Source organism: Deinococcus hopiensis KR-140 (assembly GCF_900176165.1).
Taxonomy (GTDB): Bacteria; Deinococcota; Deinococci; order Deinococcales; family Deinococcaceae; genus Deinococcus; species Deinococcus hopiensis.
In genome coordinates, this window is the sequence record NZ_FWWU01000006.1 from 401,336 (window position 1) to 445,411 (window position 44,076).

At 64.5% G+C, this 44,076-nt stretch carries 31 protein-coding genes and 2 pseudogenes (1 of these 33 running past the window's edge); 12 read left to right on the top strand and 21 right to left on the bottom strand.

Annotated elements, in window-relative coordinates; translation table 11 throughout:
* The 3 genes and pseudogenes from B9A95_RS08520 to B9A95_RS08530 all read right to left on the bottom strand — a co-directional run.
* Positions 1–19 (bottom strand): annotated as a pseudogene (locus tag B9A95_RS08520) (IS3 family transposase); it reaches 1,121 nt to the left of the window's first position.
* Between the two features lie 101 nt (positions 20–120).
* Positions 121–411, bottom strand: a complete 291-nt coding sequence (locus tag B9A95_RS08525) for a hypothetical protein (protein WP_084046496.1) — start codon at positions 409–411, stop codon at positions 121–123.
* Positions 412–1,024: 613 nt separating this feature from the next.
* Positions 1,025–1,219, bottom strand: coding sequence for a Y-family DNA polymerase (locus B9A95_RS08530; protein ID WP_084046498.1), 195 nt, complete (start codon positions 1,217–1,219; stop codon positions 1,025–1,027).
* 447 nt (positions 1,220–1,666) lie between these two features.
* Here B9A95_RS08530 and B9A95_RS08535 point away from each other — a divergent pair, with 447 nt between their 5' ends.
* On the top strand, positions 1,667–1,882 hold the full coding sequence (locus tag B9A95_RS08535; protein WP_084046499.1) for a hypothetical protein: 216 nt from the start codon (positions 1,667–1,669) through the stop codon (positions 1,880–1,882).
* Between the two features lie 291 nt (positions 1,883–2,173).
* On the opposite strand, the gene B9A95_RS08540 is transcribed toward B9A95_RS08535, so the two are convergent.
* Together B9A95_RS08540 and B9A95_RS08550 are read right to left on the bottom strand one after the other, a co-directional pair.
* On the bottom strand, positions 2,174–4,666 hold the full coding sequence (locus B9A95_RS08540; RefSeq protein WP_084046501.1) for a sensor domain-containing protein: 2,493 nt from the start codon (positions 4,664–4,666) through the stop codon (positions 2,174–2,176).
* Positions 4,667–5,654: 988 nt separating this feature from the next.
* Positions 5,655–7,448: a sensor domain-containing diguanylate cyclase gene (locus tag B9A95_RS08550; RefSeq protein WP_084046504.1), complete on the bottom strand. Its 1,794-nt coding sequence runs from the start codon at positions 7,446–7,448 to the stop codon at positions 5,655–5,657.
* Between the two features lie 1,243 nt (positions 7,449–8,691).
* Between B9A95_RS08550 and B9A95_RS08555 the strand changes: the two genes are divergently transcribed.
* Complete coding sequence (locus B9A95_RS08555) at positions 8,692–9,735, top strand: hypothetical protein (protein WP_084046505.1); 1,044 nt, start codon at positions 8,692–8,694, stop codon at positions 9,733–9,735.
* A 689-nt stretch (positions 9,736–10,424) separates the two neighbouring features.
* Here the strand turns inward: B9A95_RS08555 and B9A95_RS08560 are convergent.
* The 7 genes and pseudogenes from B9A95_RS08560 to B9A95_RS08585 form a co-directional block, all read right to left on the bottom strand.
* Positions 10,425–11,211 (bottom strand): annotated as a pseudogene (locus B9A95_RS08560) (IS5 family transposase).
* A 266-nt stretch (positions 11,212–11,477) separates the two neighbouring features.
* Positions 11,478–12,152, bottom strand: coding sequence for a response regulator transcription factor (locus tag B9A95_RS08565; protein WP_084046506.1), 675 nt, complete (start codon positions 12,150–12,152; stop codon positions 11,478–11,480).
* Positions 12,153–12,696: 544 nt separating this feature from the next.
* Positions 12,697–15,714 carry an EAL domain-containing protein gene (locus tag B9A95_RS08570; protein ID WP_084046507.1) on the bottom strand — a complete coding sequence of 1,006 codons (3,018 nt, stop codon included), beginning with the start codon at positions 15,712–15,714 and terminating at the stop codon, positions 12,697–12,699.
* A gap of 49 nt (positions 15,715–15,763) precedes the next feature.
* Positions 15,764–16,420, bottom strand: coding sequence for an alpha/beta hydrolase family protein (locus tag B9A95_RS08575; protein ID WP_425429920.1), 657 nt, complete (start codon positions 16,418–16,420; stop codon positions 15,764–15,766).
* A gap of 36 nt (positions 16,421–16,456) precedes the next feature.
* Complete coding sequence (locus B9A95_RS36960; RefSeq protein ID WP_425429921.1) at positions 16,457–16,642, bottom strand: hypothetical protein; 186 nt, start codon at positions 16,640–16,642, stop codon at positions 16,457–16,459.
* A 541-nt stretch (positions 16,643–17,183) separates the two neighbouring features.
* On the bottom strand, positions 17,184–17,849 hold the full coding sequence (locus B9A95_RS08580; protein ID WP_084046508.1) for an amino acid ABC transporter permease: 666 nt from the start codon (positions 17,847–17,849) through the stop codon (positions 17,184–17,186).
* A 7-nt stretch (positions 17,850–17,856) separates the two neighbouring features.
* On the bottom strand, positions 17,857–18,723 hold the full coding sequence (locus B9A95_RS08585; protein WP_084046509.1) for a transporter substrate-binding domain-containing protein: 867 nt from the start codon (positions 18,721–18,723) through the stop codon (positions 17,857–17,859).
* A 179-nt stretch (positions 18,724–18,902) separates the two neighbouring features.
* Here B9A95_RS08585 and cphA point away from each other — a divergent pair, with 179 nt between their 5' ends.
* Positions 18,903–21,707: a cyanophycin synthetase gene (cphA, locus tag B9A95_RS08590; protein WP_245808198.1), complete on the top strand. Its 2,805-nt coding sequence runs from the start codon at positions 18,903–18,905 to the stop codon at positions 21,705–21,707.
* A gap of 255 nt (positions 21,708–21,962) precedes the next feature.
* On the opposite strand, the gene B9A95_RS08595 is transcribed toward cphA, so the two are convergent.
* Complete coding sequence (locus B9A95_RS08595) at positions 21,963–22,523, bottom strand: hypothetical protein (RefSeq protein ID WP_084046511.1); 561 nt, start codon at positions 22,521–22,523, stop codon at positions 21,963–21,965.
* A gap of 335 nt (positions 22,524–22,858) precedes the next feature.
* Here B9A95_RS08595 and B9A95_RS08600 point away from each other — a divergent pair, with 335 nt between their 5' ends.
* The 3 genes from B9A95_RS08600 to B9A95_RS33460 are packed head-to-tail and all read left to right on the top strand — an operon-like array spanning position 22,859 to position 28,586.
* Positions 22,859–23,581: a DUF1175 family protein gene (locus tag B9A95_RS08600; protein ID WP_084046512.1), complete on the top strand. Its 723-nt coding sequence runs from the start codon at positions 22,859–22,861 to the stop codon at positions 23,579–23,581.
* Positions 23,582–23,610: 29 nt separating this feature from the next.
* Entirely contained in the window at positions 23,611–27,999 is a 4,389-nt protein-coding gene (locus B9A95_RS08605) for an alpha-2-macroglobulin family protein (RefSeq protein WP_170928529.1), read from the top strand.
* Positions 28,000–28,010: 11 nt separating this feature from the next.
* On the top strand, positions 28,011–28,586 hold the full coding sequence (locus B9A95_RS33460) for a hypothetical protein (RefSeq protein WP_170928530.1): 576 nt from the start codon (positions 28,011–28,013) through the stop codon (positions 28,584–28,586).
* Between the two features lie 545 nt (positions 28,587–29,131).
* On the opposite strand, the gene B9A95_RS08610 is transcribed toward B9A95_RS33460, so the two are convergent.
* Positions 29,132–29,758, bottom strand: coding sequence for an SOS response-associated peptidase (locus B9A95_RS08610; protein WP_084046516.1), 627 nt, complete (start codon positions 29,756–29,758; stop codon positions 29,132–29,134).
* A 184-nt stretch (positions 29,759–29,942) separates the two neighbouring features.
* Here B9A95_RS08610 and B9A95_RS08615 point away from each other — a divergent pair, with 184 nt between their 5' ends.
* The 3 genes from B9A95_RS08615 (at position 29,943) to B9A95_RS08630 (ending at position 32,542) form a co-directional block, all read left to right on the top strand.
* Positions 29,943–30,332, top strand: a complete 390-nt coding sequence (locus B9A95_RS08615) for a helix-turn-helix domain-containing protein (RefSeq protein WP_084046517.1) — start codon at positions 29,943–29,945, stop codon at positions 30,330–30,332.
* Between the two features lie 57 nt (positions 30,333–30,389).
* Entirely contained in the window at positions 30,390–30,779 is a 390-nt protein-coding gene (locus B9A95_RS08620) for an HU family DNA-binding protein (RefSeq protein WP_084046519.1), read from the top strand.
* A 695-nt stretch (positions 30,780–31,474) separates the two neighbouring features.
* Positions 31,475–32,542, top strand: a complete 1,068-nt coding sequence (locus B9A95_RS08630; RefSeq protein ID WP_084046521.1) for a tyrosine-type recombinase/integrase — start codon at positions 31,475–31,477, stop codon at positions 32,540–32,542.
* A 714-nt stretch (positions 32,543–33,256) separates the two neighbouring features.
* Here B9A95_RS08630 and B9A95_RS08635 read toward each other — a convergent pair.
* The 5 genes from B9A95_RS08635 to B9A95_RS08655 all read right to left on the bottom strand — a co-directional run bounded on the left by B9A95_RS08635 (position 33,257) and on the right by B9A95_RS08655 (position 39,979).
* The gene (locus tag B9A95_RS08635) at positions 33,257–34,450 is read right to left on the bottom strand and encodes a substrate-binding domain-containing protein (RefSeq protein ID WP_084046522.1); all 1,194 of its coding nucleotides are present in this window, start codon (positions 34,448–34,450) and stop codon (positions 33,257–33,259) included.
* Positions 34,451–34,577: 127 nt separating this feature from the next.
* Positions 34,578–36,584, bottom strand: coding sequence for a beta-galactosidase (locus tag B9A95_RS08640; RefSeq protein ID WP_084046524.1), 2,007 nt, complete (start codon positions 36,582–36,584; stop codon positions 34,578–34,580).
* Positions 36,585–36,788: 204 nt separating this feature from the next.
* Entirely contained in the window at positions 36,789–37,640 is an 852-nt protein-coding gene (locus tag B9A95_RS08645) for a carbohydrate ABC transporter permease (protein ID WP_084046526.1), read from the bottom strand.
* Entirely contained in the window at positions 37,640–38,575 is a 936-nt protein-coding gene (locus B9A95_RS08650) for a carbohydrate ABC transporter permease (protein ID WP_245808208.1), read from the bottom strand. The genes B9A95_RS08645 and B9A95_RS08650 overlap by 1 nt, the downstream gene beginning before the upstream one ends.
* Before the next feature lie 96 nt (positions 38,576–38,671).
* A complete protein-coding gene (locus tag B9A95_RS08655) occupies positions 38,672–39,979 on the bottom strand; it encodes an extracellular solute-binding protein (RefSeq protein ID WP_084046527.1) in 1,308 nt (435 codons plus the stop codon).
* 911 nt (positions 39,980–40,890) lie between these two features.
* On the opposite strand from B9A95_RS08655, the gene melA reads away from it, so the two are divergent.
* From melA to B9A95_RS08670, 3 genes are read left to right on the top strand one after another with little or no spacing between them, the layout of a single operon-like run.
* Positions 40,891–42,219: an alpha-glucosidase/alpha-galactosidase gene (gene melA, locus B9A95_RS08660; RefSeq protein ID WP_084046529.1), complete on the top strand. Its 1,329-nt coding sequence runs from the start codon at positions 40,891–40,893 to the stop codon at positions 42,217–42,219.
* A 58-nt stretch (positions 42,220–42,277) separates the two neighbouring features.
* Positions 42,278–42,499: a hypothetical protein gene (locus B9A95_RS08665; protein WP_084046531.1), complete on the top strand. Its 222-nt coding sequence runs from the start codon at positions 42,278–42,280 to the stop codon at positions 42,497–42,499.
* A gap of 51 nt (positions 42,500–42,550) precedes the next feature.
* On the top strand, positions 42,551–43,006 hold the full coding sequence (locus tag B9A95_RS08670; protein WP_084046532.1) for an ester cyclase: 456 nt from the start codon (positions 42,551–42,553) through the stop codon (positions 43,004–43,006).
* 88 nt (positions 43,007–43,094) lie between these two features.
* Here B9A95_RS08670 and B9A95_RS31875 read toward each other — a convergent pair whose 3' ends face one another.
* Positions 43,095–43,373: a hypothetical protein gene (locus B9A95_RS31875; protein ID WP_139806602.1), complete on the bottom strand. Its 279-nt coding sequence runs from the start codon at positions 43,371–43,373 to the stop codon at positions 43,095–43,097.
* Between the two features lie 135 nt (positions 43,374–43,508).
* A complete protein-coding gene (locus B9A95_RS31880) occupies positions 43,509–44,015 on the bottom strand; it encodes a DUF2000 domain-containing protein (protein ID WP_139806603.1) in 507 nt (168 codons plus the stop codon).
* Positions 44,016–44,076: the final 61 nt, after the last annotated feature.

Here is a 44,076-nt window from a genome sequence, read left to right on the forward strand (position 1 = left end):
AGGTTCTGCGCAGGGTCATGGTCGTGCCTCCTATCATCGAGGCTTAACTCCACCTGCGCAAAATCGACTGAACTCCACGTACCCATAGAGGTCCATGAGGTCGACTTCCTCGTCAAGCGTTCAAATGTCCTCGTCGTGTCCGTCCAGCTCTATCAGTACACGTTGAAGGAATTGAACATTTCCGCCCAGCCGGGCATTGAAGTCCTTCAGCAGCGCCGTCATCTGCTCGCGCTTCTCCATCGCTTCTTGACTGAATTCTCGACTGCGTTGGAGCGACTGAAACTGTTCTGTACTGGTGGTGTCGACCACCTGATTAATGGGGTGTTGTTTAAGTCGCTCCATTAATTCCTCGAACTCGTTGGTCAAGCGCTCCTGTTCTCTCAGCAACTCTGTCAGCTCCTGGATCTTCATGTTCGCTCAGTTTAGGTTCAGGCGGAGTGAGTTGAGGGGGAGAAAGCGCTGCCAAGGCCGGGACCTGCTGCGAGGGGGGAGATGAAGTCAGTGACCCCGCGTCCACGTGTATGCAGCAGGCAATACGGACTCCGGTTGAACCCCGTGCGGAGCGGTGCAGTCCGGGCAGAGCGAGAAGGAGAGAAACGGACTCCGGGTCTGGAGGAAAACACACCGGTGGTCTTCCAGTGTGTTGGCGAAACAGACGGAATCTACACACGAACGATTCCGGTTCATCAGGGGTGAAATAAGCGGCCAGGCCGAGCGGACGTGCGGCGCTGCGCAGCAGAGCGAGCAGGAAAAACGGTGACACAGAGGCGTGGAATCGCCGGAGCGGACGGAGTGGATGATCCAGAAGTCGTATGACAGCTCGAGAAAAGCTCGCGAGCGCGGGGGAAGCCTGTCCTCGGGGAAGAGGAGGTAAAGCCGTCCTGGGCCCTTACCAGACGGCCCTCTGAGAAGCATGGACCCAGAGGACGAGGCTCAAGCGCTCCGCGAGGTCCGTGCTTCTCGGGGAGACCCTGGATCATCCGGCCCGCTTCCCGGTACGCCTCCTTTCGGGACTCCACCTCAATCAAGTGAGGGCAGCGCAGCGCGTCAGGGCCGTACGGCGCGGCGGGGGCAGGGCACGCTTCACGCCGTCCTGCCTGGCCTGGTAGGTCGTGCCCGTCCCAACGCTGCGCGGCCGGCGACGCATCACCGCCAGCGCTTTCCCGCCCAGGCCCGGGTGACCCCGGCGTTCTACGCTCGTGAAAAAAGGCGCCCGCATCCGGTGCGACAAGGGGATGCGGACCGTGAAGTCAGACGGAGGACGAAAAGGCCAGGAGAGAGTGACAAATCTGAAAATAAAGAAAACCTAAACTTCTCAGATGCCTCAGAGACTTAAGGGGGACGTTCGAGTCATCGATCACTTGATCGCCGTGATGCCCGATGGGCCGATTCGCCTGCATGATTGGCTCCTGCTGCTCCCGCCTCACGTCAGCCGCAAAACGGCAACCAGCGCCGCCCCGCTCGTTGTCGCTGAACGCTTCGCGACCCGCCGGCCTGGACCCGGGGGATACTACGTCCTCACGCAAAAGGGGCAGCAAAAGCGTTTAGAAATCTGTGCCTCCCTGGGGCAGGCATCTGCTCTGCGTTTTCCCCCAGGCCCTTCGGTCTGATGGGCTTTTCCCGATCAAATGGTTTCACGCATGCCTTCACAAGCGGTCTGAAGTCCATGGAGGTCGTTCAGTACAGTGAAGTGGCTCTCGCCCTGCAGGTCAATGGCGAGACCGTTCGGACCTACCGCAGGACCGACTGGTACGTGAAGCCCGGAACTGGGCGTAAGCCGGATGAGCACGTTGAGATCTGGTGCTTGCAGGATGGGAGAGAAGTGCTGCTCAGCCGCAGGGGTACGGCGGGAGGCTGGACAGCACGCTGGCGGTGGCAGTAGGCCGCACAGCGGACTAAACTAAAGGCCCCGCCGCCTTTGTTGAGACGAACACAGACGCCGTGAACCCGGCGCTTGTCTCCCGGCAGACCGTGTGCCGGTCAGCGAACGCGCACCTGGCATTCGTGCCTGGCGCCTACGCAATTTTTACAGAACCCGGAGCGTTCACCGCCGCGGTGGGGCGACGTCTGGTTTTGTAGCCGGGGTCCCTCGTTCGCCTGGTGCCCGCGCCCTTCATGCACCTCCTGCTCTCTTCCGGCACGTGCCCGCTTCTTGAACGGTCAGGCGCAGGCGTTATTTTCCTCCCATCACGTCACCCGCTGGCAGGGGCTTGGCAAAGAGGTATCCCTGCCCGAGCGTGCACCCCAGGTTCAGGAGGATGCTTCGCTCCTCTTCGCTTTCAATGCCTTCTGCGATGGTGGTTAATTGGAGCGCGCCGGCCAGATTGATGATGGCCTGCACGAGAGGCGTTCCTCCCGAGGTTCCAGCGAGCTGTGTGACGAACGCCCGGTCGATCTTGAGGATGTTGATCGGCAACTGGGCGAGTTGGCTCAGGCTGGAATAGCCAGTCCCAAAGTCGTCAATCGAAATCGAAACCCCCAGGTTGCGCAGCGCCCGCATCTGGCCGACAGATTCGTCCACGTTGCGCATCACGGTCCGCTCGGTCAATTCAAGCTCCAGAAGTTCCGCGGGAAAGCCGGTCTCCTGCAGGCACGCCTGAACAATCTGCGCGAACTCTGGCCGTTCAAATTGAAGTGACGCCACGTTCACCGCAATTCTGAGGGGCGGGTGGCCTGCGGCAAGCCACGCGGCCCCCTGACTGCAGGCTTCGCGCAAGACCCACTCGCCAATGGGGAGGATCAGCCCCGTCTCCTCGGCAATCGGGATGAAGTGCGCCGGTGACACCCACCCCAGGTGGGGATGACGCCAGCGCAGCAGGGCTTCGACCGCCACAACTGACCCGTCTTCCAGGAAGACGACCGGCTGGTAATGGAGTTCCAGCTCCTGGAGTTCAGCGGCCCGGCGCAGGTACGAAGCGAGTTGGAAACGTTCGTAGGCACGGCGGTTCATTTCACTGCGGAAGACGGCAAAGCCAGTCTTCTGACTTTTGGCGCGGTACATGGCCAGGTCGGCGTTGCGCTGCAGGGTGGCCGCGTCCCGGCCTCCCCCAGGCACCACGCTGATGCCAATCGACGCCGTCAAGTTGAATTCCCTTTCTGGAAACACAAAGGGCCTTCCCAGCGCTTCCAGGATTCTGCGCGCCACCAGTTCTGCGCCGTCCTCTTGCGTAAAAGGCAGCAAGGCCGTGAACTCGTCGCCACTGATGCGCGCCAGGGGCGTTCCTTTTCGGACCTGGGTCTTGAGTCGGCGCGCCACCTCCTCGAGCACCGCGTCGCCCACGTGATGTCCAAAGGTATCGTTGACGCTCTTGAAATCGTCAAGATCGATAAACAAAAAGGCCAGGGGTTCCTGGTCCCCCCTGACGGCCTGCAGGGTCTCTTCCAGGCACTGGTTGAACGCTTCGCGGTTCATCAACCCTGTCAACGGATCGTGCTTCGCGTGGTGCAAAAGCTGGGCCGTGAGGTGATGGTGCTCGATCGCAACGCCAGACAGCTGGCTGGCTCGGTCCAGATGCATAATGGTCCCGTCCGCCTTTTCCAGCGGCCGCTTCCCAAACACCGCGAGCGAGCCCAGAGGCGCCGCGTGGCCGTTCGAAATGGGGACGGCGGTGCACGAACGGAAGTCGCCGGCCAGCAGCAGCGTTCGTAAATCATTGGGCGGCGTAAGCTCCTCGAGGTCCTTAACGATCACGGTGCCGCGAATCATGGAGGCGAGGGGTTCTTCATCCACTGGGAGGCCGTCCAGCGCGTCTCTCAACGCCACCGGAAGGCTTGGCGCCGCCGCCACGAACAGGGCGTCGCCTTCCTTGAGCGTGAGCGAGCAGGCGTACCCCGGCAACTGACGCTCCACCATCAGGGCCACTTGATTCAGAACCTCGGAGAGGGGCTGACCCCGAACGACCATCTCGAGAATGGTGTTGCGGTCTTCCTGGGTCCGCTCCTCTCTTTTTCGCTCGCTGATGTCCTGAAAGTACACGGCCAGCCCGCCGCGGTGTGGGTGCATATCCAGGGTAAACCAGGTGTTCAGGCCGGTGTAGTAATCCTCGTGACACACGTGCTTCTGCTCACGCATGGCCTCGCGATACCGGGATTCCCAACTGGATCCCCGCAGGTCGGGGAACGCCTCCCACAAGTCGCGGCCCAAAAGATCAGTTGCCCGCAGCCCCACCAGCCGCTCGGCCTGCGGGTTGAGGTAGGTGAGGCGCCACTCGGCGTCCAGGATGAAAAAGGCGTCGTGCATGTTCTCCAGCACTTCGGCAGCCTCGATGCTGTTCATCCCGATGCCGCCAGTGAGGGGGAGCGCCGGTTCACGCTCACGCAAAATCACCAGGACAGAACTCAGCGCGCCCTCCTGACCTCGCAACGGGGTCATCAGGACATCGCAATGATGTACGGTCGCCATGATTGCGCCGGGCAGCAGCGCCTGAAAGCGGTGGGGTTGCCCCTGCAAGACCACCGAAAGTCCCCAACGCATGGACGCCTGCGCTTCTGTAGGCAACACCTCGGTCCACAGCTTGCCCTGATCCTCAGGGTGAATTCCGAGAAGCCGGGCAGCAGCGGGATTCATCCAGGCGATCTCCTGAGCAGGACCCAGCAGGAGGAGGGCGTCCGGTGTCCCGTTGGAGACGGTGGTGAATTCTCCCACGCTGTGCTGCGTTAAACCCATGAATAACCTCGAGAAAGGCAGAGGGAAAGCCCGGAGAGCTAAGGCGTTGGTCGGGACTGCGCGCACTGTCCGGCACTTCAGTGGGCGCAGGTTTTGCTGGGTAGAGTGTAAAGCACGCGCCTTTCAGAGCGGGCGAAAGAAACGGCGGTGCGGGCAGCCAGCGTCTTGGCAGTGACGGGAGGTTGCCGCCCCCGGGCAGCCTGGCCCAGGACCGAGTGAAACCGAAGCTTGTCAGTCTCCGAAAGCCGCCACGCCCGTGTGCAATTGCGGCAAGGTGGCGAGGTCCTCGCGGAAGACACCCTCTGCGATACCTTTGCCCTCACCCAGCCTGCTCCCTCCTGAAAGGCCGCCAAGGTGAAATCGGCAGCCGCCACCGGTGATTAACAAAAGCGCTTCCTGAAGCCCCAGATCGCGGGGAGCCGCAAGTCCGTAACGCAGCGAGCACCGCGTCTCCAGGTCGAGCACAAGCTGCGCCCAGCAGTTCCCGTCCCCGGGCTGAACTGTGCCGCACCGACCTGAACCCGCTGATCCAGGGGCCGCAGGGTCTCATCAGGATTCGGGTTCATCCGTGATGAAATCACGGGCCAACCCGAGCGGACGTGCAACGCTACGCCGCAGAGCAGGCAGGAAAAACGGTGACGCAGAGGCGTGGAATCACCGAAGCGGAGGGGGCGTAACGGAAGATCCGAAAACCGTATCACTGAGGGCCGTGGCTGCCCTCTCCCAGGTTTTCCCGGGCAGCGGGGGATGAGACCTCCCTCAGGGCCCGGCGAGCGGCCCCAGATGTCCCTCCGCTCGCTGTTCCTGGGCGCCCGACTGGCTCAGGACCAGATGGGGTCGCCGGGCGCCGTAGGTGGGATGGGACAGCGCACCTTCAGGAACTGGGCCTTCCAGGTGTGGACGGCCTTTCTCGCTGACGTCCGGGCACAGCGCAGTGATGCTGTCACCGCCCGGGCGATGGGCAGGGCCGCCTGCGGCGACGTTCTCCTCAACTGTCGGCCACCATCACCCGGTCCCGGCCCATTTGCTTCGCCCGGTACAACGCCTGATCCGCCAGCCCCAAGAGATGCCCGGTGTCCTCCCCGTGCACCGGGTAGGCGCTCACGCCAATAGAGAGCGAGATTGCTCCGACCGTTTCCCCCCCGTGCTCCACCGAGAGCCTGCTCACCGCTTGCCGCAATCCCTCTGCACGCTCGTGCGCGGCCGTCAGGTCTGCTCCGGGCAATACCACCGCGAATTCCTCCCCGCCATACCGGCACACGACGTCTTCTGTCCGAAACTGTTTGCGCAACAGCTGGCCCAGTTCGATCAGCACCTGGTCCCCAGCCTCGTGCCCGTACGTGTCGTTGAACCGTTTAAAGTGATCGACGTCCAACATGAGCACGGACAGCGGTTGTCCATGGCGCACCGCCCGCCGCAACTCCCGCTCAAACGTTTCATCCAGATACCTGCGGTTGAACAGTCCCGTCAGTGGGTCACGTATGCTCTGTTGCCGCAAGGTTTCCCGCAACCGCAGGTTGGACAGCCCCAAGGCGCTCTGATTGGCCACCGTCGTCGCCAACGACCGGATCCTCGCTTGCAAGGCGGGTTCCTCTGGCAAACCCCACAAGCGCAGATGTCCCAGGGCTTCTCCCTGAGCGAGCAGCGGAAAACACAGGTGGGCCTCCTGCATCAGGGGGCAGGGCAGCCCCAGGGGTTCTTCCTTTGGATCGTAACGCTGCCCCCGGCGAACGGCGAGGCACTGACTGGGCTCGAACGTCAGTGTCTCGCCCCTCCTGGTTCCCCCCCACTGCGCCTGAACGTCCAGCAAGTTCTTGGACGAATTCAGAATGGAGAGCGTTCCACTGAGGCTCGGAAAGACCTGCGGGAGCGCGTGCTGCAGAACAACCTGCCCTTCTTCCAGGCCTAGGCAAGTCTGCAGCTGGGTGGCCAGCGTATTGCTCGTAACCACCTCTACGTTGCGGTCCTGCAACGCCGCATTCTGCTCGACCAGCGCTGTATGGGATTCGGAGAGGCGGACGGACATCGCGTTAAAGCTGGCGGCCAGGCGTCTTACCTCGAGAATCCGGAATTCCCCCAGCAAAGAGGGCTGTTCCGTCGCAGCAAGGCGCGCTGCGGCTTCCGCAAAACGGTGGAGTTTCCGGCTGAGCGTCTGAGCGACGAGCAAGCTGGAAAGCACGGAAGTCAGGATGGCGGCCAGGACGCCCACCACAGTCACGACCTGATTGATCCACCGTGCCCGTGCCACCTCGGTCTGCCGGACCCGCAATTCTCTTTGCTCCGCTGTGGTGTACGCCTGGATCTCTTGCCGAATGGCGTCAATCAGCTGCTTTCCAAGCCCGCTTTTCTCCCGAACCACCACCCGCTGAGGCTGCGCAGTCCGGTTGGCAACCGCATAGTCCGCGATGTCGCGGTACCACTGGCCCAGCAGGGTTTCGATGCGCGCGACTCGGCCGAGTTGCCCGGAGCTGCCTGGGTCGACGTGCTCGTACTGTGAACGGCGCAGGGTTTGCAACTGGGCGTCCATCGTGGTGCGCGCGGCGTTGTACGGTTCGAGGAAAGGACGCTCCCCGGTGATGGCGTAGCCACGAATGCCCGTTTCCAGGTTGAGCACGGTCACCAAGGTGGCCTGGATCTGGGCCAGTTCCTGCTGCGTCTCGGCAACGTCCTGGGTCGCCGCCGCGTTGTTGACCATCGTCCACACGCTCAGCCCTCCAGACAGCAAGACGATGGTCCACAACAGGACCTGACGCTGAAGGAGGTAGGTACGAAGTCGAATCATAGGGGAGGCACTCCAGGAAAGTTCTCCCCAGAATAAAGGTTCAGAGCAGCAGTGTTCTGACAGTCACCTTAGGCGGAACGGTCAAGCCTCCGGCATTTCGGGCCTCAGCGTCTGCCTGCACATCATTCTGGATGAGGTCCTGCTCACCCGTACCCAGAATCACGGGCGCCAACCCTGAGCCAGGCTGCCGGGCGCGGCCTGCAGAGCTGGGCCTTCGAGGACGTCTTCGCCTGGACCAAAGGCGCGCTGAAGGGGGAACGTGTCCGGCCGGTGCATCAGGTTATTGCGCTGCAGTGATCGCGGGCGAAATCACGTCACCCACGCTGCTGTGGCGACGCCCCACGGTGCCGGGCCCAATGGTCCGCCTAAACCGACGCGCAACGCCGCGCCGAATGCGGTTCCTCTCCCCGGCGCCACACCCGGCAGTGTCCCTGGCGCGGCTGACGACCACCGCTGCCGTGCGGCGCGGGCAGCTGAGCCGGGCCACCTCGCTGCGCTCTTTATCCGCGAGGCCGCCGAGGCTTCTTCTGACGGCGCGGCATCTCCAAAGCCGACATCGCAACTGACCCATCCGGGTCGTTCGCCGCATCGTCGCCGAACAGACCAGTGGGGAGACCGTCAATGCGGCGCACGTCCTTACGCCGCCAGTTATCCATCGACCCGTTGGGCCCCCACGATTCGGCTTGCCGGGTTAGTGCCGGCCGGTCCTCCTCGCATGCCAGCAGGGGATGGCCAGCGCCGCACGACGTCATGCCCGGGTTTCACAATCAACCCGGTGATTTGCCCTGCTGCCCGGCAGATCGTGCCGCCCTTTCGCCGATTGTGGGCAGCGCACGACACATGGAAGACCTGCTCCGCGCCGTGAGCTCTGACGCCCGCGCTCACCCTGGACGTCACGGTCCTATCCCCCCTGCGCTCCGCATGCCTCCACCGTTTTCCTGAAAAGCCCCTCACTCGCACCCTTCTCTGGCCCAGCACGTGTCAACCCACGCCCGCCAGTCCCCCGTCGTCCAACCGGTGGATCCCCCCTTTCCGGAGCGTCTGGTGGTCCTCGGTTCGCCCTCAGCCCCGTATTCGTTCACCAACGCCTCTTCCTCCGCGCCAAACCCGGCGCACGCGCCCCCCTCAGGTGGCGGCTCGACCGTGGGTCCTGGGCCCCTTCGTCCTCCAGGAGGCCGCGCCCCCACGGGCGGCCCTGCTCCCTGGAAGGACCTGTCCTCCTGAACTGAACTACCCTGGCGTCATGTCCACCCCCTCGCCCCTCGCGCACCTGGGGCCCCCACACCCACCCCTGCTCGGCCATCCACACGCGTACGACATTCGCGCCCTCCGTATTCAACCTGAAGCCCTGCAGGACTGGTCCGCCACCCTCACGCATAACGACAAACAGATTGCCCACCTCACCAGCCGCGCCGGCCACATCGACGTCGCGTTCAATGATCCGTACCAGGAAGCCACCTTCCTCCAACGCCTCCATGGTCGCACCCTCCCATCCGGCCTGCCCGCCACCGTCGAGAACGCCGCCCTGGACCTCATCCTGATCAAGGTCGCCGAAGAACACCCGGGCCTCATCCTTACCCGGAACGCCCAAGGAACGCCGGACGTCTTCCCCCGACCAGAAGGCGAACTTCAGGAGGACGTCCTCGCGCTCCTCGCGCTCCAGGACGTGCACGAGCTCTACCAACCGGGGCAAGGCTGGTGTGAACTGCATTCCACGGGCAGCTTCCTCAGTTCAGCCCCACCCCTGGCCCTCCTCGACGCGTGTGAACAGGCCATGCGGCTGCATAGAGTCCAGCCCGGCGACACGGTGAACCTGTCCACCCTGCACGTTCAGACCATGTTCGAGTTGGGCGGCATTGCCCGCGCCATCCTCAACCTGCCCGAGGAACCCGACACGCAGGGGGGAGCGCTCTCCCTCCAGTTTGTCGTCGCCTTGCTGGCTGCGATCGGCTCCACGCTCCCGCCTTCCAGACCAGAAGCCCAACAGGTCCTACAAGCCTGTCTAGAACGGACGTTTCCCGGGACGGAGGCGACCCTCGCCCACCTCAGCACGCCGGTGGAGGACACGTGTGGGCATGAAGACCTCCTGCGCGCGCTCGTGACCGTGTTGCCCCTCAGTGGGATGCCTGGCTGGGCCGACGGATCCGAACTGGGGGAGGTGCAAGACGACCTGCTCATGGCGGCCGTGAGTGTCATGCGCGCCCTGTATTCCGTCCTGCATGTGGACGTGAATGCCACGCTTCGTGACATGCTCGGTCCTTCACACGGGCCACGACAAGATGAATAAATTCTCCCACGCTCAGGAAGAGAGTGGGTCCTGCACGCGTTGTAACTACTTAGTACGAGAATAACCCTCGTCCCTAACCACTCGCTATGACATTTAATCTAGCGTCTATAATCTACCAAGCAACGTAAAACTGGGATCATTGATGGCTGATTAAGTACCCCAGTCAAACAAGAAGGACTACTGCTTCTTCATGCTTTTGGAGGCTTTATATTTAGGAAAGAAACGAGTATTTATTATCACAGATGCCAATCCCTTGGCTGGCGTGTTAATATTAAAGGCAGTTGTAGCGTAAAATGCGAAGCTTATGGTTGTAGATCATTGATAAGGTGCTTCACGCCCTTGTAGACAATTTATCTATTGCAAGATACAGAGCAGTTGATCGGCGAGAGAGAGCGTTGAGCCGACGAGTTTGTGGCTGTTCGCCATGGGGAAGGCCGTAGCGCCGGGTGGTCACTGCAATTTTTCTTTGTCTCTGCACGGCTGTAAGATTGTAGCTACTTACCACGAGGGTGACCTTCATGGTAAGTAGCTACATAATTAACCTCGGTAAAAAATTTGCTAACAGCGTATTTAGTACTACAGTTGCAGTTGGCGATTCCGTCTCTAAAACACGGGAATTCTCGGGAGGTGACTGGTGACAGAAAGCCCTTGAACAGCAGGTTCCTGGAGCGACTGCAACTGTGGTAAGATCATCCGGAAATCCGGCGGAGTAGGATGCAGGCGAGCTGGACGAAGCCCAGGAAGTTCTGGGCTTTGCGCTCATCTCGTGTCCGAACACGCCTAAAGGATTGCAGCCAATAAGGTCGTTCGTTCCACCTTCCAGCGTCGCTTATAGCGACGCAGCGGTCGTCCGTCCTGCGTTTTCCTCTTTCGGTTCTTACAATTTGGCGCAGGTCATCTCGATCCCCAGAGCAGCAAGTTCCGCATCCAGAGAATCACTGTCATATGCTTTGTTCCCGATGAGTCGTTTGGGGAAGTCCATGCCAAAAGAGGCTTCCAGGGTGTCGTGCACCAGGGTCACTTCGGCAGGACTCGCACTTTCAGTATGAACAGCGAGCGGTATACCGCTCGCGTCCACCATGATCATGATCTTGGTGCCTTTGCCTTTCTTCGTGGGACCGACATCAGCGCCCCCTTTTTCGCGGCACTGAAGGTACCGTCGATAAAAGCTTCGCGGAGATCAAGCAGCGCTTGATCCTCCAATAATTCGTATAAACGGCCCAATACATTGGGAAACACGCCACGTTCATTCCATTCTTGAAAGCGCTCAAAACACGTGGACTTCGGAGGGTAATCGGGGCGAGGAAGTTCTGCCCACTGCGCTCCTGTTCTTAGAACCCACAACATGCCTTCAAGCAGTTCTTCATCTCCCCGACGCGGACGGCCGCTTCGGGTTTTCTTTTCGGGTGGAGGTCACAAGGGAGCGAGGATAGACCATTGCTCGTCTGTCAGTCGAACCTTTTTAGCGTGCCACACGGCCCTCAGCCAAAACAGTGACCTATTTCCGGATGACCTGTACTGTGTTCTTTGCCAGCACTTTCAGACCCAACGGACTACCACGACTCGCCACAAGGGTCACCCTCACGGTGTGTAATGACCATGCGTTTATCCTCGCAAGACCCGGTATTCGCCTTTGCCCGGTACGGCCGCCGGGCGCTTGATGTCGTCGCCCGTCACTATGACGAGGCGCACCGCTGTGACATCAAGGAGTCCACGCTTCCTGGTCACGCGCGGCGGCAAGGTCAGCCCGGCACCTTCAGGCCGTACCCCACGCCGCGCACCGTTCGGAGCAGGCTATACCCGCCCACACTCCGCAACTTGTTCCGTAAGTTCCCCATATGCACGTCCACCACGTTCGAGTGGCGGGAAAGCTGCCCGTTCCAGAGCTTCTGATCGATCTCCTGCCGGGAGTACACCCGGCCAGGTTGCCGGGCCAGCAGCAGCAGCAACTCGTACTCTTTCGGAGAAAGTTCAATCGGGCGACCGTCGTACGTTACTTGCCGCTTCAGCGTATGAATCTCCAGGGTGCCGTAAGACAACATCTCCGCACCCCCTTGGTACTGACGGAGCTGCACCTTGACGCGGGCGACGAGTTCTTCCGGGTGAAAGGGCTTGGTGAGGTAGTCGTTGGCGCCCGCTTCCAGAAGGCCGACTTTCCGGTCTACGGCGTCCACCGCCGTCAGGATGATGATGGGGAAGGTGCTGGTTTTGCGCAGGCGGCGAGCGACTTCCGCGCCGTCAAAATCAGGGAGGCCGAGGTCGAGAATGACGAGTTGTGGAGGTTGCTCCCGGGCATAGATCAGGCCGGTGAGGCCGTCGGGTGCGGTCACGACGTTGCAGCCCGCTTGGTTCAATTCGTATTGAACCACATTCGCGATGTCGGCGTTGTCTTCGATCAGTAGGATATGCGGCGGCATAGTGGGCTCCTCGCGCGGTGAAGCGTTCTGTCCAGGGTAAGGACCACTCTCTCTGGACGGTGCCGCGCGCCTTAAAACTTCCTTTGTTTAGGGTGGGCAGACTGTGGATCCGGAGCAGCGACAGCCTGACAAGCAGCGCGTTTGGCGTCGTGGCGACCCGCCGACAGGAGCGGGCACTGCATTCCGGCGCCTCGGCGCCTTTTCCCCGGTAGGGGTCAAACCCGAGGATGGCCCCGCAGAGTCAGGCGCCGGGCCAGCAGCGAGCAGCATGCGAAATCAACCTTGGCCTGGCGCCTCACCACGCCCGGACCTGGGGCGCCTTCCCGCCCGGCCGCCCGCGATCAGGGCCGTCACCACCCCCGTGAACAGGCCTGCTCCCCAGAAACGGCGCGGTCCAGGCGAGGAGCGCTAGGCCCGTCATCCGGGCGCCGGGCAGCCAGGTCCCTGCCCAGGCATACCGCCGGGCCTGCTTCCTCTTCCTTCCCCGCGCGCCCGCGGCGAGGCCCTCGGGGAGCGTGAAGTTACGCGCCTCCGGTCCGGAGCCTCACATGGGCAGGGGGCGTCCGTGAAGCAGGAGCGGCAGCGCATCTGCGGCGGGGAGCGGAACTCCAAAGTAATACCCCTGCGCGTAATGACAGCCCGCGTCCTGAAGCCAGGCCCACTGCTCGGCGTGCTCTACGCCTTCCGCGACCACCTTCATGTTGAGGTTCCTCGCCATGGCGAGGATGGTCCGCACCAACTCCGCGGCCTCATCACTGTTGAACAGGCGCTGAATAAAGGAGCGGTCGATCTTGAGTGCCGAAGCGGCGAACTGCTGCAAGTAACCCAAAGAGGAGTAGCCCGTGCCGAAGTCGTCGATGTGCAGTTGCAGGCCAAGTTGACGCAGGCCGTCGATGTTCCGCTGCACGGCGGGGCTGCGGTGCATCAACAGGCTTTCGGTAATCTCCAGGCGAAGCCGGACGGGGTCAAACCCTGTTTCCTCGAGAATGCACTGCACTGCGGGCGCGAAATCCGCCCTTGAGAACTGCACCGTGCTCGCATTCACGCTCAGAATGCAGGTGTCGGCGAGCGGCGTGCGTGTGGACCACGTCCGCAGCTGCTGGGCGGCCTCCTTCAAAACAAACTGGTCAATCTCAGCGATCAGTCCGGCGTCCTCCGCGACGGGGATAAATTCCGCAGGGCTGACGAAGCCCCGCGCCGGATGCTTCCAGCGGGCCAGCGCTTCAAATCCGATCAGTCCCCCCGTTGCCACATGCACGATGGGCTGGTAGTGCACGGAAAGCGCTCCCTGGCTCAACGCCTGCCTTAACTCCGTTTCCAGTTGCGTTCGCCGAAGGACTTTTTCGTGCATGGACGGCTCGAACACGACCGCCCTGCCCGGGCCGCTGGCCTTGGCGTGGTACATCGCGATGTCCGCGTCGCGCATGACGTCCTCATACTGCCGGTACTGGCCGCGGTTGGCCACCACACCGATGCTGGCCGTCACAGAAAACAAGTGGCCACCGACGTCAAAGGGGTCAAAGAGCGCCTGCTGAATACGGTGCGCGACCCGCATAGCGTTCTGGGGATCATGAATGTCGTCGAGCAGGACGGCGAATTCGTCGCCTCCAAAGCGGGCGACGGTGTCCTGTGCCCGGACGCTGCCAGCCAGTCGGTGAGCGAACTCCACCAGGAACTGGTCGCCCACATGATGGCCGAGGGTGTCGTTGACGGCCTTGAACCGGTCGCAGTCGAGAAACAGGACCGAGAACCCCTGACCGGGGTGACGCGCCGCGCGGGCGACGACGCGCTGAAGCTGCTCGTGGAACAGGCCCTTGTTTGCCAGTCCGGTCAGGACGTCGTGAATGGCCGCGTGCTGAAGCTGTTCGTTCAGACGCTGTAACTCGAGCGTTCGGTCTGCCACGCGCTGCTCCAGGTTGTCGTGGGCCACTTGCAGTGCCCGCATCTGTTCCAACTGCCGGATGGACTGACTGATGGTGTGCTGCGGTGTCTGCTCATCAAAATAAATGTCGATCGGCTGATCGGCAAGCAGGTAACCGTACTGCTCCCGCTGAAAAAACAGGGGCGTCACCATCAGGTGACCGCGGGTGAGTTCCGCGCGCATACCGTCAGGCAAGAGTTGGGCCGTGGGGAAAGGTGCGCCGTCTACGGGACAGGCAACGCCTTCCGCAAACACCACACGGCTGCCAGAAGTGGGGGAGGACGCAAAGGAGGTATACATCACCAGGATGACCCGCTCAAGACCCAGATTCTTGAGGTACTTGCGGGCAGCGTCAAGCATGGCCTCGTACGTCACGGCAGAAGTCATGTTGGACAGCAAGACGGCATTGCTGGTCTCCGTGAGGCGCTGGTGGACGTGGGCCATCTGCAGGGCGTCATACAGCAGGGTCTGGGCCTCAGAATGTAGAGCCTCAAACTCCGCCCGCAAGGCGGAAGTCAGGGTAGGACGTACCCTCCGGCGAAAGTCCGTCAACAGGGCGCGCCACACCACAAAGTGGTGGTCCTGGTGCAAATTCTTGAGTAAGGTGGCCTTCCAGTAGGTCAGGAACTGTTGGTGCTGTTCCGGTCGAGCCGCGGCGCAACAGTAGCGCTTAAAGATCTCTTCGTGAATGCCCGAGTACGCCGCGTCTTGGTGACGGAAGGGAGAGGGAAACGGCGCTGCCTCCTTTGCGCCGCAGGACTCACGGACAACCAGTTGGGAGGGAATGCGCAGATCTGACGGAGTGCCTTCGGCAAACAGCTTTTCGGCACTCAAACGGGCTTGATCTGCAAAAGGCTGGCGGACCGTGGTGAGGGGAGGAATGGCGTTCCAGTAGTTTTCATCGTCATCAAAACCGACGACCGCGACGTCGTCGGGAACCCGCCGTCCGTGCTCACGCAGCGCCGTGATGACGCCATCGGCCATTTCGTCGTTGGCGGCGACCACGACGTCAAAGTCGCGGGTCGTGGTGAGCAGCCTCGTCATTTCCGCATGGGCCACACCCAGGCGGAAATCCCCATTCAAGATCCAGTCCTCACGCACCGTGAGCCCGTATGCGCTCATCTTTTCCCGAAACACCTGCTCGCGGACGTTCGAGTCCTCGTTGCCCAGTCGTCCGCGTACAAAGACGAAGCGTTTGAGCCCCCGCGTGACGATGAGGTGGTCCATCAAGGCCTCCATGCCGGGACGGTTATCGATGGTGACCGACGGGATCCCTTCGATCTTCCGGCCGATGGAGATGGTCGGGAGAGACCCAAAGCGAGAAGCGAACGCCATGAGCTCCTCATCACTGGTGTTTCTCGCGAGGTTGGCCGTCATCAGGATGACTCCCGAATGCTGCTGCGGCCGAATCAGGTTGTAGACCTCGTTGGCCACACGCATGCTGTGACCCTCAGGAACAAGTTCCCGGCCGACGTAGACGGTGGAGGAGATCCCCCGCGCGTCGAGGACCTGCCGAATTCCCGTCAGGAGGTGCGCTTGGTAGTTGTGAATGTAATCCGCAACGATGGCAATGTTTTGCAGCGGAAGGGGAGACGCCGCTTGATGTTGCGTCTCCCGCCGCTCTCGCGTGTCACCCGTCATGCCAGTAACCTCTGAGATCCGGGCGTTATGGACTCAGGCATGCCTGACGCTACCGTGAAGGCTCTTTCTTAATTCTCACCGTTGGGCCCCGCGCTCGCGCTCTGGATCCCCGGGGCGGTGGCCCGAAGGGTGAAGTCGGGCCGCCGGCCGGAACAGTCCCGGTGAAGATCAACCGCGCGCTCCTGAACGCGGCGGCGATTGCCCAGAGGACTCCATGTTCGTCTCGCCGTTTGAAGCGGCGCAAAGGGTCAGGCAAACGCCACAGGCTTGACCCGACAGGCGCAGACGTCGCGCGCACTTCTTTGTCGGCGGTGCCATGGTGCGGCTCGGTGGGCCGACCGTTGAGCTCCTCCAGGAAAGCGTTTGGGCTCATGGCCCGCAGGTAACGCCGGTTCAGGGGGTCGAGCGCCCCTGTGCGCGTGCCCGGCAGCCGGTTCCAGTCGGTCGCCAGCACGTCGTAACCCGCCACCACCCCGGCGCACAGGCAGCCTGCCCTCAGGTCCCGGTCCACCAGCATGGCCCGCAGGCCCAGTTGCCCGCCCATGCTGTGACCCCAAACGCCCATCCGCTTGCGATTCACCCGGCGGTCTTTTTTCAGGCTGGCCGCCGCGTTCAGCATGTCTACGGTGTAGCCGGGGTCGTTGTAGCCCCCGCGCGCCACGCCCTCGGAAGCGCCGTGCCCCCGGTAGTCGCTTTTCAGGGTCACCAACCCCGCCCGCGCAAAGGCGTCCTGATAGGCGACCTACCGCTCGGTGGTGCGGTACTCACCCGGGGGGATATAGCCGTGGTTGAACATGCTGCCGGGCCAGCCTCCTGGCGGGGGCGTGCCCTTCGGTACGGTCAGCAGGGCACGGATGCTCAGCCCATCAGACCTGTAGCTCACCACCTGCCGCGAGTCGTTCACGCCGGGCGCGAGGTTCTGAAGCACGGTCAGCGTACGCCCGGGGTACTTCCTGGCGCGCAGGGCCAGAAGGCTGACCGGTCGGTTCCCGCGCCGCGAGTTGCCGCAGCGCCGCACCGGTGAACTCGGACACGGGGATGCCGGGCGGTTTTCTGTCCGGCGGCGTGTTGTCCCGGTCGGGCCCGGACCGCAGCAGCGCGAAAGGAAGGTTTTCCGACCCGATCACTGCCACGGATCCAGCCCCCGCCGCCAGCAGCAAGGCCAGTCAGGCGGGCCGTCTCATTGCCGCGGCCCGGTTCCACCCCGCTCCTCGAAGAGGGTGGGCGGGAGGCGAGGTCAGGGAGGGCCGGGCGCTTCATGCCCCAGGGGAGGGAGGTTTGGCCCGGAGAACAGAAGGCTCGCCCACGGTGGGAGGCGGACAGGACGTGTGGGCAGTCTGGACGCCCACCGGAGGTCCCTCCCTTCCGGTGTGGGGATCAAGGGGGACGGGCACCGTTGGTGTTTCCGGCCGTTGTCGGCAGGGCCCGCTGCACCGTGCGGAACTCGGCACACGCGCGGCGGGACGGGCTTACGTGCTGATCTGGTATGGACGGTTCAGCCGCCGTTCCAGAACGCGAAAGGCCCGCGCGGCGAGGGTGGAGAGCAGGAAATAGATGAGGCCCACGGCAAAATACATGGCGACAGGCTGATACGTGATGGACACGATGCCGCGGGTGGTGAGCAGCAGTTCGGTCACGGTGATGACGCTGGCAAGGCTGGAATCCTTGAGGAGGCCGATGAACTGGTTTCCCAGCGACGGCACGCCCACCCGGGCCGCCTGCGGAATCATGATGAGCCGCAGCACCTGGGCGGGACGCAGGCCGAGCGCCCGCCCGGCCTCCACCTGACCGTGCCCCACGGCGTTGAGGCTGCCCCGGATGATCTCCGCGGCGTAGGCTCCCGTAAAGAGGCTCAGCCCCAGGACAGCCGTATGAAAGGCGGGTAGGGTGATCTTCGTGATCTGAGGCAACGCGAAATACAAGAAAAACAGCTGCACCAGCAGCGGCGTGCCCCGGAAGGTCTCGATGTAGACCCCGGCCAGCAGGCGCAGCGGCCAGGGGCGAGACAGCCGTCCCATTGCGGCGATCATGCCTAGAACAAGCCCGAAGACGCTGGCCAGCACCGTCAGCGACAGCGTGATGAGCGTTCCCCGCCACAGGGCGAGCAGCACGTCGGGCGTGAAGGTGCCGAGCATGTGCTGGTTAGCGGTTGTTCGGCACAGTCAGGTCTGAACCGATGTACTTGACGCTCAGCCGCCGCAGGGTCCCGTCCGCGCGCATGGCATTGAGGGCCTTTTCGACCGCGGCCTTGAGCTGGGGCTGGTTCTTCCCAAGGGTGATGTAGGGGTTGTCCTGCTGCAGCACGGGGCCCGCCGCGCGCAGGGCCTGCCCGTTTTTGATGGCCACGTTGCCGACCGAGCGCGTGGTGATCATCCCCGAGGCGCGGTTGGCCCCCAGCGCCAGGAAAATCTCCTGCTCGCCGCTGAACGTCACGATCTTGGGATACTTGCGTTCACGCAGGAACTTCTCGAAGACCGTTCCGAGCGCCACCGCCACGGGTTGCCCGCCGAGGCCCTCCAGCGAGTTGGCCTTCGACCCCTTGGGCACAAACAGCTGGAAACCGTCGTAGTAGTAGGGTTTGGAGAGGAAATCCACCGCGCGGGCGCGTTCGGGCGTCTTGCTCTGCGAGGCGACGGCCAGATCGAAGTTGCCCGCCTGCACGCCCGCGACGATGGACGAGAAATCGGCCTTGATCAGGTGGGCTTTGACGCCGAGCCGCCGCGCGATTTCGCGGGCGACGTCCGCGTCAAACCCAGTCAGGTCACCGCCGGGCGTGGGCTGCGAGAAGGGAGGGTACTCGCCGCTCATCACAACGCGCAGTTCTCCACGCTTTTTCACGTCGGCGAGTTCAGCGTGCGTGACGCTCACCAGGAGCAGGGCAAGGGTGCTGAGGACGATACGGAACCGAAGGGGATGGTGCTCGTGCATGATGGCCTCTCGTGGCGGCGCGCCGCTGGCCGTGGTGGTCAGGGTGCCGCTTGTGAATGGCCGGAACGTAGCACGCCCCACTTCACATCTGCCCTGAACGTTTCCAGAAATTCTGGCTTCGCTTACACTGCCGGCCTGTTCAGCCCCCGCGGCGCCCCAAGTCCTTAACGCTGCTCAATGGGCCCGGGCTGTATCCCGCGCCGCGCCTCTTCTATCTTGTGGCCAGTGATGCCGCGTTTACAGACAAGGACCTGCCGCCCATGACGGGACATGGAGACATCGCCGCTGGGGATCGGCCCTCCTCCCCGAACGTGCCCATGCGTGTTCTGGAGCGTGGCGTCTACCGGGGGCCGCACATCTACTCGCTGCGGCCCATGGTGCGCTTCGTGCTGGACCTCGGCACCCTGGAGGCCTGGCCCACCGACCGCCTGCCCGGCTTCACGGACGCTCTGCTCACCCTCGTGCCCACCCTGGAGGGGCACGGCTGCTCGTACCAGCAGCCGGGCGGGTTCGTGCGCCGGATGCGGGAAGGCACCTGGCTGGGGCACGTGACGGAACACGTCGCTCTGGCGCTGCAGTCCCTCGTGGGCGAGGACACCACGCGGGGCAAGACCCGGAGTGTCAGGGGCCGCGCGGGCGTCTACACCGTGATGTACATGTACCGCGACGAGGACGCCGCCTTCCTCGCGGGGCTGCTTGCGCTCCGGCTGGTGGATTCGCTGCTGCCGCCGGAGCTGCGGGGCGTGCAGGGCCTGAATGTCTTGTACGCCGACCCGGGCGAGCCTGCCCTGACCGCCGAGCCGTTCGACCTGCAGGCCGGTCTGGCCGCCCTCGATCGGCTCGCCCGGCGGACGTCCCTGGGGCCGACCACGGGGGCCATCGTGGCGGCGGCGCGGCGGCGCGGCATCCCCGTCACCCGGCTGGACGACCACAGCTTCGTTCAGTTCGGGTACGGGCGCAACGCCCGCAGGGTACGCGCCAGCGTCACTGGGCTGACGCCCCACGTCGCGGTCACGGCGGCCGGGGACAAGGACCTGACCAAACGCCTGCTCGCGGACGTTGGCGTTCCCGTACCGCGCGGCGTGGTCGTGCAGGACGAGGAGGCGGCCATCCGTGAGGTGGCCCGCCTGCGTGGCCCCGCCGTGATCAAGCCGCTTCACGGCAACCACGGTCGGGGCGTGGGCCTGAATGTGCGGACGCCCGGCGACGTGCGGTCTGCCTTCGTGCAGGCGGCGCAGTACGGGCGGCAGGTCGTGGTCGAGGAGTTCTTACCGGGCAAGGACCACCGCGTCCTCGTCGTGGGGGGAAGGGTCGTTGCGGTGGCCGAGCGCGTCCCCGCGCAGGTGACGGGCGACGGCCTGCGCACCGTCCGCACACTGGTCGAGGAGGTCAACGCCGACCCCCGCCGCGGTGGGGGGCACAGCCGGGTCCTCACCCGCATCCGTCTTGACGCGCACGCCCTGTCGGTGCTGGAGCGGGCGGGACTCGGCGTGGACAGCGTGCCGGGGGCGGGACAGCGGGTCGCCTTGCGTCAAGGCGCCCACCTTTCCACCGGCGCCACCGCCATTGACCGCACGGATGAGATTCACCCCGAGAACGCGTCTATTGCGCGTACGGCAGCGCTGGCGCTGGGACTGGATGTGGCGGGCATCGACCTCATCGCCCCCGATATCACGAGGAGTGTGCGCGAGACCGGCGGCGGGGTCATTGAGGTGGATGCCGCGCCCGGTTTCCGAATCCATCTCCAGCCGTCGAAAGGTCAGCCGCGCGACGTCGGCGGGGCCGTCATGGACCTGCTTTACCCACCGGGCAGCCGCAGCCGCGTGCCCATCCTCGCCGTCACGGGCACGAACGGCAAGAGCACCACCGCCCGCATGGTCGCGCACGTCCTCACGCACGCCGGGCACACGGTCGGGTTTACCAACACCAGCGGCGTGTACGTCGGCAACGAGCGCATTCACGTGGGTGACGCGACCGGACCGAAAAGTGCGCGCATGGTGCTGTCCCACCCCGCCGTCACGGCCGCCGTGCTCGAAACGGCGCGGGGCGGCCTGTTGCGTGAGGGCCTGGGATTTGACAGTGCGGACGTTGGGGCCGTCCTCAACGTCCGTGAGGACCACCTCGGTCTGCGCGGCGTGGACACGCTGCGGGACCTGGCGCGGGTCAAGTCACTCGTGGTCCGCGTGGTCTCCAGGCGTGGCCTCAGCGTCCTCAACGCGGACGACCCCCTGACCGCCGGTATGCGCCGGGTCGCCCGGGGCCGCCTCGCCCTGTTTTCCGCACGTGGCCTGGAGGGCAACCCCCCGGTGCAGGAGCACATCGCCGCGGGCGAGCTCGCCGTGGTGTGTGAGCCGGGGGAAAACGGAGACATCATTGTGGTCTACGAGGGGGGCGGCCGCTCCGTACTGATGCCCACCGCTGACATTCCCGCCACACTGGGGGGCCTGGCGCACTTCAATGTCGAGAATGCCCTGGCTGCGACAGCCATGTGCCTGGGCCAGCGGGTCCCCCTGGAGACCATTCGGGAGGGACTGGGGACGTTTACGTCGTCGTTCGAGCAGAGCCCAGGGCGGCTCAATGTGCACGACGCGCACGGCTTTCGGGTAATTCTCGACTACGCGCACAACCCGGACGCCCTGGCCGCCCAGCGGGAACTGCTGCGCCGCATGCGGCGTCCGGGGAGCCGCCTGATCGGGATGGTGAGCGTTCCCGGAGACCGCCGGGACCAGGACATCCGGCACGTGGGGGCAAGCGCCGCGGCGACCTTCGATGAGATCGTGTTCCGCGAGGGGCCGGACGGGCGTGGCCGTCCCCGGGGCGACGCGATGCGCCTGATGGCTGAGGGCGCCGTGGCCGCAGGCTTCAGCCCCGAGCACCTTCACTTCGTCCTCGAGGAACGTGACGCCGTAGACGCCACGCTGCGGCTGGCCCGCCCCGGCGATATTGCCGTCATCATGCCCACGGCTGTGGAGGCGGTGTGGCAACAGATCGTGCGGTACAGGCCGGACGCGACTGCCGCAGACACCACAGGGGAGGACGCCCGGGTGGACGAGGACACAGCGTGAGCGCCGTGAGGAGAAGGGGTGGTGGAGGGGCCGGGTGGGCAGCCCCGCCCCCAGCCGGAGGGACGCCAGGGGCTCCGCAAACATCGCCACACGCCGGGTGTTGGACGGCGCCGCTGCAGCGGTGGGGGTAGACGGCCATAATTCCGTTGATCCGGTGGGGCCGTGACCCCCCTGCTGCGGTTTCATAAGGAAACCGGGCCAGGCCGTGCAACGCGGCGCAGCAGAGGGGACGGAACGGCTGGTTTGGAAGCCGGATCAGCCCATGTCGCAGTAGTCGATCTCCTCCAGCGCCTCCTGAAAGCCCTGCGGCGCGAAGTCGTACGTACCTGCCACCGTCTGCGCGTTCAGCGCGGCCTTGCTCACGGCAATGAGGCGCACTGCCACGCGCGTTCCCCCGTACAGGGCGCTGTACATCTTCGCGGCCACCGCGTCGTCGAGGCGCAGCGCGCCCGTCTGCACCGGATCGTAGCCGATGGGCTGCACCGCAGAGCGCAGCACCGCGCTGCCCACCTGCACTTCAGCGCGGTACAGCGCGCCGATCCGTTTGCGCAATGTAAAGGCGTTCTCCTGCGGCAATGCCGGAACGGGCGTCGTCACGTACATCATCATCTCGCCGTCCGGCAGGCACTTCATCACCAGGGTGGACGCGCCCCCGTCCGAGCGGAGCATCAGCGCACTCTGGTTTTGCCCGGTGTGCGGATCGCGGTTGACCCAGTACGACGTGCCGGTGCCGGAGATACGCGACGAACCCGGTTGTGCCAGGGCGGCCCCCAGGGCGAGAGTGGCGATCACGCAGGCGGAGATCAAGCGGAGCATCCCGCCGAGTTTAACCGCCGTTTCGCCCTGTTGGGGACGGACAAGGCGAACCGCACACCTCTCTGCGGAAGCGTGTTGTGCAGTTGGGCCAAGACGGCCACGCGCCGCTGGTTCGTGTGGCTGACCACGGGGCAACGGTGTGGCCAGGCCGCACCGCTGCCCCGCCTCCGCCCCCTTGTTCCGCTGCCGCTGCTCGCGTCTACCGCCGGAACCTGCCTCCTGGTGGTCCTGACCCTGGGCGGCACCCGGGACAATGCAAGGCTCGGCAGCGGCCGCTCAAGGATCACCGGAAAGCGAATTCACCCGCATGCTCTGCGCCGATACACTGGAGCCCGATGTCTGCCCTTCGCCCCCTCGCGCTGGCCGCACTGCTGCTGGGCGGTTTTGCATGGAGTGGTCCGGGACCCAGCGCGGCAGACGCCGACGGTGACGGCTACCCCGACGTCCTGGAACTCGTTGGAACGGACCGGGCGGCCTTTGCAGACTGGTTTGCCAGCGTCGCGGAGAGCCAGTACTACGGCATATCGGCGGATTGGAAGCGGGAGGATCAGGACTGCGCTGGGCTGGTGCGGTACGCCTTTGTCAACGCGTTGGCGAGGCACGACTCGGCGTGGTGGGCCAAGTTCAAGTTTTTGCCGCGTCCCCGCTTCGCCGAGGTGCGCGGGCTGACGTACCCGGCCCCCCTGGTGTCTCGCTCGGTCTTCCGGGTGGGCCCAGGACCTTACCGGATGGACGATGTGGAGACGGGCCGGCTGGTCGGGCGGACCTCCGCCCGTTTTCTGGCAAACCGCTCGGCGGCCCTCATCTCCCGCGATCCCGCGCAGGCGCAGCGCGGTGACCTGCTGTTTTTCCTGCGGCCCGGGCTGGGGGCCTACCACAGCATGGTCTATCTGGGCGGCGGGCGGGTGGTGTACCACACCGGCGCCCTGCCGGAGGAGGGCGGAGAAGTCCGCCTGGTTACCCTCGCCACCCTGATGCGTCATCCCGATGCCGCCTTTCATCCCACACCGCGCAATCCGAATTTCCTGGGCGTGTACCGCTGGCAGATTCTGCGGTAATTCACTTTTCAGGGATGTACGCTGAAGGCATGCGATTCCTGGCCCGCAGCGCCCTGCTGACTGCTCTGCTCACCGTGGGTTTTGCGCCCGCCCAGACCGGCGTCAGCCTGTACGGGGGCGTATTTCAGCCGGACCAGAAAGTTCGCGTTGGGGTGGAGGCCCCAGCCCACACCGCGCTGCGCCTGGAACGCGTCGCCGATCCCCTGACAGTGTTCCGCGCGGCCCCCGATCCGCACCAGCCGGGCCTGCCGCCAGGCACCCGGACCACGCTGGTCCGTACCCTTCGCACAGGCCAGGGAAGCTCGAACGACCTCGACCTCGGCCGGCTCTCGCCGGGGCTCTACGTGCTGCGGGCGGGAAAGGTGGGCAGCTTTGTCCTCGTGAGCGGCCTCGGGCTGGTGGTCAAGCGTGACGCGGGCACCGCGCTGGTGTACGCCGCTGACCGTGAGAGCGGGGCCACCCGGCGGGCGCGGGTGTGGCGGCTGGGCAGGGGCGGGGTGAGCTCCGTGCAGGCGGACGCCAACGGAATGGCGAAGTTCAGCGCAGCGGCGGGTGAGGGCGAGTTCTTCCTCGCGCGCGTTGGCAACGCCTGGGCGATCTCGGGCGCGAACTGGAACAGCTACGCCACGCCCGCCGTGAAGGGCTTCGTGTATACGGACCGCCCGGTGTACCGCCCCGGGCAGCACGTGGACTTCAAGGGCGCCCTACGCCGAGGGCACGACCTGCGGCCCCTGGCGGGCAAGAGCGTACGGGTCACGGTCTTCTCGCCTTTCGACGAGAGCCTGTTTCAGAAGACGCTGACCACCAATGCCTACGGTTCCTTCAGCGCGGGACTGGACCTGCCCGAGGGCGCCCGGCTAGGCGAGTACCGCTTTGAAGTGCGGACCCTGGGAGCCAGCCAGGGCGACAGCGGGCCCGACGTGGGCGGCACCTTCGCCGTGGAGGCGTACCAGAAACCCGAGTACGCCGTGACCGTCACGCCGTCCGTGCCCAGCGCTGTGCAGGGCGACAAGGTGAGCGTCCACCTCAGCGCCCGCTACCTGTTCGGCGGCGGTGTCGGCGGCGCGCGCGTGACCTATAACGTGACCCGCGCGCCGTACTACGCGCCCGGCTTCGAGGATGAGGATGAGACCGCTTCTGGCGACGAAGGCCCCGATTACGGCTCGGACCTCGTGGTGCGGGACGAGACGCGGCTGAACGCGAAGGGTGAACTGGACCTCACGCTGCCGCTGGAGCGCGACGAGGCGGGGCGCCCGCAAAGCTACCGCGTTGAGGCGGAAGTGACGGATGAGGCGGGCCACCCGGTGAGCGGTTTCGGACGCGTCACCGCCTTTCCTGCCAGCGTGAATGTGGAGGCGCGCACCGACGGGTACGTGTACGGCGCGGGCAAACCCGTCCGGGTCACGCTGGACACCCGCGACCTGAAGGGCCAGGGACAGGCGGCCCCTGTGACGCTGGACCTCGTGCGCCAGGACTGGGTGAAGGTGAAGGGCGAGTACACCCTGCGCGAGACGCGGGTGGCCCGCAAGACGGTGCGGACGGGCGCCAGTGGCCTGGGCACCGCCACCCTTACCGCCGCGCATGGAGGCGGCTACCTCGTGCGCGCCACCGTGCGCGACGGGCGGTCGCGGACCTCCACCGACGAGGACTTCGCGTGGGTCCTGAAGCCTGGCGAGGACTGGGGCTGGAACTACCGCGACATGACGGTGCGGCCCGACAAGCGTTCCTACGCGCCGGGCGACGCGGCCACCGTCCTGATCGGCAACCCGCATCCCGGCGCGCCCGTGCTCGTGACGCTGGAGGGCGACCGCCTGCGCCGCTCGGCAGTTTTGCGGGGAAAGGGGGCGGCGCTGACCTACACCTTCCGCGTCACGCCCGATATGGGCAGGGACGTGTTTGTGGGGGCAGCGGCGCTGGGAGACGGCAACTTCTACGCCAATGTGGCCCGGGTCCGGGTGCCCGTGAAGAACGCCGAGCTCAGCGTGAAGGTCACCCCCGCCAAAGCGCAATACCGCCCCGGCGATACCGGGCAACTCACCGTGCAGGTGCGCGACACTTCGGGCAAGGGCGTTCCGGCGGAAGTCAGCCTGGGCGTGGTGGACCAGGCCATCTACCTGGTGCAGGCCGACACCAGCCCACCGCTGCTGAAGGTCTTTCAGGCCCCGCGCGACAATGCCGTGGGCACCCAGGCCAGCACCGACTTCTACTTCGAGACTGGCCGCCTCGCCGCCCCCGCCCCGGCCATGAGCGAGGCCGCCTTCGCGCAGGCCAAGGACCGCGCCGCCGCCCAGACGGACGCACCCCGGCAGAATTTCCGCGACACGGTCTTGTGGGTGCCCCACCTCGTGACCGGACCGGACGGCCGGGCCACCCTCAGCGTGCGCTTTCCCGACAACCTCACGACCTGGGTGGCGACGGCCCGCGCGCAGACGGTCTCCCCGCGCTTTGGGCAGGCCACGGCCACCACGATGACGACGAAGGACGTCATCGCCCGCCTGAGCGTGCCGCCGTTCCTCGTGCGGGGCGACACGGCCACCCTCACGGGCGTGGTGAACAACACGTTGGGACAGGCGGTCAGCGGCACGGTGAGCGCGCAGGTCTCCGGCCTCACGCCGCTGGGAGCAGCGGTGTTCGGAGCGGCGGGCGTGGCCGTCGAGGTGGGGGCCGGCAACCGGGCGCAGCAGGACCTCCCCGTGCGGGCGGACCGCGTGGGCAACGCCAGCCTGACCTTCGGTGTGCGGACCGGAGGTGCGCAAGACAGCCTCAAGCTCCCCTTGCCCATCAAGGCGCGGGGCTACGACACCACCGTGACTGCCGTGGGGGGCGCGGGCCAGCCCGTGACCCTGAAGGTGCCCGCCGAGGCCAACCTGGGGGCGGCGCGGTTGCGGGTATTTGTCACGCCTTCCTTGCTCGGCAGCGTGGCGCCAGCGCTGGAATACCTCATCGGCTACCCCTATGGCTGCACCGAGCAGACCATGAGCCGCTTCCTGCCCGCCCTCCTCGCCCGGCAGGCACTGGGTCCCGGGGTGCTGCCCGCCGAGACGCGCGCCGAGTTGCCGCGCATCACCGAACTGGGCCTCGCACGGCTGTACAACTTCCAGCACGAGGACGGCGGCTGGGGTTTCTGGCAGTACGACGGCTCCACGTTGGAGATGACCGCTTACGTGACCGAAGGCCTGATGCGCGCCAAGGCCCTCGGCGTGCGGGTGGACAATGAGGCGCTGGACCGCGCCCTGGGCTACCTCGCCGCCACCGTGAAGGGCACAGCTGAGCCCCAGGGCTCCCGCGCCGCCGCCTTCCGCACGCTGGCCGACGCCGGACGGGCGAACGTGGCGGACCTCAGCGCCTTTGCCCGCCGCACCGAACTCGGCCCCTACGCGCTGGCGAACGCGGCCCTGGCCCTCAGCCGCGCCGGACAGAAGCAGGCCGCGCAGGACGTGCTGGACCGCCTCAAGGCCAAACGAACGGGCAGCGGGGGCGCAGGCTTCGTCCACTGGACGGCCCCCAGGCGGAACGCCTGGCGGTGGTACTGGGAGGACAACGACATCCAGACCACAGCGGCGGCCCTGGAAGCCCTCGCGCGGCTGGAGCCGAAGAGCCCACTCATTCCCAGCGTGAGCCAGTGGCTGCTGCGAAGCCGCCAGGGCCCGCGCTGGGTGAGCACCCAGGACACGGCGCAGGTCATCATCGCGGCGCTGGCGCTCAAGCCGCAGGGGAATGCCGCTGAGAAGGCGCAGACGGACATCCGGCTGGGCGGCCAGAGCGTCGGCCAGGTGATGGGCGCAGGCGCCCTCACGCTGCAAGGCCCGCAACTCTCAGCGCTGGCGCGCGGAGCGAACACGCTGGAGGTTCTTGGCGCGGCGGGCACGTCCTTTTCCGCCGAACTCAACGTCGCCCGTGAGGTGCGGAGACTCTCGGGCGAGAGCGGACGCGGCTTTGCCCTGACCCGCACCTACGAGAAGCTCGAGCCCGTTTGGAACGACAAGCAGAAGCGCTACACCTTCAGGCGGGCGCCGCTGCTGCGGGGTGGGAAGCTCCAACCCGTGACGGTGGGCGAGCTCGTCCTGGTCACGCTGACGGTGACGCCGAAGGAGGGGGAGGCGCGTTACCTGCTGGTGAGCGATCCCGTCCCTGCCGGAATGCGGGCGCTGGACGACCGCTCGCTGCTCAATCCCCAGGTGGACGAGGAGGACGGAGACGGGTGGAACTACTGGTACGCGGGGCGCGACCTGCTCGACGACCGGGTGGACCTCTACGCCGATTACCTGAACGGCCCGCAGCGCCTTACCTACGCCCTTCGTGCCCAAGTGCCGGGCACCTTCACGGCCCTGCCCACCCACGCCTTCTTGATGTATGACCCCGAGGTGGAAGGCTACGGCCCCGCCGCCAGCCTGACCGTGCGGGCGCGGGGGCAGTGAGGCCGGGGTGGGTGAGGCCTGGCCTGGCGCTGCTCGCCCTGCTGCCGGGGGCAGCAGGGGCGGCCCACCTGACGGTCCAGATAACAGACCCGGGTGACCGCGCCCACCTCAGGTCTGTCCAGGCGGCGTGGCGCAGCGCCGAGCGCGACTTGCGCGCCCTGGGCCTCCACGTGCCCGACGTGACGCTGGTATCGGTTTCCAGCGCTGCCGAATTTGCGCGGCAGACGGGCGAGCCGTGGTTCGTGGCGGCCACGACGCGGGGCCACACCATTCGGACCCAGCGCCTCGGCGCCCTCGCCGCGCGCGGAACGCTGCCCCTCACCGTTCGGCACGAAGCCTTTCATACGGCGCAGCCAGCCAGCCTTCCGCGCTGGCTGGCGGAGGGCCTGGCGCGCCTCTTCAGCGGTGAGGCGGCGCTGGACCCCGGGGGAGCGACGGGCCTGGAAGTCCTGACGGACGAACGACTGGGGCAGCGTCTGGCGGCTCGGCAGGCCGGGGACCTCCTCCCCGCCTACCGCGAGGCCACCCGGCGGGCACGGGAGCGGGTCCGGGCGCAGGGCTGGGCGCGCGCGCTGGGGGTGAAGTAGAGGTTTCCCAGCATTGACGCCCTGCGCGGTTCTCGGCGTCGTGTACGGCTCTCCTTCATCCCCTGCCCAGGCCCAAACCTGCCTCTTCAGCGTGACGAGCGGTTCGGGCTGCACCTGCACCACAGCCGTACGCAGCGCCGAGCGGGGGAGAGCGCTCGGCGCTGCGTACCGTTTCCGGACCCTCCCCTCTGCTGCGCAGCTTTGCAAGTCCGCGCCGTTCTGGTGCTTCCACGCTCCTGTGTCACCGTTTTTCCTGCTCGTTCCGCCCGGATAAATCCGTTACCTCATCACGGATTCACCCGAATCCTTATCCGGGCGAAAGAATGCTGCTCCGCCGCTCCGGCCCTGCGTGTGCTGGCTGTTGTCCGGCGGTGAGGAAGGGGAGCCCTGGCGCATTTGTCAAAAGGGGGATTTCTTTTTGACCGAGCCCAGCGAGCGAACTTGAATGAACATAGGGGAGAATCGAGCCGTGAGGGATGCCCTTCCACCCGCGGCGTCATTCGAACAAATGCCCTCACTGCCCCGCTCTTTAGCGCGGGGATCTGTTACGACGTCGTCCACTGAAGAATGCCCGTCGGCCAGCTCGTCATGGCGACCTCCCGGGCCTCTTGGGGCCCACCGTGCAGCCACGTCTTCAGGTCTTTCGTCATGAGGAGGGCCGGCATCCGGTCATGCATCCCTTCGGGGCCCTGCACTGGATTGCGCGTCACTACGGTGACGGTTTCCAGCGGACCATCACCGCTCTGCGTGCGTTCCCAGAGGCCCGCCGCGAGCAGGGGCCGTCCGTCCGGACGCGTCAGGCGGCGCCACCGTTTACGCTCGCCCTTCCTGACGGTGTGCGCGCCATCCGGCTCGTAGAACGCGGACAGGGGCACGATGCAGCGGCGGCCGTCCATAAAGGCAGCGCGGTACGTCGGCTTGCTCTCCAGCGTCTCGACTCTGGCGTTGGTGGTCGTGACCCGCTTGTAGTCCGAGGGCGTCTTCCCCGCAGGAACCAGACCCCAGCGCAGGAGGGGCGCGCTGTACCCCCCCTCCGCTGGGCGAATGGTCAGCAGGGGGTCCGCCGGGTTGATGCGGTCACGCGGCTCCGGCCAGGTGAAGATGTCGCCGAACAGTTGGGTGAGGTCGCGCCGCGCTTGCGGGCTGAAGCGGTCCTCGGCTCGGTTACACATTCTCGTCTCTTTTTATTCTGTTCACAACGTAATTATACAAGGAATGACGCATTGGACATGAATTCGTCGCTCCAGATTCGCACCACTCCACATCACCCCATAGGTGGAATACTCAATTTGCATTCGGCCGAAGTCCAATCACGCACTATGGTGGGAGCAGAACCCTCTGAAAGGAAGTGACACGATGCAACTCCACGAACGCCTGCGCGAACTCCGTACCGAACGCGGCCTGCGCCTCAAAGACATCTGCGAGGACGCCAGCCTGAGCGTGCCCTACCTCAGCGACCTCGAACGCGGCCGCACCAACCCCAGTCTCGACACCCTCAAATCCCTCGCCACCGCGTACAAAATCAGTGTTCACGACCTCCTCGAAGGTGTGGAATTCTACGGCGCAGGCACCGCGGGCGCCCTTCCAGCCGGCCTCGCGGACCTGGTGGCAGACCCCGCGCTCGGCGCGCAGATCACGCCCGAGTGGGTCCAGACGCTCTCCCGCATCGAATTGCGCGGCAAGCGGCCAAAGAGCAAACAGGACTGGTTTGAGATCTACCTGCACCTCAAGCGGATCCTGGGATAGTCCGGCCGCAGGGCTCCCGCTTGCTTTTCGCCGTGGTCATCGGTCAAACTGCTCGGCATGACGAAAAAGTCAACGAAGGCGCCCGCGAAGAAGACCGCCGCGAAAGCTGCTCCCAAAGCGGAGCCCGCTCCCAAGGCGGAAGCTGCACCGGCCAAGAGCACCAAGGTCGCCAAGACGCAACTCGTCGAGCAGGTTGCCCAGAAGACCGGGCTGACCAAGAAGCAGGCCGACCAGGCCGTCAACGCCTTTATGGAGATTGTCGTGCAGGGCGTGCAAAAGGGCCAGAGCATCGGGCTCCCCGGCCTCGGCACCTTCAGCGTGAAGGCCACGGCGGCCCGCACTGGCGTGCGTCCCGGCACGAGTGACCGCATCCAGATTCCCGCCGGCAAGAAAGTCTCCTTCAAAGTCGCCTCCACCCTCAAGGGCACCCTCGGCGACGCGGAGTAAGCCTTCTCCAAATTCATTCCTCAGCGCCCGTCCAGGGCGCTTTGCTCTTGCCACTGCTCCAGCGATAATCGCCCTGCGCGGGCGAGGGGAATGCACTCCGGGAGGATTCACCGGCCCCGTCCTGCCGGGTATCCGCGGTGCTGGCCTTGTTATCGCAGCGTTCCCGGCGTCCGCGTTGGATCCACCGCTCTCCGGCCGCGTTCTCCCCGTTCCTCGACGGCGGGAGCACGTTGACGTCACGCCATCCAAATTTCCAGTTTTTCCGGTGGAGAATCAGACCGAGTTCGCCCTCCGGAAGCAAGAACACGGCAAAGCGCGGGAACAGCGCTTGGGGCCGCGAGAATGGCGTATCTCCGTTGAAGACGCTGGTACCGCGTTTCTCCACTTCCAGTCAGGAGAACGTGATTCTTCAGCGCGTGCACGACGGGGCCGGTCGCGCCAGGATCAGCGCGACCAGCCCCGGGCGCAGACCACCAGGCGTTCCCCAGAGGACCGTGAGGACGCTTTCACCGCAGATACACCCGGCTGGGGCCGGCTTTTTCACTTCCTCCGGCGTGTTGAGGGGGAGGCAGGCGTTGACCTTTTTTACCCCTGACCTTTGCCTTCCGTGAAGCGGTGATTCTCCCCCTGGCCTCCAGACCCCAGGTTCGAGATTGGTGTTACTTAGTACCGTAAGCAACAGTTAAACTGCAGGCATGCTTGCGCTCGTCCCCACCAGCCGCTGGAGCCACCCCGACACCCGCAGAAGGGAAGTCCTCCGCGCCAGCCAGGACCAGGACGTGACCGCGCTGTGCGACCTCGTCACCCACCACGTGCGCCTCAAGGGCCAGTCCGGAACCGACACGAGCCTGCGGACCCTGCGCAACTACCACCTCGCCATCCGCGACTTCCTGAGCTGGTGCTGGTCCAGCACCCAGACCGTGGGCCTCAACCAGCTCACCGCCGAGCACATCGAGCAGTACCTCGCGGCCCTGCGCACCCGTCCGCGAAAACCCAGAACCCAGGCGGGCAGGGCCACCACGGAGCGGCTTTCCGCAGACAGTGCCCGGACGTACCTCTACGGCGTGCGTGCCCTGACCCGCGCGCTGATGTGGGCCGGGGTGCTGGACACGGATCCAACCCGGGAGGTGCGTGCGCCGCGTTCCCGCACGGCGGCCCATGAACGCAAACATGCCCTACCGACGGACGTCCTCAATGCGCTGCTCGCTTTACCGGCGCAGCGGCACAAGGGCCCGGAGCGTCAGGCGCGGGACGAGGTGATGTTGGTGCTCGGAGCGCGGCTGGGCCTGCGGCTGGACGAGATGGTGCGGCTCGACGTGCAGGACGTGAACCTGCAGCTGCGGCGGGTACGGGTGCGGCACGGAAAAGGACGCAAGCAGCGTTCGGTGGACGTGCCGCCAAAAGCCCTGGAGGTGCTGGGGCGATGGCTGCAGCTCCGGGAAGCGCTCTCGCTGCGGGGAAAGGTGCGGGATGAGGCGCTGCTGATCTCGTTCGCGCCCGGGGCGTGGGGGCGGCGGCTGACGAACCGGGGTTTATACGACGTGGTGACGGGATATGGACGCGAACTCGGGCTCGATGAGACGGTGCGGGGGGTGCACGCCCTGCGGCGTACGGCAGGAACGCGGCTCTACCGGGCGACGCGGGACCTGCACGTGGTGGCGGACGTGCTGGGGCACTCGAGCGTGACGACGAGCGCGGTGTACGCGAAGATGGATGATGCGGGGCGGCGCCGGGCGCTGCAGGCAGCCGAAGACGTAGAGTGAGAAAACAGTGAGGCGACAGAATCGACGAGAAGGCCCCTCCGGAACGTTTTGAGGGGTTAAGGCCGTAGATGCTGGCGCAGGCCCGCCACGAACCTCGTTGGCTTCCACCGTCTCCCACCGTCGCCGTTCGGCCCCCAGGTAAACTGCGGGAACGCCGGCGGAAGTGGTCCGGCCTGAACGCTGGTTGGAGACCTGGTCGTGCGGCATCGGTCGCCGCGGCGTGATGATGTATCGACAGGGACGAAGGGATATTCCGGCAACGCGTCGCTGATACTCGGCGGGCATGGTGGTTCGTTGGGAATTCAGCCGAGGTGATGTTGGAAGGCGGCCGGCTCGAGTTCAGGTGTGTCGACTTTTTCCAGACTTCGCCATAACCATCGATGGACCAACGATCCTTTTCCCCTCAAGGCCATTCCACGGCACGCCCTGTAGGGGCGGGATACCATTCACCGGGATGTGTCCGTGTTGGGCAGCGCTGCGGGAAGCGTTGCTCGTTACACCCACCCGCGCCACCAAGCCCGGTGATCTGTTTGACGTCTCAAGGTCGGAACTGGAATTCTGGCTGGCTCGGGGCCCCTTCGACCAGGCGCAACAGTATCTGGGGCATCATGGCGAATACCGCGCTGTTGCTGCGCGACGCGGTGGAATCCTTGACGCACCAACTGACCCTCGCCGCCGCACGCGAGGACGCCGTCTGCGTCATTCTGCAAAGCGTCAAACGCTTCTATGGGCGTCACTTCCCCCCGCAAAACTTCCGGCAAACCCCTCGACGAGCGCACCAGGAGCAGATTCACGGGGAATAAGCGTGACGGGCAGACGCAGGTAATCCGGTGTGTTTGTGGGCTGCTCAATGTGCTGTAACAGCAGCCTAAACGCCTCTCGCGTCATGTTTTCGTAGGGGACGTGGACGGTGGTGAGACTTGGGGCGGTGTACAACGCGAACTCGAAGTCATCATAACCGGTGACGGACACGTCTTCTGGAACACGGATGCCAAGTGCTCGGGCGGCAGCGAGACATCCGGCTGCCATACGGTCATTCGCGCACAGCACAGCATCTGGTCGGTCGGGCGCCTCCCACATGAGGTGCAGGGCACGTTGCCCCGACTCGAATGTCCAGTCGCCCGGAACCAACCGCGAGCGCACCCCCAGCGCCTGTGTGGCCTGCAAAAAGCCCTCACAGCGGTCTTCAGTCGTGGTGCTCTCGTCACTCGCGATAACGAGAGCCAGGTCACGCCGACCACTCTGAACAAGGAAGTGCACGAGCTCCCGCATACCACTCGCATGATCCGCCGTGACTTGCGGGAAGCCAACTTGCGGACCGCTGTGATCGAACAGGACTACGGGCAATTCGAGCGCTCTGATTTTCAAGGCTGTGTTTGGGTGAAGGCGTGTGATAGCGAGAATGGCCCCATCGAAGCGCTGCTGGCGGTACTGCTCACGGATCTTACGGAAGGTTTCCTCATCTTGCTGCTGAAGAAAACCAGTGAGGACGGAGTAGCCTTGTTCATTTGCCTCGTGGGCAACCGCCGCCTGAACGAGGTTACGGTAGGGATCTGCAATCTCATGGGGGGTAGCGTCCACGAAGATCAGCGCGACCGTCTTGGTCCGTGCGCCGCGCAACGCTTTCGCTGCGAAATTCGGGTGGTAGTCGAGTTCCTGAATCACCTGCAGGACACGGTCACGGGTTACAGGCCGCACCAAAGGGCTATTGTTAAGGACGTTTGAGACGGTCTGATACGATACACCGGCCTTAAGAGCCACTTGTTTGAGCGTAACGCGAGCCATAAGAGTCCTCAATCGATCACAAAAAACTGGTGAATGCGACAGGCTGCGCTTCCAGCGTCTGCGTTCGCTAAAGGTGACCTTCGGAGATCCGGTGTGCCGATCATCAGTGCTCCACTTGTCCATTTTCGAGCATGTGGCAACGTGCGGACTTCTTTTTGACCGGGCCCGGCGAGCAGACCAGAATGCGCATGGGGGAGAATGGCGCCGTGAGGGGCGCCCTTTCGCTCACGGCGCCATTCGGACAACTGCGCTAAAGGAGATGCCACGAGGTCCCAGCGAGTGTCAGGGCCTCCGAACTGCCAGAGGACGTGATTGCGTGAATGGCGTCGGCGCTTACCTGCACTTCTTCGGGATTCCAGTTCTCGATCAAGGTGCGGCCCGCGCGGCGGGAGCTGCGCACGCCTTCTGGCAGGAGGACGGGGGTAAGGTCAACTTCAGCGGCGAGGGTCTGTAGGATTTCCCCAATGAGGCCTGGAGCGTGAGCGCCAATCGTTACGGCATTCCCGTTCCGGACAGCGGCGACTTGCCCGCGCAGGGGTCCAGAGCCGTAGGTCGTGAGGGCCGTAGCATTTCCGAGCAGTTCGTACCCTTCTGTCCACTCCGCCGCTTGATGGTCACCCACGCGGACAGTCAAACCGGGACGCAAGCTTTCGAAGTTCAAGCAACGAACCCCAAAGAAGTCCTTGTGATGTCCGAACTGGCCATTTTTGTAGGCACATCCGGATTCCGTACGGAATCCGGTACGTGGCCCGAAGACGAACAACCGCTCTTCGGCGTCCGCCTGGAGTTTCTGCAGGCGGCGTTCTGGAATGAGCGTGAGGGCCGGCGCGACAACGAGGACATACTGGGCGAGATCATCGTCGGGGTGCAGGACGTCCACATCAAGGCCGAGGGAGCGCAGAGCAGTGTAGTAGGCAAGGGTCTGGGCCCAGTAGGTGGGCCCCCCGTTTGTCTGCTCGTCCAGGATCCAGAGGCTCTCGTAGTCGTGGAGGAGCGCCACCCGGGCGGACACGTTTCCGGTGGGAAACTGGGTGGCGTCGAGGCGCTGAACCTCGGCGTGGCCCCGGTCGGGCGTTTCGTCGTGGCGCAGAAGGCCGGAGTGCATGACTTCCTGGGCCATGGTGGCGGCGCGCCAGCGGAAGTAGCTCACCACGTCCGCTCCGTGGGCCCAGGCTTGAGCGGTCCACAGTTGCACGGCTCCGTCAGCAGGCAGCGGATTGTGCGGCGCCCAGTTCACCTGCCCGCACTGCTGCTCCATCACCCAGAAACCATTCGGACTGCTTCGTCCTTCACGACCCAGCCTGTCTTGCGCTTTGACCAGGCACCGGTACAGGTCGTGGTTGAAACTCACGAGATCAGGGTGTCCCGACCGGGCGTAGCGGAGCTTGACCTCCTCTGCAGTTCCCGGCGGAGCGAAAAATTCGAGCATGCCGGTCGGGTAGTTGTCCCAGGTGGCGAAGTCCAGGCCACGCGCGACCTCGTAGTGGTCGAAGCCCGACTCGAAGATCATGAAGTTGTGGGTGACGAACCGCCCTGGAGACAGTTCGCGCAGGACGGCCACCTGCTGGGCCTGAAAGTCGCGGATCTGGGCGGAAGCGAAGCGGGCGTAGTCCAGGACGTGGCTGGGGTTGGGTGCGGTCACCGTGAGATTGGGCGGCCTGATCTGCGCCCAGCCGCTGTACTCCATGCTCCAGAACACATTGCCCCAGGCTGCATTCAGGGCGTCCAGCGTGCCGTACCTCGCCGCCAGCCAGTCAGGAAAGGCCGCCGCGCTCGCGCCGCCGTACGAGCGGCCCGTGTTGTGGCACCCGAACTCGTTGTCGGTCTGCCAGCCCACGACGGCTGGGTGCTGACCGTAGCGTTCGGCAATGGCCCAGGTGATACGCCGGGAATGCTCGCGGTATACCGGTGAGGCGAAATCGTAGTGCCGCCGCGAGCCGAATTCACGCACGCGGCCCTGGGTGTCGTGGGCGAGGATCTCCGGGTGAGCGCGGATCAGCCAGGCGGGCGGCGTGGCGGTGGGGGTACACAGCACCACGCGCATCCCTTCAGCGTGATACGCCTCCACTGCGCGGTCCAGCCAGGCCCAGTCGTACTCGCCGGGGCGCGGCTCCATGCGGCTCCAGGCGAATTCTGCCATCCGCACGAAGGTGAGGCCCAGTTCGCGCTGCTGCCGGGCATAGCTGCGCCAGCGGTCCTCAGGGACGTGTTCAGGATAGTCACAGACGGCGAGAAACAGGTGGTCCGTTTGGGTCATGGTGAAACCTCGGCGAGGAGAGCAACGTGCAGGACAGTGGAGCGGTCCGAACGGCCGCCCGGCGAACACCTTGAGCTGAGGAGCGCGAGCCTGGAGCATTTGTCCAAATTGCGCCGGGGGTGGAAGGGCGCCATTCTCCCCAATGCGCATTCAAGTTCGCCCGCGCTGCTCGGTCAAAAAGAAGTCCGCACCTTGACATACGCGCTAACCCTTGACGGCCCCGGAGGACAGCCCGCCCTGCCAGTAGCGTCCCAGGGTCAGGAAAGCGATCAGCAACGGCAGAATACTGATAAATGCCCCCAGCACGATCACGGTGTACAGCGGCTCCTGCCCGCTGGAGCTGCTCGTTTGGTTCCAGACGCTCAGGCCCAGCGTGAGGGGAAACAGGTCGCTGCGGTTGACCACCACGAGCGGCAGGAAAAAGTTGTTCCACGCCGCCACGAAGGCGAACAGGCCGACGGTGACCAGGCCGCCGCGCACGAGCGGCAGGCCCAGGCGCCAGAAGGTGGTCCACTCGCCCGCGCCGTCAATGCGCGCGGCCTCGCGCACGTCTCTGGGAAAACCCGAGTCCCAGAAGAGCCGCATCAGGTACAGGCCGAACGGATTGGCGAGGGCGGGCAAAATCACGGCCCAGTAGGTGTTCAGCAGGCCGAGCTTCTGCATCATCAGGAAGAGCGGCAGCACGAGCGCTGTGCCCGGAACCATAATGGTCGCCAGAATCAGGGCGAACAGCGCGTTCTTGGCGGTGAACTCGTAAATGCTGAAGGCGTACCCGGCCATCGCGCTGACCACCATGCTGCCCAGTGCGGTGGCGGTGGCGTACAATACGCTGTTGATCAGCCAGCGCGTAAACACGCCGTCCTCGCGCGTCACGAGGGTATGCCAGTTCTCAGCGAGGTGGGACGCGGAACCGAACCACAGCCCGAAGGTGGAAAACAGCTGCCCGTTGTCTTTGAACATGGTGACGAACACCCACCACAGCGGGAGCAGCGAGTAGAGGGCGAAGAGGCCCAGGGCCATGAGTTGCAGCGGCGTGAAGTGCGTGCGCCGGACCATCAGACCTCACCTCCCCGGCGGGTAAATCGCAGGAAAATCATGCTCAGCATGAACGTGAAGAGTGCCAGCAGGATCGCCAGCGTGGCCGCGTAGCTGAAGTTGCCGTCACGGCTGGCGACGAGGTAGAGGTACGTGTTCGGCGTGATGTTGTCGGGCACGTAGCCCAGGGGCCTCAGCACGAACGGCTCGGCGAAGATCTGCATGGTGCCGATGATGGAGAAGATCAGCGTCAGGAGCAGGCTCGGGCGTAGCAGGGGCAGCTTGATGTTGCGCGTGATGTCCCAGCTCGACGCACCGTCGATGCGCGCGGCCTCGTACAGCTCCAACGGAATGTTTTGCAGGGCGGCATACAGGGTGATCAGGTTGTAGCCGGTCCAGGTCCAGGTGACGATGTTGGCGATGCTCCACAGCACCACGCCCGAGGACAGGAAGTCGGTCTGCCCACCGGTGATCTGGTTAAAAGGCGAGAGATTTTTGGAGTAGAGGTAGCCCCACAGCAGGCCCGCCACGACGCTTGGAATCGTGTAGGGCAGGTAGAAGGCCGTGCGGAACAGGCCCTGTAACCTTCCCCGCACGCCGTCCATCAAGAGTGCGAGGCCCAGGGCAATCAGCAGCATGAGTGGCACCTGCACCAGGCCAAACTTGAGGATGTTCCACAGGCTGAGCAGGAACTCACTGTCCTGGACGGCGCGGACGTAGTTGGCCAGTCCGCCGAAGACATCCCGCGCTGGACCGAAACCCACGCGCTTTTTGATAAAGACGCTGAGGTATCCGGCGTACAGCACCGGAGCGATATAGAAGGCGGCGAACAGCAGCAAAAAAGGCGAGAGGAACAGCCACGGCATCAGCCGCGTTCGCAGGCGGAACAGAAAGCGGCTCGTAGACGAGGACCGGTCAGCGTCCGGGGGGTTGGCGGCGTAGTGGCTCATGGGCATCGACCTCACGGCTCCAGGGGAGAGCACAGGCAGGAGGGGAGCCGGACGCGCGCGTTCCGGCCTCCCCCTCCCCTATGACAGCTGGCGCGGGCGCGCTCAGCGAACGGTGTAGCCCTGCTTCCTGGCTTCCGCCAAGCTCTCGCGCTGCCAGGCGTCCAGCGCCTGATCGGGCGACACGCGGCCCTTGAGCATCAGGTCCATCTGCTTGTTGAAGTTGTCGTTCACAAAGGGAAACCAGGGAGCCCATTGGAAGTCGATGTTCACGCCACGACTGGCGCGGGCGTACACAGCGCTGATGTCCTCGCCACCGAAGAACTTGCTGGGGTTTTTGGTCTTGTCCTTCAGAACGGCGTAGTCCAGGCCCGCGTCGCTGGCTGGAAACAGGCCGCCGTTGATCCAGTTGCTGGAGACGGCGTTTTGCGACAGGTTCAGCCAGAGCGCGAACAGGGTGGCCGCCTCCTTGTTCTTGCTCTGGGTGGTCACGACGCTGGAACTGCCGCCCCAGTTGCCCGAACGGACCTTGCCAGCGGCGAACTGCGGCAGGTCAGCCACGCGCCACTGTCCGGCGCTCTTGTCCTTAAGGCTGCCTGCGTACCCACCCGGACCCCAGGCCGCTTCCATGTTGGTTATGACCTTGCCCGCGCCCGCCGCGTTCCAGTAGTCGGCGGTAAAGGCCTGGAGGGTGCTCACGTGGCCCTTCTTGATCATGCGGTACCAGGTGTTGAGCACCTTCTTGGCGCTGGCGTTATTGAGGTTCTGCACCCAGCCGTCGCCCTCACGGCGGAAGAACTGTCCGCCGTCGGCCCAAGCCAGGGCCATGAACCACGGCGCGAAGGTGGAGTAGAAGTTGCCGAGCTTCACCGTCCCCTTGCTCTTGTTGTAGACGGTGGCGGCGGCCCGCTCGTACTCGGCCCATGTCTTGGGCACACCCAGCCCGTACTTCTTCATCAGGTCGGCGCGGTAGACCATCGCGAAGGGGCCAGTGTCCTGCGGAATGGCGTACACGGCCTTACCGTCGGGGCTGACCTGGCCCCAAGTCCAGGGCACGAAGTACTTCTTGTAGTTGTTCGCACCGTACTTGCTCAGGTCTTCCAGGCCGCCGAGGTCCACGAAGGCGGGCAGAAAGCCGTACTCGATCTGGGCCACGTCGGGCGCGCCGCTGCCTGCCTGCAGGGCGGTACGCAGCTTGGTATAGGTCTGGGGACCGCCACCGAGATTGGTGACCTTGACGTTGATGTTCGGATACGCCTTCTCGAAGGCCTGCACGGTCTTGTCGAGGCCGGGCACCCACGACCAGACTTCCAGGGTGACGTCGCCCGAGGGGGCCTTGGGAAACGTGGGGTCGGCGGCGAGCGCACCGGAAGTGAGCATCAAGGCGGACAGGGCGAGCAGTGCTTTTTTCATGTGTTCCTCCTCAACAGGGGTGATCAGGCGATAGACGAACGGATACAGCGACCGTGGGAGGTGGAAATCCGGCTGTATAGCGCTGGGAATCACGACCCCTGGATTTCACCTGGGGCAGACGTGCGGGGTGGAAAGTGGGTACCTCATGCTGATCTGCCATCAGGTGCGCGGCTTGATTCAGGGAGCAGTTGCGTGCGCTGAGTGAGGTGCAATTGATCAGCGACTGGGGTGCAGAGGCCAGTTCACGCGGCAATAGAGCGTCATACCAGGCTGTTCTCCTCCGCATACAGCAGGGCCGATGATGTGTCTCAGCCTGCGGTTTGAACGTTCATATTTTGATGACCCATTGTTAGCTCACCGAGGTTGATTTGTAAAGCGTCGCAGCAATCGGGTTGCGGCATAGATTGCCTGGCAGATGGTCCACGGCGCGTTCTGGACGCGATTTTTCCGCAGCCGGGTCGTGGCCGTACCGTGAGAATCGGAATGTCCAGGAAGACGATGGCCAGGGCCTTCGGTCGCCCGTCTCCCCCGTTGGGCCTCCCTGGCTTGACATTCCGGCCTAATTCAGTAAGGTGGTTTTGAAGGTTCAAAAAGGCAGCATCCGAGGACGTCAAAGGTCCTCGGCCAGGCCCTGATGGCAAAGGAAACTCTGGAGTATCTGTCTGAATGACGCCGTGAGTGGAAGGGCAGCCCTCACGGCGCCCCATTCTTCCCAATGCACATTCAAGTTCGCTCCCTGGGCTCGGTCGAAAAGAAGCCCTCACTTTGACACATGCTCTAAGCTCCCGCGGCCCTCACCCTGAAAGCGCTGAACCTGCTCGCCACACCCGACTTGGCGCGGTGAAGTGGAGCCAAGCAGGCAGGCGCCCACACTTGCGACGCGGATTTGTTCCATCATTCCAGGAGAACATATGACCCCACCCAAAATAGCCATGGTTGGAGCGGGCAGCACTGTGTTCGCCAAGAACCTTCTTGGAGACATCCTGAGCTTTCGCGAACTCGCCGACGCTGATATACGTCTGTTCGACATCAATCAAGAACGGCTTGACGTCACCGAGCAGGTCGCCGGGCGTGTGGCGCAGGCGGTAGGAGCACGTCCCACGGTCAGCGCAACGACCGACCGTGAGCGGGCGCTCGACGGTGCGGATTTCGTGATCAACATGATTCAAGTCGGTGGGTACAAGCCTGCCACCGTCACGGACTTCGAAGTTCCCAAGAAATATGGTTTGCGTCACACGATCGCGGACACGCTGGGCGTCGGAGGCATTATGCGGGCGCTGAGGACTGCGCCTGTGCTGCTTGGCATGAGCCGCGATATGGAACGCCTCTGCCCAGACACGCTGCACCTGAACTACGTCAACCCAATGGCCATGAACGTGTGGGCGTTAAGCCGGCAAACGCCCATTAAGACGGTCGGCTTGTGCCACTCCGTGCAGCACACCGCCTCGGAACTTGCGCAGGACCTTGGCATTCCGCTGGAGGAGATCGATTACCTGTGCGCGGGCATCAACCACATGGCCTTTTACCTGAAGTTCGAACATCAGGGTGAGGACCTCTATCCCCGGTTGATGGCCCTTGCCGAGTCGGGCCAGGTGCCAGCCTGGAACCGCGTGCGGTATGAAATGCTGCGCCGCTTGGGCTTTTTTGTGACGGAATCGAGCGAGCACTTCAGTGAGTACGTGCCCTACTTCATCAAGCGGGGACGTGAGGATCTCATCGAGCGATTCAACGTTCCTCTGGACGAATACCCTCGCCGCTGCGAAGCGCAGATCAGCGGCTGGGAGGCCCTGCGCACGCAACTGCAAGACAGGGAGGCACCGTTGGAAGTGGCCCGCAGCCCGGAGTATGGCTCGCTGATCATTCATTCGGTGGTCACGGGGCAACCGCGGGTGGTGTACGGCAACGTCATGAACGGCGGCGGGCTGATCAGTAACCTTCCGCACGACTGTTGCGTGGAAGTGCCGTGCCTCGTGGACCGCCAGGGAATCCAGCCCACCCACATCGGGCATCTTCCTCCTCAACTCGCCGCTTTGATGCAGACGAACGTCAACGTGCAGGCCCTAACGGTGGAGGCACTCTGGACCGGAAGGCGCGAGCACATCTACCACGCGGCGATGCTCGATCCGCACACAGCGGCCGAATTGGACCTTGATCAGATCTGGGCCCTTGTCGACGAGCTTCTCTCACAGCATGGGGACTACTTGCCCGAAGGGCTCCGGGTCAAGCTGGCGGCAGATTGAGACATCTGCGCAGCGCTGGCCTTACCGGACCGCCGCGCAGGAGACCCTCGGGGAGCAGGTGAAGTACCTGACGGAAATCAAGTCGGTGCCCGAACGCCGTGGCCATACCGTTGTCACGCCGAACCTGCCGGGCAAGGGGACCCTCGACACCCACCGTGGCGCGGTTCTTGTGGGCCCCATCTCCCGGGGTATGGAGATTTCCGCCGTTACGGAAGCTGTGCCAGAGCGCATCGCACCTTCGGGCAGCACCGAGGGCGCGATTGACCCACGTGATAGTTGAATTTGGACACCCTCCCTTGCGGCCCGCACAATACCCCGGTGGGGGTTTCCCTTGTACACCACCCGTGAAATCGTGCAGCAGTTCCTGAATGAAGTGCGTTCTGGTCAGGCGCCTGACCGGGTCCATGACCTGATGGCCCCCCGCGTCCTGGCGCATCAGGTGGTGTCCGAAGCGCCCAACACCGTCGAGCGCAGCCCCGCCAACTATGCTGAGCATATTCGTGCCTTCCTCTCGGTCTGCGGAGCGTTCAGGTTTGAGGTGACCGAACTGGTCGTGAAGGAGGACCGGGCGTATGCGCGTTGGAGGCAGGTGGGACAGCATGAGGGGGAGGTGGACGGCTTTGCCGCGACGGGCAAACCGGTGGTGGAAGTGGCGAGCGCGGTGTACCGGGTGGAGGACGGACGAATTGTGGAGTACTGGATTCAGGTGGACCGGGAGGGTATGCGGCGACAGCTCGAGTCGAACATGGCGTCTCCTGTCGGGATACAGATGCTATCCAGGATTTGATCTCCGCTCCCTCCACCCCGGCGTCCTGAACAGTTCGTCCCCAGGAGTCCTGCCACAGCCGCGCCCTACCATGACCGTAGGCAAGGGTTTACAGGCCCTGACGTGCCCAGGCCGCTTCGAGGGCGGCTTCCACTTCTGGACCTTTGCCAAGGTGATAGGAACGCTCATCGCCGCGCATTCGTATCCGCACCAGGTCTTGTTTCACCAGTTGGTCAAGCACGCGCTGCAATCTCTCTGGAGCAGCTGAAACTCCGGCCCTGCTTAACTGGGCTTCTATATCGCAGGCCCGTTGCTCGGTAAGGGAAAGGAACAGAAGAACCTGGCTTGCGGGAAAGCGTGTCATTCGGCTTTGTTTCTGGGCGTTCACACTGACGACCTCCTTATTGACGGGCGGGAGCGACCCTTTGGTCTGAAGACCTGAACGTCCAGGGCGTTCAGGTCTTCGGACACCCGGTGGCGTTCAGGAACGCCTACTCCGAATAGGTCATTTTCAGTAGAGGGCTCAAACAGTCGGCCAGTAGCTGATCACCCGGTCGAACAGCCCGGGGTGCAGGTCACCTGAGGCGTCCTCCAGGTCCGGGCCGATGTGTTCCTGAACGTCCCTCTCCATCGAGACGCCCAGCAGCGCGCAGAGATAGGCGGTCACGCCCCGGGGCCGCTCGGGACCCACAATGAAGAGGAATTTCGCTGGCAGCTGTGACCCGGCCTTCCTTAACGGCCCCCTGTGTGCCTGCACATCCTCCCGGACCATGGGTGCCGCCGCAGAGGGTACGTTGCCAGGTACCCTGAGGAGCAGCCAGGAACTGGCCGAAGCGGTCGGGGGCATTCCGCTCTGGCATACGGGCCGGGGCAAAGACGCGCCCGCATGCCTTGAACTGGGAGAGGGGGGCAGGAGGGTGTTGACCTCAGGCTGCCCCGCCAGAGGAACCAGAGCGGCCGGACCCAAACGGCCCAGGCCGAGTGCCCACACGGCCCCGCTCTCCCAGCGGACCACCCACTTTCCGGTCATTCGGAGGAGGCCGACGAAAGTTCAGCAGGACGGCGGAGGCTATCCATTCCATTCCTGAAAG

Bases quoted from the DNA above. Each gene is read 5' to 3' on its own strand.
- B9A95_RS08645 (WP_084046526.1), bottom strand. From the start codon at position 37,640: ATGGTCCGGCGCACGCACTTCACGCCGCTGCAACTCATGGCCCTGGGC.
- B9A95_RS08610 (WP_084046516.1), bottom strand. From the start codon at position 29,758: ATGTGTAACCGAGCCGAGGACCGCTTCAGCCCGCAAGCGCGGCGCGAC.
- B9A95_RS08595 (WP_084046511.1), bottom strand. From the start codon at position 22,523: ATGCTCCGCTTGATCTCCGCCTGCGTGATCGCCACTCTCGCCCTGGGG.
- cphA (WP_245808198.1), top strand. From the start codon at position 18,903: ATGACGGGACATGGAGACATCGCCGCTGGGGATCGGCCCTCCTCCCCG.
- B9A95_RS08565 (WP_084046506.1), bottom strand. From the start codon at position 12,152: ATGCCGCCGCATATCCTACTGATCGAAGACAACGCCGACATCGCGAAT.
- B9A95_RS08525 (WP_084046496.1), bottom strand. From the start codon at position 411: ATGAAGATCCAGGAGCTGACAGAGTTGCTGAGAGAACAGGAGCGCTTG.
- B9A95_RS08605 (WP_170928529.1), top strand. From the start codon at position 23,611: ATGCGATTCCTGGCCCGCAGCGCCCTGCTGACTGCTCTGCTCACCGTG.
- B9A95_RS08635 (WP_084046522.1), bottom strand. From the start codon at position 34,450: ATGGACAAGTGGAGCACTGATGATCGGCACACCGGATCTCCGAAGGTC.
- B9A95_RS08640 (WP_084046524.1), bottom strand. From the start codon at position 36,584: ATGACCCAAACGGACCACCTGTTTCTCGCCGTCTGTGACTATCCTGAA.
- B9A95_RS08620 (WP_084046519.1), top strand. From the start codon at position 30,390: ATGACGAAAAAGTCAACGAAGGCGCCCGCGAAGAAGACCGCCGCGAAA.
- B9A95_RS08615 (WP_084046517.1), top strand. From the start codon at position 29,943: ATGCAACTCCACGAACGCCTGCGCGAACTCCGTACCGAACGCGGCCTG.
- B9A95_RS08580 (WP_084046508.1), bottom strand. From the start codon at position 17,849: ATGCTCGGCACCTTCACGCCCGACGTGCTGCTCGCCCTGTGGCGGGGA.
- B9A95_RS08550 (WP_084046504.1), bottom strand. From the start codon at position 7,448: ATGATTCGACTTCGTACCTACCTCCTTCAGCGTCAGGTCCTGTTGTGG.
- B9A95_RS08650 (WP_245808208.1), bottom strand. From the start codon at position 38,575: ATGCCCATGAGCCACTACGCCGCCAACCCCCCGGACGCTGACCGGTCC.
- B9A95_RS08555 (WP_084046505.1), top strand. From the start codon at position 8,692: ATGTCCACCCCCTCGCCCCTCGCGCACCTGGGGCCCCCACACCCACCC.
- B9A95_RS08570 (WP_084046507.1), bottom strand. From the start codon at position 15,714: ATGACGGGTGACACGCGAGAGCGGCGGGAGACGCAACATCAAGCGGCG.
- B9A95_RS08535 (WP_084046499.1), top strand. From the start codon at position 1,667: ATGGAGGTCGTTCAGTACAGTGAAGTGGCTCTCGCCCTGCAGGTCAAT.
- melA (WP_084046529.1), top strand. From the start codon at position 40,891: ATGACCCCACCCAAAATAGCCATGGTTGGAGCGGGCAGCACTGTGTTC.
- B9A95_RS08530 (WP_084046498.1), bottom strand. From the start codon at position 1,219: ATGCGGGCGCCTTTTTTCACGAGCGTAGAACGCCGGGGTCACCCGGGC.
- B9A95_RS31880 (WP_139806603.1), bottom strand. From the start codon at position 44,015: ATGACCGGAAAGTGGGTGGTCCGCTGGGAGAGCGGGGCCGTGTGGGCA.
- B9A95_RS08630 (WP_084046521.1), top strand. From the start codon at position 31,475: ATGCTTGCGCTCGTCCCCACCAGCCGCTGGAGCCACCCCGACACCCGC.
- B9A95_RS08600 (WP_084046512.1), top strand. From the start codon at position 22,859: ATGTCTGCCCTTCGCCCCCTCGCGCTGGCCGCACTGCTGCTGGGCGGT.
- B9A95_RS08655 (WP_084046527.1), bottom strand. From the start codon at position 39,979: ATGAAAAAAGCACTGCTCGCCCTGTCCGCCTTGATGCTCACTTCCGGT.
- B9A95_RS08540 (WP_084046501.1), bottom strand. From the start codon at position 4,666: ATGGGTTTAACGCAGCACAGCGTGGGAGAATTCACCACCGTCTCCAAC.